Annotated in this window: 43 protein-coding genes and 17 pseudogenes (1 of these 60 running past the window's edge); 30 read left to right on the forward strand and 30 right to left on the reverse strand. The window is 51.1% G+C overall.

Features of this window, described 5'->3' with window-relative positions:
- Both JZM30_RS21070 and xylA read right to left on the reverse strand, forming a co-directional pair.
- Positions 1-778, reverse strand: a 778-nt coding sequence (locus tag JZM30_RS21070; RefSeq protein ID WP_252321197.1) for an FGGY family carbohydrate kinase, incomplete at its 3' end; no start/stop codon positions are given.
- Positions 779-881: 103 nt separating this feature from the next.
- Positions 882-2,200, reverse strand: a pseudogene (gene xylA / locus JZM30_RS21075) (xylose isomerase).
- Positions 2,201-2,560: 360 nt separating this feature from the next.
- Between xylA and xylF the strand changes: the two are divergent.
- The 4 genes and pseudogenes from xylF to xylR all read left to right on the forward strand — a co-directional run bounded on the left by xylF (position 2,561) and on the right by xylR (position 7,672).
- A pseudogene (gene xylF, locus JZM30_RS21080) lies at positions 2,561-3,553 on the forward strand (D-xylose ABC transporter substrate-binding protein).
- Positions 3,554-3,638: 85 nt separating this feature from the next.
- Positions 3,639-5,182: pseudogene (locus tag JZM30_RS21085) on the forward strand (xylose ABC transporter ATP-binding protein).
- On the forward strand, positions 5,160-6,362 hold the full coding sequence (gene xylH, locus JZM30_RS21090) for a xylose ABC transporter permease XylH (protein WP_252321198.1): 1,203 nt from the start codon (positions 5,160-5,162) through the stop codon (positions 6,360-6,362). Before JZM30_RS21085 ends, xylH begins: the two are co-directional and overlap by 23 nt.
- 130 nt (positions 6,363-6,492) lie before the next feature.
- Positions 6,493-7,672, forward strand: a pseudogene (xylR, locus tag JZM30_RS21095) (D-xylose utilization transcriptional activator XylR).
- A gap of 40 nt (positions 7,673-7,712) precedes the next feature.
- Here xylR and JZM30_RS21100 read toward each other — a convergent pair.
- On the reverse strand, positions 7,713-8,288 hold the full coding sequence (locus JZM30_RS21100; RefSeq protein ID WP_252321199.1) for a DJ-1/PfpI family protein: 576 nt from the start codon (positions 8,286-8,288) through the stop codon (positions 7,713-7,715).
- Between the two features lie 487 nt (positions 8,289-8,775).
- Between JZM30_RS21100 and argG the strand changes: the two genes are divergently transcribed.
- Entirely contained in the window at positions 8,776-10,131 is a 1,356-nt protein-coding gene (gene argG / locus JZM30_RS21105) for an argininosuccinate synthase (RefSeq protein ID WP_252321200.1), read from the forward strand.
- Between the two features lie 371 nt (positions 10,132-10,502).
- Here argG and JZM30_RS21110 read toward each other — a convergent pair whose 3' ends face one another.
- The 4 genes from JZM30_RS21110 to JZM30_RS21120 form a co-directional block, all read right to left on the reverse strand.
- Positions 10,503-10,835: a hypothetical protein gene (locus JZM30_RS21110; protein ID WP_252321201.1), complete on the reverse strand. Its 333-nt coding sequence runs from the start codon at positions 10,833-10,835 to the stop codon at positions 10,503-10,505.
- Positions 10,836-10,847: 12 nt separating this feature from the next.
- Complete coding sequence (locus JZM30_RS23715) at positions 10,848-10,979, reverse strand: hypothetical protein (protein WP_286673705.1); 132 nt, start codon at positions 10,977-10,979, stop codon at positions 10,848-10,850.
- Between the two features lie 126 nt (positions 10,980-11,105).
- Complete coding sequence (locus JZM30_RS21115; RefSeq protein WP_252321202.1) at positions 11,106-11,582, reverse strand: hypothetical protein; 477 nt, start codon at positions 11,580-11,582, stop codon at positions 11,106-11,108.
- A gap of 51 nt (positions 11,583-11,633) precedes the next feature.
- Positions 11,634-12,119, reverse strand: a complete 486-nt coding sequence (locus JZM30_RS21120; protein ID WP_252321203.1) for a hypothetical protein — start codon at positions 12,117-12,119, stop codon at positions 11,634-11,636.
- Positions 12,120-12,247: 128 nt separating this feature from the next.
- On the opposite strand from JZM30_RS21120, the gene JZM30_RS21125 reads away from it, so the two are divergent.
- The 7 genes and pseudogenes from JZM30_RS21125 to JZM30_RS21155 all read left to right on the forward strand — a co-directional run bounded on the left by JZM30_RS21125 (position 12,248) and on the right by JZM30_RS21155 (position 18,045).
- Complete coding sequence (locus tag JZM30_RS21125; protein ID WP_252321204.1) at positions 12,248-13,558, forward strand: Gfo/Idh/MocA family protein; 1,311 nt, start codon at positions 12,248-12,250, stop codon at positions 13,556-13,558.
- 2 nt (positions 13,559-13,560) lie between these two features.
- Positions 13,561-14,728 (forward strand): annotated as a pseudogene (locus JZM30_RS21130) (oligogalacturonate lyase family protein).
- Positions 14,729-14,753: 25 nt separating this feature from the next.
- Positions 14,754-16,031 (forward strand): annotated as a pseudogene (locus tag JZM30_RS21135) (ABC transporter substrate-binding protein).
- Between the two features lie 84 nt (positions 16,032-16,115).
- Positions 16,116-16,556 (forward strand): sugar phosphate isomerase/epimerase family protein, encoded by a 441-nt coding sequence (locus JZM30_RS21140; protein ID WP_252321205.1) that lies wholly within the window; start codon positions 16,116-16,118, stop codon positions 16,554-16,556.
- A complete protein-coding gene (locus JZM30_RS21145) occupies positions 16,553-16,966 on the forward strand; it encodes a sugar phosphate isomerase/epimerase family protein (RefSeq protein WP_252321206.1) in 414 nt (137 codons plus the stop codon). Before JZM30_RS21140 ends, JZM30_RS21145 begins: the two co-directional genes overlap by 4 nt.
- Before the next feature lie 49 nt (positions 16,967-17,015).
- Entirely contained in the window at positions 17,016-17,555 is a 540-nt protein-coding gene (cueP, locus tag JZM30_RS21150; RefSeq protein ID WP_252321207.1) for a copper-binding periplasmic metallochaperone CueP, read from the forward strand.
- A gap of 148 nt (positions 17,556-17,703) precedes the next feature.
- The gene (locus JZM30_RS21155) at positions 17,704-18,045 is read left to right on the forward strand and encodes a GlpM family protein (RefSeq protein WP_252321208.1); all 342 of its coding nucleotides are present in this window, start codon (positions 17,704-17,706) and stop codon (positions 18,043-18,045) included.
- Between the two features lie 45 nt (positions 18,046-18,090).
- On the opposite strand, the gene JZM30_RS21160 is transcribed toward JZM30_RS21155, so the two are convergent.
- Complete coding sequence (locus JZM30_RS21160; protein ID WP_252321209.1) at positions 18,091-19,254, reverse strand: phosphoadenosine phosphosulfate reductase domain-containing protein; 1,164 nt, start codon at positions 19,252-19,254, stop codon at positions 18,091-18,093.
- 1,898 nt (positions 19,255-21,152) lie between these two features.
- On the opposite strand from JZM30_RS21160, the gene JZM30_RS21165 reads away from it, so the two are divergent.
- The 5 genes from JZM30_RS21165 to JZM30_RS21185 all read left to right on the forward strand — a co-directional run bounded on the left by JZM30_RS21165 (position 21,153) and on the right by JZM30_RS21185 (position 25,178).
- A complete protein-coding gene (locus JZM30_RS21165) occupies positions 21,153-21,530 on the forward strand; it encodes a hypothetical protein (RefSeq protein WP_252321210.1) in 378 nt (125 codons plus the stop codon).
- Between the two features lie 70 nt (positions 21,531-21,600).
- On the forward strand, positions 21,601-22,233 hold the full coding sequence (locus tag JZM30_RS21170; protein WP_252321211.1) for a helix-turn-helix domain-containing protein: 633 nt from the start codon (positions 21,601-21,603) through the stop codon (positions 22,231-22,233).
- A 313-nt stretch (positions 22,234-22,546) separates the two neighbouring features.
- Positions 22,547-23,497: an inverse autotransporter beta domain-containing protein gene (locus JZM30_RS21175; protein ID WP_252321212.1), complete on the forward strand. Its 951-nt coding sequence runs from the start codon at positions 22,547-22,549 to the stop codon at positions 23,495-23,497.
- Positions 23,452-24,369 carry an inverse autotransporter beta domain-containing protein gene (locus tag JZM30_RS21180; protein ID WP_252321302.1) on the forward strand — a complete coding sequence of 306 codons (918 nt, stop codon included), beginning with the start codon at positions 23,452-23,454 and terminating at the stop codon, positions 24,367-24,369. The genes JZM30_RS21175 and JZM30_RS21180 overlap by 46 nt, the downstream gene beginning before the upstream one ends.
- Before the next feature lie 53 nt (positions 24,370-24,422).
- On the forward strand, positions 24,423-25,178 hold the full coding sequence (locus JZM30_RS21185) for an Ig-like domain-containing protein (protein ID WP_252321213.1): 756 nt from the start codon (positions 24,423-24,425) through the stop codon (positions 25,176-25,178).
- A gap of 44 nt (positions 25,179-25,222) precedes the next feature.
- Here JZM30_RS21185 and JZM30_RS21190 read toward each other — a convergent pair.
- From JZM30_RS21190 to JZM30_RS21210, 5 genes and pseudogenes are all read right to left on the reverse strand, one after another.
- Positions 25,223-25,615 (reverse strand): annotated as a pseudogene (locus JZM30_RS21190) (type II toxin-antitoxin system death-on-curing family toxin).
- Positions 25,612-25,833: a type II toxin-antitoxin system Phd/YefM family antitoxin gene (locus tag JZM30_RS21195; protein ID WP_252321214.1), complete on the reverse strand. Its 222-nt coding sequence runs from the start codon at positions 25,831-25,833 to the stop codon at positions 25,612-25,614. The pseudogene JZM30_RS21190 and the gene JZM30_RS21195 overlap by 4 nt, the downstream one beginning before the upstream one ends.
- A gap of 232 nt (positions 25,834-26,065) precedes the next feature.
- The gene (locus tag JZM30_RS21200) at positions 26,066-26,929 is read right to left on the reverse strand and encodes a YicC/YloC family endoribonuclease (protein ID WP_252321215.1); all 864 of its coding nucleotides are present in this window, start codon (positions 26,927-26,929) and stop codon (positions 26,066-26,068) included.
- Positions 26,930-27,045: 116 nt separating this feature from the next.
- Positions 27,046-27,955 (reverse strand): annotated as a pseudogene (locus JZM30_RS21205) (LysR family transcriptional regulator).
- Positions 27,956-28,061: 106 nt separating this feature from the next.
- Positions 28,062-29,122: pseudogene (locus JZM30_RS21210) on the reverse strand (dipeptidase).
- 199 nt (positions 29,123-29,321) lie between these two features.
- Between JZM30_RS21210 and JZM30_RS21220 the strand changes: the two are divergent.
- The 6 genes and pseudogenes from JZM30_RS21220 to JZM30_RS21245 all read left to right on the forward strand — a co-directional run bounded on the left by JZM30_RS21220 (position 29,322) and on the right by JZM30_RS21245 (position 35,898).
- Positions 29,322-30,917: pseudogene (locus JZM30_RS21220) on the forward strand (ABC transporter substrate-binding protein).
- Positions 30,917-31,927, forward strand: coding sequence for an ABC transporter permease (locus JZM30_RS21225; protein WP_252321303.1), 1,011 nt, complete (start codon positions 30,917-30,919; stop codon positions 31,925-31,927). The pseudogene JZM30_RS21220 and the gene JZM30_RS21225 overlap by 1 nt, the downstream one beginning before the upstream one ends.
- Positions 31,924-32,826, forward strand: a complete 903-nt coding sequence (locus tag JZM30_RS21230) for an ABC transporter permease (protein WP_252321217.1) — start codon at positions 31,924-31,926, stop codon at positions 32,824-32,826. Before JZM30_RS21225 ends, JZM30_RS21230 begins: the two co-directional genes overlap by 4 nt.
- Positions 32,827-33,657: an ABC transporter ATP-binding protein gene (locus JZM30_RS21235; protein ID WP_252321218.1), complete on the forward strand. Its 831-nt coding sequence runs from the start codon at positions 32,827-32,829 to the stop codon at positions 33,655-33,657.
- Positions 33,654-34,393 (forward strand): annotated as a pseudogene (locus JZM30_RS21240) (ABC transporter ATP-binding protein). Before JZM30_RS21235 ends, JZM30_RS21240 begins: the two are co-directional and overlap by 4 nt.
- A pseudogene (locus tag JZM30_RS21245) lies at positions 34,390-35,898 on the forward strand (serine hydrolase domain-containing protein). The pseudogenes JZM30_RS21240 and JZM30_RS21245 overlap by 4 nt, the downstream one beginning before the upstream one ends.
- Before the next feature lie 46 nt (positions 35,899-35,944).
- On the opposite strand, the gene JZM30_RS21250 reads toward JZM30_RS21245, so the two are convergent.
- The 8 genes and pseudogenes from JZM30_RS21250 to JZM30_RS21285 all read right to left on the reverse strand — a co-directional run bounded on the left by JZM30_RS21250 (position 35,945) and on the right by JZM30_RS21285 (position 45,126).
- The gene (locus JZM30_RS21250) at positions 35,945-36,895 is read right to left on the reverse strand and encodes an isoaspartyl peptidase/L-asparaginase family protein (RefSeq protein WP_252321219.1); all 951 of its coding nucleotides are present in this window, start codon (positions 36,893-36,895) and stop codon (positions 35,945-35,947) included.
- A 14-nt stretch (positions 36,896-36,909) separates the two neighbouring features.
- Positions 36,910-37,718 (reverse strand): annotated as a pseudogene (locus JZM30_RS21255) (M55 family metallopeptidase).
- A 10-nt stretch (positions 37,719-37,728) separates the two neighbouring features.
- Positions 37,729-38,787: a DmpA family aminopeptidase gene (locus JZM30_RS21260; RefSeq protein ID WP_252321220.1), complete on the reverse strand. Its 1,059-nt coding sequence runs from the start codon at positions 38,785-38,787 to the stop codon at positions 37,729-37,731.
- Positions 38,788-38,794: 7 nt separating this feature from the next.
- Positions 38,795-39,698: pseudogene (locus JZM30_RS21265) on the reverse strand (ABC transporter permease subunit).
- Positions 39,699-39,706: 8 nt separating this feature from the next.
- Positions 39,707-40,625: pseudogene (locus JZM30_RS21270) on the reverse strand (ABC transporter permease subunit).
- An 18-nt stretch (positions 40,626-40,643) separates the two neighbouring features.
- Entirely contained in the window at positions 40,644-42,185 is a 1,542-nt protein-coding gene (locus JZM30_RS21275; RefSeq protein ID WP_252321221.1) for a glutathione ABC transporter substrate-binding protein, read from the reverse strand.
- Between the two features lie 72 nt (positions 42,186-42,257).
- Positions 42,258-44,069 (reverse strand): annotated as a pseudogene (locus JZM30_RS21280) (ABC transporter ATP-binding protein).
- A gap of 91 nt (positions 44,070-44,160) precedes the next feature.
- Positions 44,161-45,126 (reverse strand): annotated as a pseudogene (locus JZM30_RS21285) (dipeptide epimerase).
- Between the two features lie 222 nt (positions 45,127-45,348).
- On the opposite strand from JZM30_RS21285, the gene rph reads away from it, so the two are divergent.
- Both rph and pyrE read left to right on the forward strand, forming a co-directional pair.
- The gene (gene rph, locus JZM30_RS21290) at positions 45,349-46,086 is read left to right on the forward strand and encodes a ribonuclease PH (protein WP_252321222.1); all 738 of its coding nucleotides are present in this window, start codon (positions 45,349-45,351) and stop codon (positions 46,084-46,086) included.
- Positions 46,087-46,234: 148 nt separating this feature from the next.
- Entirely contained in the window at positions 46,235-46,678 is a 444-nt protein-coding gene (gene pyrE / locus JZM30_RS21295; protein ID WP_252321223.1) for an orotate phosphoribosyltransferase, read from the forward strand.
- A gap of 104 nt (positions 46,679-46,782) precedes the next feature.
- Here pyrE and slmA read toward each other — a convergent pair whose 3' ends face one another.
- The 3 genes from slmA to coaBC all read right to left on the reverse strand — a co-directional run bounded on the left by slmA (position 46,783) and on the right by coaBC (position 49,187).
- Complete coding sequence (gene slmA / locus JZM30_RS21300; protein WP_252321224.1) at positions 46,783-47,379, reverse strand: nucleoid occlusion factor SlmA; 597 nt, start codon at positions 47,377-47,379, stop codon at positions 46,783-46,785.
- 136 nt (positions 47,380-47,515) lie between these two features.
- Complete coding sequence (dut, locus tag JZM30_RS21305; RefSeq protein ID WP_252321225.1) at positions 47,516-47,974, reverse strand: dUTP diphosphatase; 459 nt, start codon at positions 47,972-47,974, stop codon at positions 47,516-47,518.
- A complete protein-coding gene (coaBC, locus tag JZM30_RS21310; RefSeq protein WP_252321226.1) occupies positions 47,943-49,187 on the reverse strand; it encodes a bifunctional phosphopantothenoylcysteine decarboxylase/phosphopantothenate--cysteine ligase CoaBC in 1,245 nt (414 codons plus the stop codon). Before coaBC ends, dut begins: the two co-directional genes overlap by 32 nt.
- A 164-nt stretch (positions 49,188-49,351) precedes the next feature.
- On the opposite strand from coaBC, the gene radC reads away from it, so the two are divergent.
- The 5 genes from radC to JZM30_RS21335 all read left to right on the forward strand — a co-directional run bounded on the left by radC (position 49,352) and on the right by JZM30_RS21335 (position 52,575).
- Positions 49,352-50,047, forward strand: coding sequence for a RadC family protein (gene radC, locus JZM30_RS21315; RefSeq protein WP_252321304.1), 696 nt, complete (start codon positions 49,352-49,354; stop codon positions 50,045-50,047).
- Positions 50,048-50,290: 243 nt separating this feature from the next.
- Entirely contained in the window at positions 50,291-50,527 is a 237-nt protein-coding gene (gene rpmB / locus JZM30_RS21320) for a 50S ribosomal protein L28 (RefSeq protein WP_252321227.1), read from the forward strand.
- Between the two features lie 11 nt (positions 50,528-50,538).
- A complete protein-coding gene (gene rpmG / locus JZM30_RS21325) occupies positions 50,539-50,706 on the forward strand; it encodes a 50S ribosomal protein L33 (RefSeq protein WP_252321228.1) in 168 nt (55 codons plus the stop codon).
- Positions 50,707-50,787: 81 nt separating this feature from the next.
- Positions 50,788-51,597: a bifunctional DNA-formamidopyrimidine glycosylase/DNA-(apurinic or apyrimidinic site) lyase gene (gene mutM / locus JZM30_RS21330; protein WP_252321229.1), complete on the forward strand. Its 810-nt coding sequence runs from the start codon at positions 50,788-50,790 to the stop codon at positions 51,595-51,597.
- 180 nt (positions 51,598-51,777) lie between these two features.
- A complete protein-coding gene (locus JZM30_RS21335; RefSeq protein WP_252321305.1) occupies positions 51,778-52,575 on the forward strand; it encodes a glycosyltransferase family A protein in 798 nt (265 codons plus the stop codon).
- A gap of 52 nt (positions 52,576-52,627) precedes the next feature.
- Here JZM30_RS21335 and coaD read toward each other — a convergent pair whose 3' ends face one another.
- The 6 genes from coaD to JZM30_RS21365 all read right to left on the reverse strand — a co-directional run.
- Positions 52,628-53,116 (reverse strand): pantetheine-phosphate adenylyltransferase, encoded by a 489-nt coding sequence (coaD, locus tag JZM30_RS21340; protein ID WP_252321230.1) that lies wholly within the window; start codon positions 53,114-53,116, stop codon positions 52,628-52,630.
- Positions 53,117-53,138: 22 nt separating this feature from the next.
- On the reverse strand, positions 53,139-54,425 hold the full coding sequence (waaA, locus tag JZM30_RS21345; protein WP_252321231.1) for a lipid IV(A) 3-deoxy-D-manno-octulosonic acid transferase: 1,287 nt from the start codon (positions 54,423-54,425) through the stop codon (positions 53,139-53,141).
- Positions 54,426-54,500: 75 nt separating this feature from the next.
- Positions 54,501-55,115 carry an acyltransferase gene (locus tag JZM30_RS21350; RefSeq protein WP_252321232.1) on the reverse strand — a complete coding sequence of 205 codons (615 nt, stop codon included), beginning with the start codon at positions 55,113-55,115 and terminating at the stop codon, positions 54,501-54,503.
- A 24-nt stretch (positions 55,116-55,139) separates the two neighbouring features.
- Positions 55,140-56,036, reverse strand: coding sequence for a hypothetical protein (locus JZM30_RS21355; protein ID WP_252321233.1), 897 nt, complete (start codon positions 56,034-56,036; stop codon positions 55,140-55,142).
- An 85-nt stretch (positions 56,037-56,121) separates the two neighbouring features.
- Positions 56,122-57,141, reverse strand: coding sequence for a WaaS/CpsH family glycosyltransferase (locus JZM30_RS21360; RefSeq protein ID WP_252321234.1), 1,020 nt, complete (start codon positions 57,139-57,141; stop codon positions 56,122-56,124).
- 12 nt (positions 57,142-57,153) lie between these two features.
- On the reverse strand, positions 57,154-57,671 hold the 3' portion of the coding sequence (locus JZM30_RS21365) for a glycosyltransferase (RefSeq protein ID WP_252321235.1). It continues 472 nt past the right edge of the window; 518 of the gene's 990 nt are visible here — the last part of the coding sequence; the start codon falls outside the window, past its right edge; it ends in the stop codon at positions 57,154-57,156.

The raw sequence follows: 57,671 nt of genomic DNA on the forward strand, positions 1-57,671 counted from the left end.
GCCCCGCTTGCCCCGCTTGCCCCGCTTGCCCCGCTTGCCCCGCTTGCCACAGGCCTACCCCAACGGCACCCGCTGCGTTATCGCCGCCACCGGCGACCACTGGGACGCTATTCATGTTCCAGCGCTGTGCCAGTGCATCAGAAAGGTAGCCGGTTATCTGATTGCCTTCAAACAAGTCAGGCATTGCCTCGCGATCGAGCGAACAGGCAGCGAGCAGCGTATCACTCCAGTCCCGTTTACCGACATCCAACCACATCGTACCGGCGGCATCCGACATGTCGCTGGCAAATTCGCCCGTCATACGCCAGCGCAAGTAGTCTTTGGGTAACAGAACCTTATCAATCTGCCGAAAGCATGCGGGCTCATGTTCCTGAACCCATTTCAGTTTAGGAGCCGTGAAGCCCGGCATAATCAGATTACCCGTAATCTGGCGAGAATCCGGCACCTGTTGTTCCAATGTGTGGCATTGGGCGGCACTGCGGCCATCGTTCCACAGCATCGCGGGGCGTAACACCCTATGCTGTTTGTCGAGCAAGGTAGCGCCATGCATTTGCCCTGTCAGGCCGATAGCCTTAACGGCATGTAAATCGTGCTGTGTTGCCAGCGCTTGTACCGTGGCATCGGTTGCTGTCCACCACGCCTCGGGAGATTGCTCAGACCAGAGCGGATGGGGGCGGGATACCGTTAACGGTGCGCTTTGCGCGGCAATGACGCAGCCTTCCTCATTCAGCAGAAGGGTCTTTACGCCCGACGTGCCGAGATCGATACCCATATACATAATGTGAGATCCTTGTTTAGACCTGCCGATACCGCTGTAATTCCCACCGTGTTATTCCCACGGATAAGTCGCAACATCCGTGAGAATAGGCGACTTTTAACCGTTACTGATACAGGTAGTTGTTGATCAAATTCTCTAACATTTCCTGATGCCCGCTTTGGTGTTTCGGTGCGAGTTGTTTTGCGTGGACGTATTTTGCCAACTGTTCTAGGGAAAGTTTACCTTGCAGGATTTGCTGCCCGAGTTCGCCGTTCCAGCCCGCATAGCGTTTAGCAACCCATTGGTTCAACTTGTCATCTTCCAGCATCCGGGCTGCGACTTTTAGCGACAACGCCAGCATATCCATGGCACCTATATGGGCATGGAACAGATCGTAGCGATCGGTGCTTTGGCGACGCACTTTGGCGTCAAAATTCAGTCCACATGTTGTGAGGCCACCCGCTTTGAGGATCTCATACATGATTAAGGCATTCTCTTCCACGCGGTTCGGGAACTGATCGGTATCCCAGCCCAACTGCGGGTCGCCACGGTTGGCATCAACCGAACCAAAAATCCCCAGCGCGATGGCAGTGGCGATTTCATGGTGGAACGTGTGTCCTGCCAGCGTAGCGTGGTTTGCTTCAATATTAACCTTGATCTCTTTCTCTAAACCGAACTGTTTCAGGAAACCATAAACGGTTGCTACATCGTAATCGTACTGATGCTTGGTCGGCTCCTGCGGTTTCGGTTCAATAAGCAGCGTGCCCTGAAAACCGATTTTATGCTTATGCTCTACCACCATCTGCATAAAGCGGCCAATCTGTTCCCTTTCCTGACGCAAATCGGTATTTAGCAATGTTTCATAGCCTTCGCGCCCGCCCCACAGCACGTAGTTTTCTCCTCCGAGCTTCTGAGTGGCGTTCATGGCAGAAAAGGCTTGTGTCGCTGCCCAGGCAAAAATTTCCGGATCTGGGTTGGTGGCAGCACCGGCAGCATAACGAGGGTGTGTAAAGCAGTTGGCGGTTCCCCAGAGTAGTTTTACCCCTGTTTGCTGCTGCTTTTCGGCAAATTTGTCGACAATGGTTTGGAAATTATACAGATAGTCATTCAATGAACTGCCTTCCGGTGCGATATCCACGTCGTGGAAGCAGTAGTAAGGCACGTTCAATTTTTGGAAAAACTCGAAGGCAATATCGGCTTTTGTTTTGCCAATTCCAGGGGCTCCCATGCCGCTTGCCAAGGGCGTTCAAAGGAGCCGACGCCAGACATATTGGCACCGTTCCAACAGAAGGTGTGCCAGTAGGCGACGGCGAAACGCAAATGCTCTGACATCCGTTTCCCCAAAATTTCCTGTTCGGGATTGTAATGGCGGAAAGCGAAGGGATTTGTGGTGCCGCGGCCTTCATAACGAACACGTTCAATTTGGTCAAAATAGGTTGGCATGGAGAACTCCTTAAGAAAGTCATTCAGCGGGTAAGCGGTCATTGTTATTCATCTTCGGAGGGGATCGACGTTTGCTCAATTATGTTATTTCACACTTGTGTTCAGATAATTATTAAGTGTGCAGCCGATCGCAAAAAATAACGGAGAGAAATATTCTGAATGCACATTCATGAATTGAGGGATGGTTGGGGGCGATAACAATAAAATATGACCGACTTCATAAAATTACGATTAAACCAAAAAACATAATTGCTTGGTGAAAATCTGTAATTGAAGCCGCGCCAGTTAACGGCAACACTTTTTCTGCTTGGTAGCGTTTCTTTCCTGCACGTTAAACGTTAAAAAAGAAAGGTACTCATGATGAAAGTTAAACACTTTTACTGTCAGCCTGTGCCGCACTTGCGTTAATAAGCCATGCCGGATTTGCCAAAGAGGTAAAAATTGGTATGGCAATCGATGACTTGCGTTTGGAACGCTGGCAGAAAGATCGCGATCTCTTCGTTGCCAAGGCGCAAGCGCAGGGGCGACGGTGTTCGTTCAGTCTTCGAACGGCAATGAGGAAACCCAGATTTCTCAAATAGAAAACATGATAAATCGCGGCGTCGATGTCCTGGTTATTATTCCTTATAACGGCAAGGTGCTTAGCAATATGATTGCAGAAGCAAAACGCGAAGGTATCAAGGTCTTAGCCTATGACCGCATGATCAATAACGCGGATGTGGATTTTTACATCTCGTTTGATAATGAAAAGGTGGGAGAGCTACAGGCGAAATATTTGATTGACAAAGTGCCACAAGGTAATTATTTCCTGATGGGCGGTTCGCCGGTGGACAATAATGCAAAACTGTTCCGTAATGGACAGATGAACGTATTAAAACCCTTGATTGACTCTGGGAAAATAAAAGTCGTTGGCGATCAATGGGTCGATGCGTGGTTGCCAGAAAATGCCTTGAAAATTATGGAAAATGCACTAACGGCAAACAATAACAATATTCAGGCTGTCGTCGCCTCCAATGATGCCACGGCGGGCGGTGCGATTCAGGCTTTGGCCGCGCAAGGCTTGGCGGGCAAGGTGGCGATTTCCGGGCAGGATGCGGATTTGGCGGCGATAAAACGCATTATCGCTGGCACGCAAACCATTACGGTGTACAAACCGATCACCAAGTTGGCAACGGAAGCCGCTGATATTGCCGTTGCGTTAGGGGCGGGAAAAGCCCCAAATCCAACGCCTCGCTGGAGAATGGATTAAAAGCGGTGCCATCGTATCTGTTAGCGCCGGTGCCGGTTGATAAATCCAACATTGAAACCACCGTGATTGCCGATGGGTTCCATAAAGCCGCCGATCTGAAGTGATTAACTGGCCCCGAGTGTCTTCTGACACCGGGGCTTAGGTTGGCTGCGTTACCGGGTGTGCGGCGTGGGAACGATGGAGGCGAGAATGCCGTTCTTGTTGGAAATGAAAAACATCACCAAGGTGTTTGGCAGCGTAAAGGCGGTGGATAACGTCAGCCTGGCGTTGGAAGCCGGACAAGTATTATCGCTGTGCGGTGAGAATGGTTCGGGTAAATCGACGCTGATGAAAGTGCTTTGCGCCATTTATCCCTTCGGCAGCTATGGCGGGGATATCCTCTTCGCTGGCGATCCGCTGCACGCCAGCCATATTCGTGATACTGAGCAGAAGGGTATCGCCATCATTCATCAGGAACTGGCGCTGGTCAAAGAGATGAGCGTATTGGAGAACATCTTCCTGGGTAATGAGTGGACGGCACGTGGCATATTGGACAATGATTCGATTTATTTGCGCTGCCAGACCATGCTGGCGCGCGTCAAGCTTGAGGTCGATCCTCATACCCGAGTCAGTGAACTGGGTCTCGGCCAACAGCAATTGGTGGAGATTGCCAAGGCACTTAACAAGCAGGTGCGGCTGTTGGTATTGGACGAACCGACTGCCTCACTGACTGAGCGGGAAACCGCGATTTTGCTGGATATCATTCGTGATTTGCGCAATCACGGTATCGCCTGTATCTACATTTCCCACAAGCTAAATGAAGTCAAAGCCATTTCGGACGTCATCTGTGTGATTCGCGATGGCAAGCATATCGGTACCCATCCTGCCGACTCGCTTAGTGGAGAGCAGATCATCGCCATGATGGTGGGGCGGGAGCTAACCGAGCTTTACCCCCCTCTGAAGCGCATGACATTGGCGAGGAGATCCTGCGCGTCGAACACCTGACGGCGTGGCATCCGGTTAACCGCCATATTCGTCGCGTCAATGATGTTTCCTTAGCGCTGCGTCGGGGGGAAATTCTGGGCGTCGCGGGGCTGGTTGGCTCCGGCCGGACCGAAACGGTGCAATGTCTGTTTGGTGCTTACCGTGGACGCTGGCAGGGCAATATTGTGCTCAAGGGGCAGCCTGTAGCGATTAACGATTGCCAGCAGGCGATGGCGCTGGGTATCGCGATGGTGCCGGAAGATCGCAAAAAGGATGGCATTGTTCCGGTGATGAGCGTGGCGCAAAACATTACGCTGGCGGTACTCGATCGCTTTTCCGGGCTGTTTTCTTCTCTGGATGACGCGCGCGAACAGGATGTGATTCGCCAGTCGATTGCCCATCTTAAAGTGAAAACGGCCAGCCAGGATTTAGCCATTGCCCGCCTGAGCGGTGGGAACCAGCAAAAAGCGGTGTTGGCAAAACGCCTGTTGTTAAACCCCGATGTTTTGATCCTCGATGAGCCTACGCGCGGTATCGATATCGGCGCAAAATATAAAATATATAAATTTATTAATCAGTTAGCCAAAAAAGGGATGGCGATCATTGTCATTTCATCCGAGCTGCCGTAGGTGCTGGGACTGAGCGATCGTGTCCTGGTGATGCATGAAGGGCGTGTAAAAGCCGATTTGGTTAATCACGATTTGACACAAGAGCAGGTTATGGAAGCCGCGCTGAGGAGTGAACAACATGTTGAAAACGCCACCGTCTAATGCCTATGCCGATACCCTGGCACCCAAACAACCGACACCAGCGGGCGAGGCCGTGCGCTGGTTCAGGCAGGTAAATCTTCAGGTGTTTGTCATGATTGCCGCCATTATCGCGATTATGCTGTTTTTCACCTTGATGACCGATGGCTCCTATCTCAGCGCGCGTAATGTGTCTAACCTGCTGCGCCAGACGGCCATCACCGGCATTTTGGCGGTTGGGATGGTGTTTGTCATCGTCTCTGCCGAAATTGATCTCTCGGTAGGCTCCATGATGGGGTTACTGGGCGGATTGGCCGCCATCTTTGACGTGTGGTTAGGATGGCCGCTGACGTTGACAATCGTGGTGACGCTGCTTCTGGGGCTGTTATTGGGTGCCTGGAACGGCTGGCGGGTAGCGTACCGTAAAGTGCCATCATTTATTGTTACCTTGGCGGGAATGCTGGCTTTTCGCGGTATTCTCATCTGCATTACTAACGGTACCACCGTCTCTCCGACCAGTAGCGCCATGGCACAGATCGGCCAAAGCTATCTGCCTGCGGGTGTAGGATTTACGCTTGGGGTGGCGGGGTTACTGACATTTATTGCCTGGCAATGGCGTCGGCGGCAAAAACGGACCAGTCTGGGGCTGAGCGTAACGCGTCCGGTCAGTGACATTGGACGGCAGGCCGTTATGGCGGTGCTGGTGCTGGGCGCGATTTACCTGCTGAATGACTATCGTGGTGTGCCAACGCCGGTGCTGATTTTGACGCTGCTGATGCTGGGCGGAATTTTTATGGCAACGCGCACGGCGTTTGGGCGTCGCATTTATGCCATTGGTGGCAATATCGAGGCGGCCCGCTTGTCTGGTATCAATGTTGCACGCAGCAAGCTGGCGGTTTTTGCCATTAACGGGCTGATGGTGGCGGTTGCAGGGTTGATTTTAAGTTCGCGTTTGGGGGCGGGCTCACCTTCTGCGGGCAACATTGCCGAGTTGGATGCCATCGCCGAGTGCGTGATCGGTGGCACCAGTTTGGCCGGTGGTGTTGGCAGCGTAGCCGGGGCGGTCATGGGGGCGTTTATCATGGCCTCGTTAGATAATGGAATGAGCATGCTGGATGTTCCAACTTTTTGGCAGTACATCGTCAAAGGCAGCATTTTGCTGTTGGCGGTGTGGATGGATACGGCCACCAAGCGCAAGGGCTGACCGTCTCTGATGACATGATGTCAGCGGGTCTCAGGAAACAGGCTGCGGCTCGCATTAATCAGCAAAATATTTTTGCTCACCGTGGGGGTGTGCTATTGAGAAGGGCATCTCCACGGCTGGAGCAGTGAATATGTTTGAAAAACGCTATCGTATTACGCTGTTGTTTAATGCCAATAAAGTCTACGACCGGCAAGTGGTGGAGGGCGTGGGCGAGTACTTGCAGGCCTCTCAATGCGGTTGGGATATTTTTATTGAAGAGGATTTCCGCTGCCGTATTGATAATGTGAAAGACTGGCTGGGCGATGGCGTGATTGCTGATTTTGACGATCGAGAAATTGTTCAGTCGTTGCAGAATGTCGGCGTGCCATTGGTGGGCGTTTGCGGCTCTTACCACGATCCTGATGACTATCCTCCTGTGCATTACATCGCGACCGATAATCATGCCCTGGTGCAATGTGCGTTTATGCATCTGAAAGAGAAATGGCTTAATCGCTTTGCCTTTTATGGATTGCCGCCTTCGGGTGGCAAAGGGTGGGTGCAGGAGCGCGAGTACGCTTTTTGTCAACTGGTCGCATCGGAGCAATATCAGGGCGTGGTGTATCAGGGGATGGAAATCGCACCGGACAACTGGCAATACGCACAAAATCGTCTGGCAGACTGGGCGCAAGCCTTACCGCAACAAACCGGCATTATCGCCGTTACGGATGCTCGAGCCCGCCATTTGTTGCAGGTGTGTGAATATTTGAACATCGCGGTGCCGGAAAAACTCTGTGTCATCGGTATCGATAATGAAGAGCTGACGCGTTATCTGTCTCGGGTGGCGCTCTCATCTGTTGCGCAGGGTACACGGCAGATGGGCTATCGCGCCGCCAAATTGCTGCATCAGTTGTTACACCATCCGGTAGCACTACCGCTTCAGCGCATTTTGGTTCCTCCCGTGCGGGTGGTAGGGCGCAGTTCCACCGATTACCGTTCGGTGCACGACCCGGCAGTGATTCAGGCCATGCACTATATTCGCTGCTATGCCTGTAAGGGTATTAAAGTCGAGCAGGTGCTGGATCCGTCGGCATGTCGCGCTCCAATCTGGAAAAGCGCTTTAAAGATGAAATGAGGCAGACCATTCACGGTGTCATTCATGCAGAAAAGTTGGAGCGCGCAATCTGCTGGTGTCAACTTCACTGTCGATCAACGAGATCTCGGTGATGTGCGGTTACCCATCGCTGCCCTATTTTTATGCGGTGTTCAGGAAAGAGTACGATTTGACGCCGAAAGAGTATCGCGATCGTTTCGGTGAAGATATGAATCGGTGAAATGCCCGGCCTCGTTCACGATAGCCGGGCTAGCGGTTTTTTAGGCCGGTACGCGCCAGTGATCGTAATAGATATGCTCGATCTGGAAGTTGGTGTCTTCAACATCGCCGGTCAAACGGCAGGCAATGGTGCCCGCGAAGTCGAAGGCAACACCCAACCCTTTGCCACTGATCAGATTGCCATCTTCTACCACGTTCTGATCGACATAGACGCCGTCCGTGACATCCTTCCAAAGATCGCCAGAACAGACATAGCGTCGGCCTTTTAGCATTTTGTTGCCGCCCAGCACGCGCGCTGCCGCAGAACAGATCAGGCAGATCAGTTTCCCTGCGTCGTCATGACGGCGAATAAACTCGGTGACCAGCGGGTTTGCTGCCAGACTCAGCGTACCTTGCAAGCCGCCTGGGATCACCACCGCATCGAACAGTTCATCCATGCTTCTTTCCAACAGCGCATCAGCAAACATGCGAATATTGTGGTAGCTGCGCAGTTCCAGCATGTCTTGGCAGGACAGCATTTTCACGCCGATCTTCATACGGTGCAGGATATCTATCACCATAACCGCCTCTGCTTCTTCAAAGCCTGGCGCCAGCAGGACGGCGACTTTCTTAGACATAACATCTCCAGCAAATAGGCAAGGGAAACCATAGTTCGCCGAGAATAACAAAGATTTATCATTTAAATGAAACATTGTTTTATTATTTGGTTTCCCGTCGCGTAAATCTATTTTAGCCGCTGGATTGGCAGTGAAATGGCGGTATAATTGCCTGCTGAGTTTGTTTCCTCCCCGAGCTGTTCTTCATTGCATATTCTCTGTGGTAGAAATCCATAGATACCGTTACATTCAAAGGTGGCTTAGCGACATTGACGGTTTTTTGCAGAAATCATCACTGGGCTCTTCCTGTCGCGGCAAAAAGATGTTTAAATTATAACTCATTTATTTTGCATAAATATGCATTTGTTGGGTGACGAACAGTATCGGTACATGTGCGTGCCGCCACACGTATAACGATCTGATTTTTTCTCATCAATGCATGGCGTAACATATAGTGGTGTGGCTGTTAAGCTTCTCTCCATAAGTCTATCGAGCAGGGATTTATTTTATGACGACGATTTTCAAGCACCTTCCGGCAGGTCAGCGTATTGGCATTGCGTTCTCCGGAGGCCTGGATACCAGTGCAGTGTTGCTGTGGATGCGTAAAAAAGGGGCGGTTCCCTATGCTTACACCGCAAACCTGGGACAACCGGATGAGGATGACTATGAAGAGATCCCTCGCCGCGCAATGGAGTATGGCGCAGAAAATGCCCGTCTTATTGACTGCCGCAAGCAGCTGGTTGCGGAAGGCATTGCCGCGATTCAGTGCGGTGCTTTCCATAACACCACGGGTGGCCTGACCTATTTTAACACTACCCCGCTGGGCCGTGCGGTAACCGGCACCATGCTGGTCGCGGCCATGAAAGAAGATGGCGTGAATATCTGGGGTGACGGTAGTACTTATAAAGGTAACGATATCGAGCGTTTCTACCGCTACGGTCTGCTGACCAATGCTGAACTGAAAATCTATAAGCCGTGGCTGGATACGGATTTTATTGATGAACTGGGCGGCCGTCAGGAGATGTCCGAGTTTATGGTGCAGTCTGGCTTCAACTATAAGATGTCCGCAGAAAAGGCCTACTCGACCGACTCCAACATGCTGGGCGCAACGCACGAAGCGAAAGATTTGGAATTCCTGAACTCCAGCGTGAAGATCGTTAACCCGATCATGGGCGTCAAGTTCTGGGATGAGAACGTCAAGATTGCGGCAGAAGAAATCACGGTACGTTTTGAACGCGGCTATCCGGTGGCGCTGAATGGCAAAACTTTTGCCGATGATGTGGAACTGATGCTGGAAGCCAACCGCATTGGCGGTCGTCACGGTTTAGGCATGAGCGATCAGATTGAAAACCGTATTATCGAAGCGAAGAGCCGTGGCATCTATGAAGCCCCCGGCATGGCGCTGCTGCACATTGCCTACGAGCGTTTGGTTACCGGTATTCATAATGAAGATACCATTGAGCAATACCATGCGCACGGTCGTCAGTTGGGCCGTCTGCTGTATCTGGGGCGTTGGTTCGATCCGCAAGCACTGATGCTGCGTGATGGGTTGCAATGCTGGGTGGCCAGTGCGGTCACCGGTGAAGTGACGCTGGAACTGCGTCGCGGCAATGACTATTCCATCCTGAATACAGTGTCGGATAACCTGACCTACAAGCCGGAACGTCTGACGATGGAAAAAGGCGACTCGGTGTTCTCACCGGATGACCGTATTGGTCAGTTGACGATGCGTAACCTGGATATCATTGATACGCGTGAAAAACTGTTCAACTACGTCGAAACCGGGTTGCTGTCCTCCTCTGCGACGACAGGCTTGCCGCAAATGGAAAGCGTGGAACAGTTGCAGGATAAGAGCAGCAAATAACGCGCTGCTGGTTGCATTCCTTTTCAAGAGGGCACCCTCGGGTGCCCTCAGCTTGATGGCAAAGTTACTACCCCTTGTCATCCTCGGCTAAAGCCGGGGGATCTCTGTGAGAATAATCGCGTTTCTTCAGCAAGAGATTCCTGCCTTCGTGGGAATGACGGTGGGAGTTGGGCCCTTTTTTGTTGCTACACGGTGGTCAACAAACGACCGCTGTCACACTTCCAGTCGAGCCACCTGTTACTGTCATCGCACACAAAACGTTGATTATGTGAGTGATTGCACACTTTATCCCAATAAGTCACTCCTCGGATGCCGAGCGTCGGCTTCCCGTATGTTTTACCTATGGGGAAATGCTTATGCTCATTTCAAGGTCAAGATGCGGCGATGTCGCATTCCAGACTGGCCGCCAAATGAAGAAGGCGCTGCGGGTCGAGCAGTAGATGAAAGGTATAAGGATGCTGTGTGCCCGCCGTGGAAAACCAGGTTTCCAGCTCGGCGATGAAGTGACGCAGCGTATGTAACTCTTGCCGCAGTTGTTCATGTTGCGTGGGGGTATTGCCGTATTTGTGGATCCACAAGCGGAGTGCAAAAGCATGGGTAATGTGGCTGTAAGCGCGGGTATACCAGAAGGCGCGCTCCCAGCTAGCGGTGAGCGTGAGTTTAAAGGCGTCAGTGAGCGGCATGGCTGGTAATTTTTTGTCCACCTGAGCGCGCAGTTATTCTGCCAGAAAACGAGATTTCTGTTTTTCCAGGATGATGGGCTGCATTTGCTGCTCACCCACGGCCTCATCATCCGGTGGCATCAGCGGCTGAAAAGACTGAGACCAATTGGCACTGCCGGTATCCATATGCAGCAGTTGCAGCGCCTGCTCAAAGTCATGCGGGGGCGGCTATGGCGTTGCAGCAGTCGTCCCAGCAGGCTGGGCGTTTTACACATCCAGTCGTGGCTGGAGGTATAGATGGCAAACAGATCGTCAATTTCTTGCTGTGATAGAGGACGCAGGACGCAGGGCGTAGGCTTCGAGCCATTCGGTAAACAGCGTTTGCGGTGAAACTGATGGCGCGCGGATCAGTCGCGAGAGTCCGTACAGATTCAGCTCGTTGACTGAGCCCAGCAGCGCATTATTTGGGAGCCATTCCCAACTCAGGCGTGCTGTGATCGCCTCAAGCTCGTCGCCCAGCGTTTGGGAGGCCCAGTGAAGACGCTTTTGCAGTTCGTCTAACAAGCAACAGGGGGGCAGCGTCCAGCCGTATTCGATGCCCCACAGATCGAATCCCACCCACTTACGGGAGCCACTCAGGCGAGTAAGGGTGGGATTGTTGGCAAATCCGGGACGATAGTCCAGTTCCGTCGCTTTTACGGAGGCGCGTACATCATTAGGCAGCACATCCAACGCCATCTTTAACTGCTGGCGGGGCCACGCTTTGTCCTGATAGTCGCGCAGTACCAACTGACAGCCGCGTAAACGCAGGCCCTGGTAGAGGCGTTGCAGCGACGATTCCTACTCCGTCTGGTGCACGCTAGGTGTGGTGAGCGAGAGGCGCAGGCCGCGCACGGTGGGCAAGTGGCTCAGGATTTCCGGCAGGGTTTCGCCGAAAAAAAGGTTAAGAAACGCCGCATCGTTTTGTGGGTCTTGGGAAAGAAAGAATTCGGGAAATTTACGGTGCAGGTCGTGACAGTCTGGCGTCGCTTCGCCCTGAAGCCACAGTTGAATGTGGTTCTCTTTGCAATAACGCGCAACGTTTTGCAGATAGTGCAGGGCATTACTACGAGCGAGCAGCAAATGTTCCACCGTGGCGGGTGGACACCGCGGTGAGGGTTTGGCCAACAGCGCGAGCAGCGTTTGCTGATGCAGAATCAGCCCATTGAACTGGAACTTTTTGAGATGGCGCATTTTGAGATGGCGCATGATGTCGGTAAACGTCTCCCACTGCCAGATGGCAGGGGTGTTTACCTCAAGAAATAACAGCGGTACCGGGTTACCCATGGCGAATCTCCTGCACGCGTCCTGCTCGCTGATACCAGCATGCGGATAGTAGAACGGGGGGAGGGGGAGTCAATCGCAGGCGGGCTAATCGCGGTGTAGTCAATGAGCGTAAAAGAAGGGAGATGAAGATGAAGACTTATGCACTGGTTGGCACCGGTGGCCGTTCGGGGATGTACCTGGAAGCGATTGCGACCACCTATCGGCAGTCAGCGCGTCTGGTGGCGCTCTGTGATACGAACCAGACGCGTATGGATTATGCCAATCGCAATCTGGAGAAGTGGGGCTATGCGCAGGTAGCGACCTGGAAAGCCGCGGATTTTGAGACGATGATCGCGCAGCATCGTCCTGACATTGTGATCGTCACCAGCGTGGATCGCACGCACGATCGCTACATCATCCGCGCGATGGAGTTGGGCTGTGATGTCATCACGGAAAAGCCAATGACCATTGATGAAGAGAGCTGTCTGGCGATCGTTGATGCCGTAGAACGCACCGGTCGCGATCTGCGGGTAACGTTTAACTATCGCTATGCGCCACATCACAGCAAGCTGCGCGAATTAATCCTCAACGGTACGGTCGGTGATGTCTTCTCAGTGCATTTCGAGTGGCTGCTGAATACGCAACACGGCGCTGATTATTTTCGCCGTTGGCACCGCGACAAACGCAACAGCGGCGGGCTACTGGTCCATAAATCCACTCACCATTTCGATTTAGTCAATTTCTGGCTCGATTCCGTGCCGGAGTTCGTTTTCGCCCAGGGTGATCTGCGGTTCTACGGTAAGGAAAATGCTGAGCAGCGCGGCGTGAGCGAGTTCTATTCCCGCTGCCATAACCAACCGGCTGCACGCAACGATCCTTTCGCGCTGCACATGGAGGAGCGGGCGATGCTCAAAGAGCTCTACCTGAATGCAGAGCATGAGGATGGTTACCTGCGCGATCAGAGCGTGTTCGGCGATGGCATCAGCATCGAAGATACCCTGGCGGTAATGGTGAAGTACCGCAACAAAACGCTGCTGACCTACTCCCTCAATGCGTATCAGCCATGGGAAGGGTTGAATATCGCCTTCAATGGCAGCAAAGGGCGGCTAGAGATGAAGCTGGTCGAAAACTCCTACGTCAATGGCTGGGGAGAGCGCAAGAACGAGGGCAGCCTGATGGACTGCGATATCACCTGGTATCCGATGTTTGGCGCGCCGGAACGTATTGAGGTGGCCTATGGACAAGGAGGACACGGTGGTGGCGATGCACTGATCCTGGAAGAACTGTTCGGCAATCCAGGACCCGATCCACTTAAGCGGCTAGCTGACAGCCATGCCGGAGCCATGTCCATTTTGACAGGGGTGTGCGGAAACCTCTCGATGCAACGTAATCAACCGGTATTTATCAACGAATTGCCTGTGGGCAGAAAGCTGCTGTCACGGCGAAACAGGGAGCAATAGCAATGGCGAAAGGCGATGTTTATCAGCTAGAGTACCATGAGTATATCGATGAGGATATCGGCGCACGGGTGACACGATTGACACCCCCGAACGTTATCTGCCACCGCAATTATTTTTACCAGAAATGTTTTCTCGATGAAGGTCGGTCACTGATTTTTGCGGCGGAATTCGATGGGTTTCGCAACTACTACCGGTTGGAACTGGCTAGCGACACAGCTAACGCAAGGTGCAGGTGATAACACGTTTGGCGGATTCCTCTCTCCTGACGAGCAATACCTCTATTACGTGAAGGGAGAACGCGCGCTGATGCGAGTTACCTTGATGGATTTGTCCGAGGAAACCGTCTATCAGGTGGCGGATGAATGGGTAGGTTATGGCACCTGGGTGGCCAACTCTGCCTGCACCAAGTTGGTGGGGATGGAAATCCATCGTGATAGCTGGCGGCCCGTCAGTGACTGGACGGTGTTTCAGCAGTTTTATGAAGAAAATCCGCTCTGCCGCGTGATTCGCATCGATTTGCAAACGGGTGATCGCACCACGCTATTACAAGAAAATCAGTGGTTAGGACATCCGATTTACCGTCCTCATGATGATAATACCGTTGCATTTTGCCATGAAGGGCCACTGGATCGGGTAGAAACCCGCATGTGGCTGATGAACGAAGATGGCAGCCATATTCGCCGAGTCAAATTGCCGGCACCAGGGGAAAGTTATACCCATGAATTTTGGGTACCAGATGGTTCTGCCATGATGTATGTCACCTATGTGAAGGACAGCCCGGTGCGCTATTTGTGCCGGGTTGATCCCGATACGGGGGCCGATGAAAAGATTGTTGCCATGCCGCCGTGTTCGCATGTGATGAGCAATGACAATGGGCAGTTGGCGGTTGGCGATGGTTCCGGCAAGCCCATTGATATTGTTGACAATGACAAGTACGGCGATGCGACAGATCCCTATTTATACCTCTTTAATTTGAAGCACCAACAAACCCACAAAATTGCCAAACACAGTAGTTCATGGGCGGTGCTGGATGGCGATCGTCAGGTTACTCATCCGCACCCGTCTTTCACGCCCGATGAGAAACAGGTGTTGTTCTCCTCAGATAAGGATGGCAAGCCTGCGTTGTATCTGGCCTGTATTCCCGACGCTATTCTTCGCGCTATTCAATGATAAATAAGAGGATTTATCTATGTTGATGAAACCAGTCACGCTTGCCGCAGCCCTGTTGATTGCCACATCCGGTATGGCGTACGCGGAAAACGTGGAGTTGAGATTTTCCTGGTGGGGAGGAAACAACCGCCACCAGGTAACGCTTCAGGCGATAAAAGCGTTTGAACAACAGCACCCAGAATATCAAGGTACAGGCGGAATACTCGGGATGGGAAGGCTATTTATCCCGTTTTACCACCCAGATTGCCGGCGGTCAGGAGCCGGATGTCGTCCAGACCAACTGGAACTGGCTGCCGATTTTTTCTAAAGATGGGAATGGTTTTTATGATTTGCGCAAAGTGGCTAAAACGCTGGATTTGACGCAGTACGATCCCCAGTCGCTGGAGAGTGTGTCGGTTGCTGGCAAGTTGAATGGTATCCCCGTGGCGGCCACCGCACGTAGCTTCTACTACAACCAGAAGCTATGGCAAGATATGGGGGTTACCTACCCCAACAGTTGGGATGAACTAAAAGCAGCGGGTAAGGCGTTCAAAACCAAGGATGAAAACAGCTATCCGCTGGTGCTGGATTACATGGAGTCGTTAACGCTGTTGCATTCCTATATGGTGCAGAAATACAACATCTCCGCGATTGACGATAAAGCGGGGAAATTCACCTATACGCCAGCCCAGTGGGAAGAGTTCTTCCAACTGTATAAAGATTTGGTCGACAGCCATGTTTTCCCGTCAATGCGTGTGCTGGCCTCCTACGGAAAAGCCAATACCTGGGAGATGAAGCCCTGGATTAGCGGGCAATGGGGGGGATCTACATGTGGAACACCAATGCCACCATGTATGAAGCTAACCTACAGCCCCCTTATAACAAACTGGATCTTGGTCCTTTCTTTATGCTGCCGGGAGCCAAAGATGCGGGATTGTTCTTCAAACCAACCATGATGCTCAGTATCGGACGTTCCACCAAACATCCTGAAGAGGCCGCTTTGCTGGTCAATTTCCTGATGAATGAGACCGCGGGTGTCAAGGAGATGGGGTTGGAGCGCGGTGTACCGCTCAGCAACATGGCATACCAGCAATTGGTTCAGGATGGCACCATCAAGGAAAACAATATTGTAGTGGCCGGACTGAAATCGTTTATGGCCTTGCCGCATGCCATTCCGACGCCTCCCCATTTTGATAATCCGCAGTTTGTGGCGCTGTACCATGAAACCATCCAGAAAATCGATCAGGGGAACCTGTCCGTAAAAGACGCGGCATCTTCCTTCGCAAAAAGTGCCGATCGCATCCTGAAACGTGCCACGAAATAACGCCCTTAAAGCAAGTAATGAACGCCCCGGCCATGCGCCGGGGAATGCGGTTTCATCGAGATAGTCAAGGTACGGAACACGATAATGATTACGTTTAGTGCAACACTGACTTGCCAGTACGACGCGCCCTTTTCTCCGTTTAGCGCGGCCGATCTCAACAGAGGCTTGGCATGGCTGAAAGCGAGTGAATTTGACGCCGCGGATCTGTGTATTTCGGATTATCAGGGGATCGATATTGCACGGATAGCTGATGCGTTAGCCTCGCACGGATTGAGCTGCACCACCATTGCCAGCGGGCAGGCGCGTAAGCGAGAATGGCTATCGCTGCTGGCACAGGATCCGGAAATCCTGCGCCGTACGCGCCAGCGTATTTTTGAGCATATCGATGCGGCAGCGGTACTGGGATCTTATGTCACGATTGGCTCGTTGCGTGTGGCGGATACGGCATTGAGCGCAACACGTTATTGCCAGCGATTGGCACAATGGCTCTCCCCTTGTCTGGACTATGGCACGCACACGGCGTGACACTGATCATTGAAGCACTGAATCGCTATGAGGCCGAACATCTTAATAGTGCAGAAGATATGATGCAGTTTCTTGACCTTATTGGCTCACCGCCACAGGTTGGCATTCTGTGGGATGTGTTTCATGGCAACATCGAAGACCGTGATTTTGCGCAGGCCATAGCATTGATGGGGTCTCGCTTGCGGCATGTGCATTTTGCTGATTCTAAACGTGCTTTTCCTGGCTATGGTCACTTGCCGTTTGATGATATCTACCGTCAATTACGGCAGTCTCATTATCAAGGCGCCATTTCGCTAGAGTGTCTTTGCCGACCGTCTGCTCAGACGGCGATTGATGAGTCTGGGTTTTATTCGGCGTTTGCGTCAATTGTAGCGCACATAAGCAGACTAATAGTCTGGTCTTTAAGCTGAGGTATGGTTTAGCATCGGTATTAATTATATCGACTAACGGAGTCTTACGATGAATACGCGTACCATGGCGATATTGCTGACGTTGTCCTTGAGTGGTGCAGTACAGGCTGATGCCACATCATTTTTGGTACAGCAGGGGTTAGCGGGCAAAACGGTTGAACAAATGGTCAACACCATTGACCAATCGACACAATCGCGGTCTCTGCCCTATTCTGCATCGATCAATGCGACCCAATTGATGCTGACCCAAGGGGAGCAGAAGTATGTTTATCCGCTGGGCGACAAGTTTTATTTGTCGTTTGCACCCTATGTGCAGCAAACACACCCTTGCTTTAATCACAGCTTGTCTGGCTGCCAGGGAGAACTGGCCAACACGGCATTCAACGTCAAAATTACTGACAAGCAAGGCACTGTTATTGTGCATAAAAACGTGACGAGCTATCAGAATGGTTTTGTAGGAGTCTGGTTGCCGCGCAATACCGAAGGGACCATTGAGGTAACCTATAAGGGACGTGTCGCTCAGGCACCGTTTGCCACTTATGATGACAGCCAAACTTGTATGACCACGCTACGACTGAAGAGCGTCTAAACACACTGCCGATAATTCCACCTCAGCGCGTATGCTGGGGTGGCTATCACCATGCCGTATCGGCTTTGGTGATACAGCGGTTGCTCCTGTATTTTTTCTTCCTTTTCTGTTACACCTGATGATCTTGTCATCGCACGGTAAATCCGCAATGTCTCTGTTAATAAAAGCCATTATTGGCGCTGTAATTGTTATGCTGATTGGTATTTTGGCTAAGACCAGACACTACTATATTGCGTGGCTGATCCCGCTGTTTCCGACCTTTGCCTTAATTGCCCATTACATAGTGGTAACAGAGCGCGGTACAGAAGCGCTGCGAGCCACCATTCTGTTTGGCATCTGGTCGATCATTCCTTATCTGATTTACCTGATATCGCTCTACTATTTTACTGCATCCATGAAGCTGCCGTTGGTACTGCTATCCGCAGTGGTCTGTTGGAGCGCTTCTGCGTTTGTATTGATCAAAGTCTGGGCGCACTTCTATAACCAGTAGGGTATATCCCGCGGCGATCAGGTTTCTTAAAGATGGGCGCGGATATTACAGAAAGATGGCTTCATTGCTATTACTGCGTCTTCTGCGTGATTTCTTTCTGTTACAGCAAAACGTCGCGTCCTCTGAAGGTGAGGATGAGGCGGTCAGAGCCAGGCTGCGATAATCGTTACTCAGGATCATGGCGCAAATCTTTTCCCACGACACGATATCGTGCTCCTCGGTAGCGCATGCCTCTTCATCCGGTATGCACGTCAGAAAGCCGCGCGAACGGTGCCAACTGAGGTACTGAGCGATGTTGACGCGGAATTGATCTGCCATTTTCTGCGGCATTGAGTTCAAGAGAAATGTGGCATGGTTTTGCCATGCCCCTTCGCTGGGTTTGCGGGCGTTGTCACACGGGCTAGCGCGGCTAAACGTGGCCTGCTGCAGATGGTCTGCCTTACACGGAAAAATTTCTGTGGTTTGTTGTTCGAAAGGCTCCTGTATTTTCATGTTGCTGCGTGGTGCGCCTGAGCGATACATGGGGTCATACAAGGGGTTGTAAGGCGCTTTTGACAGGCTGTTAAATAACCAGACATCTTGCGACTGCCAATCAAACAGAGGATAGAGCGTATGAATCTGGCCGCTGGTCTCTGATGTAGACAGGAGTTCGTTGCCATCTTCGCCATAGCTTTTTTGTGTCGGTTGACTATCGTTATTGGCGTCCTCGTTGGACAGTGTTCCCATGACGAAGGCGAGGGTTTTTCCAGAGGAGAGCCAATTCAGAAACCCAGAGGTAAAATTGCTCTCTGCCATCGCATAATGGTAAAACGGAAAGAGATGTTGATCTGTAATAGTGTCTGCTGGGGGAATTCTCCACCATTCAACGTTATCTTCCCACGATATCCAGGTGCGTGAGTGATAGGGCTGGTTATTTTCAGTTGTGAGCGGCAGCGCAATCCAATAAAAATGTTCAATTACCTCGCGATATAGCTGTTTCAAGCGTTGTATATGCGAAATAGTTTGCGTATATTGAGCTTCCTGATCAATAAACAATACTGTGATTTTCTTACCGTGAGCTTTAGCAACCGTAGCGGCGAGGTGTAATAATACTGTTGAACTTTTCCCTCCAGATAAGGAGATACACACTTTTTCATAATCACTGAAAACGATATCAAGGCGTAATAACGCTGCATCAAAAACGTTGGATATGGAATGTGGCTCTTTCATCTCATTGGCCCTGGCGGTAAAGTTTTTTCTGGGTTGCCGACTGATAGCGAACTGTGACGTTTTTATATTTTGTATAGCTAATGTAAGAAATGAATCTCGTTATCATGTTTGTTAAAAATAACATGTTGACAAAAAGATCTTTCTTCTCTGTTCTGCTCTAACCATTTGATATGTTGTTATTTATTTAGGGTTGATGAATGTGATAACCCTCTGCGTGTGTATTTTTATGGTCGTTAATATAAACTTTTTTTGTCATTTTTCGCTCAATTAATTGCAAATTTTTATAGGGAAATAGTCATGACTTAGCGGTTATTAATGGTTTATTTATTTACTATTTGATAATCGTTGTAATTTTCAGCCAGGGAGCTAGGTACGTGTCAGGCAGAATTTAGTGTTTTCAATGCGCATTTCTATCGTCAAGTCTGAGATATATTTTTCTTTCTTGTGTCTTAAATGAGACGGTGACCGAGTAGGAGCAGACAGGTAGAATCGATTTGGTTTTGTTTTTATTGAATGTAAAATGTCTGTATTCTTTGACATTGACTGATCTCTTTCAGGATATCGGTGAAAATCTCGAATTCTTGGGCTGATATCAGCAGGTATTAAAAACAAGAATTATCTGAATTCATATTTCATTCTTCTGTGATATCGTGCCATATTTTGCTGATGTTTTTTGTGCTGTGAGTGAATTGTTGGCTTCTTGAGTGTCAGGAAAGCGTTGCATTAACGTTGTCCTTGTCACTGAACGCTGCTGCGCTGAGAACGAAAAGACGAAAGCCTCCCGGCAAGGGCTCAGTGAGATTAGGGAGAATGTTGGCGTTTTTGCTAAAGGGCGGCCGTATTGAATGAAGTGATGTGTGTTTATCGCATGTCATGTACTACTCGGTATAAAAATGGCTTACCACAACGTCGTGAGATGACGCGCCGTAAATTAGCTTTTTAACCTAGCGGTAAGCACCATCATTATATGTGATTCCATGTTTGTTAAGGGCGAGAGATCATGTAAATGCAGTACGCTATAGGAGCATGTTTATAATAACCATTAGTGAAAGTATCCCACTTCACTATCTTGATACTTGAGCTACACTTGTTTTAGGTCACCTCGTAGATTGGTGCTCTTGTGCAGAGAAGAAGAATATTCAAATCCTTTCCGCTATAGCTGGATGCGATCTGAACCCGTAGATGTTCATTCGCGTCTTTTCATGATATCGGTCTGGTTGCCCTTTTTTGGATTAGGCAACTTTAGGATGATCAACGTTACGCCTGTGCGGCAAGTGAGAAAGTTAAATCTCGCGATGAATACGTAGCGGAGGATTTATGGTAATAAATAACGTCTTGCTCTTTGGTCAAGATTCGTTTTTCTGTAAAACAGTGTCAGACATATTGCTGAAAAAACATTCAATACGTACATGTAAAAAATTATCGTCAATTTTTCACTCAACTTGTTAGTGATGCCCCATCTCTTATCATCGTGACGGATGATATCTTGGATTGTGAAAGGAAAAGAGAACTCTTCAAGATCAAATGCTATTCGTTGGGTGTGAGAGTCCTGCTGTTCACCGAGGGGTGTGTAGATCTTAGTATTAGTAAAGATCTGTCTGTTGTCTATAAGAGAAACCCCTTCCATCTCTATGAAAATATTATTGATCTGTTTTTTGCGGGTTACCGACTCATTGATTCGAAAGTGGTACCTGATAAAAAGGTGACTATACAGAAAGTGCTTAGCCCAAGAGAAAATACCATCTTGTCTATGATGACTGGCGGTGTAAGTGTCAGGGATATATCAAAGTAATTGAAAATTAAAGAAAAAATAATCATGGCCTATAAGCGCCGATTCTTCGCAAAATTGGGTGTGAGAAAACTTCGAGACTGTATTATACCTTAATCAGAGTTTCACTATGCCAAGTAATATTGTTTTCTATGATTTGGATTCTTTCTTTGTTCTTGGTGCCAAGGCGCTGCTTGATACCTTTGAACCAATTTATATTGCTGTAACACAACAAGATGTCATCGATCTTTTGAAACGGCAGAGTATCGATATTCTCATTATTGATCCTTCGCAGAGAATCTGGATTATATCTAAGGATTTTTTAGCCTCAGTCCGTTCTGTTTCAGAAAAAACAAAGATTGTTTTCTTAATTGAGAGTAAAAATAAAAGCAATTTTTATATCAATAGACTCTGTCCGCATTTGGTAATAGAAAAAAATATTAACCCCGCCATTTTTGTAAAGATATTAGAATTACTTAATATCAGTATCTATGCTAATAAAATATGATGTTATCATTTTTATTCGATTCAATTCTTCAACATGAAGACCGTTTTTTAAGATAAGGTAAGAATCTAGCATGTTATATAATTATGAAGACAAACGCTGCCGATTGTTTGAAGAAAAATTGAGCAGTAAGACAAATATATTGAAAAGTCATTTGTTGCCTCATATGGTGAGGGTGAAAAATACCAAGGGTAAACAGGATTTAATGTCATTTTTCTATGTATCATCTGGATTTATCTCTGTGTATAGAAAAAATGAAGATATTCTTCTTGGACATCTACACGCCCCCGTTTTTTTTGGTGTTAACTTTTTGTATGAAGCCTATTTTCCCGTTTATTTTACTGGAGGCCATGAAACAGTTATTTATCAAGGTGATGTTAATAAATTAAAGGAAATAATAAAAGAGAACCATCTGGAGGAGTGTCTTATCTACGTTATGCTTGCTAACCTGAACGAATTATACCGAAGGGACTTGATATCCGGGAAATCTGACGGCTATCAAGTGATAAGAAGCATATTATTGCATTGTATTGATAAACCTCTGGATTTTAGAATGCAATTTGGCATAGCCTCGATTATTATCAAATTAACAGGGTTGTTCCGTAGCCATGTCATGAGAATTCTGTCCGAGTTGAAAAAAGGGGGATATATTGAAACAAAAGAATGGAAGCTTATCTCGGTTTCCGATTTGCCAGAAAAATTTTGAATGAAAAAGCAAGTTATTGTTTTGATTATAGTTACATCTTAATGTTGTATTTATACAATAAATGATTCTAATCAATGAGTTGTAATTTTTTATCTTTTTATTTATTTGCTCATAATCTCATGGTGGTACTGGGTCATTTTTTGAAAGAATTATCGCTGAGTTTGTTCTACTCTCCTACTGAGTGATTATCGAAACGCTATGATGGTAAGACTGGGTTATAAGAATAGTTTCATGATTTGATGATGGTGTGTCTCTATTTTTATTTACCTGTCATTTCCTGTATTCATTATTTTCGGAATTACAGGTGAAGTGCATGCTTATGCGTGATTCTTTTTGCCATTTACTGCGATTTTTAAGAGCAAACCCTATTTACTCGCGGCGTGTTTTCTTGTTTATGTTAGCTCTGGGCGCCCCGATTTTCTCTTCATATGCACAATCTACTCATCAAATTTTCACTGATCCCGAGCACCTTTCTTTCCTACCTACTACGCTATATACGTTGAAAGTAGGTGAGTCACCACAATCCGTGGCAAAAAATCTGCATGTCAGTATGGAGGTATTGCGAAAATTAAATGAATCTCGGCGTTTCTTATATGAATTTGATGATCTTCAACCTGGTGAAAAACTGATTATTCCAGCGTTGCCTTTGGCATCAAGCAGCATAGATTATCATCGTACCGAGCCTTCCCTGCTAATTCCAGATAATGAACGTTCGTATAAGGTTGCCCAATTAGCCCTCCTGGTTGGCCCTTTTCTTGCGGACGATCCAAGGCGCAATACCGTTATTACCGAACTGCACCGTATTGCTATTGATCAGGCGGGCAGTGGGTTTCAGCATTGGCTAAGTCGTTTTGGTACTGCTCGCGTGCAACTCGATGCGAATAATGCCTCTTTGCTTAAAAAATCTCAGGTTGATTTACTGCTTCCTTTACGGGACCGGCAGGACAATCTTATTTTCACCCAGGGCAGCGTTCACCATATCGATAAACGCGTGCAGGCAAACCTGGGTTTAGGCATGCGCCATTTCACGCAGAGCGCTGTGATAGGGGGCAATGGTTTTATCGACTACGATTTTTCCCATCATCATGTGCGTGCGGGGATTGGCGTAGGGTATTGGCATGACTTCCTAAAACTGGGTGTGGACAGTTATTTACGCCTTAGCAACTGGAAAGCGCCTTATGGCAATGAGCGGGAGAGCGTCCTGCGAATGGGTGGGATATTCGCACGGAGGCCTTTTTACCTGATTGGCCCCAACTTGGTGTGAAACTACTGTATGAACAGTTTTATGGTAAGCAGGTGGTTCTGTTTGGTAAGGACGATCGCCAGCATAATCCTCATGCGATTGGCGCGGGCGTAAGCTATACCCCCTTCCCACTGATGACCTTGAGCGCAGAGCAGCGCAGCGGGAAAGCTGGCAGCAGTGATAGATGCTTTGGTTTGCAATTTCACTATCAGTTTAGTCTGCCTTGGGGGCGGCAGCTTGATCCTGAAGCGGTTCGTTCGACTCGCCGTTTGCCGAGGCAGCGTTACGATCTTGTTACGCGTAAAAATCATCTGGTGCTTGAGTACCACAAGGTGCAACGCCTCTTTTTAAGCATGATCCGCGCAGTAGATGGGTATTCCGGAGAGCAAAAGCCGCTCAGTGTTGAAGTGAATGCCACTGATAAACTCGCTCGCCTGGAGTGGTCTGCACCGGCGTTGATCGCTGCTGGCGGAAAAATTTTGCCGCGTGGATACCAAAATTATGCAGTGGTGTTACCCGATTATAAGGACGGCGGTCAACCCCAGAACTGCTATCGCGTTTGCGCCGTTGCTGTCGATACTCAGGGACATCGCTCGAATCAGGCGAAATCCTGGGTACGCGTTCATGCGCCCGCAATGGCTATGATGCGTATGTCATCGGATACTGCTCGCAGCGCGTTTTCGGTGATGCCGGCTTCAGCCGTGGCAAACAATACGAGCAGTATCAACATCGTCCTCAATCTAAAAGACAGTAACGGTAGATCCCTGAGCAACATGGCCAGCCATCTTTCTTTCCGGGTACTAAATCAGCAGGGGGAGAACCCCCTGCTGGTGAAGTGGCTCTCAGTGCAATCCGTGAAAGCGGGGAGGCTGGACGTTATATTGCCACGGTAAGGGGAACGAAAGCAGGCGTGTATTCAGTAACGCCACGGCTTGATGGCGTGGCGATGGCATCATTATCGGCAAGATTTGCGCTTAAGGCCGATGTGACGACTGCCAAGGTCGAGTCTCTGTCTGCGGATAAATCCTTACTGGCAGGTGATGGCATTGATTATGTTCAGTTTACTGCCTTGATTAGTGATGCACACGGTAATCCTGTTCCTAATGTCGTAGTACAATGGCGTCATTCATTTGGTCACTTGTCAGCCAGCAAGACACTAACATCTGCGCAGGGTATCGCCAATGCCAGCTTAAAAAGTGTTGATAAAGGTAAGGTAACGGTTACCGCCGCTATTAACCATTCCAGCGTGAGTGATGTCAGCGTCAAGACCATAGGATTTATTGAGGATTCCTGGGATATTGCGAGCGAAGGTGTCAGATATCGCTCGGTACCGGTCAAGGGGTATTCATCACTAGGAGTTGTCGCAAAAGCGCCGACCCTTGGCCCCCAGCAATTGGTCTGGTCATCACGTAACGATCAGGCTTTAGTAGCGACGTTGATGAATCAAGCGGATGAAAATCGCTATACGGTGAAATTCAGAGGATATCGCCACTCTGGCTGTAAGCTCAGGCCGCTCAATGACGCGATTAGCTGTGCCAAGGCCGGGAATGGTATGGATGCTGAGCTGGTGTTCTCGGCAGACGATAATGCAGCCTTGCCGCCAGGGAGTTACGTGGGTGATATCCATTTCTCTGCGAGAAGTGGCTCAGGAGATTTTGAGGTGGAATACTTGCTGCATGTGGCGTTGCAGATTGTCAGGTAGTTGCCTGTCCAGGGCTGTCAGCTCGCTGTTACAAATGAAGATTCTTAACGAACTGGAATAACATTCTCCACTAAGTCACGTAAATGCTGTGCTAATTGATCGACGGTTTTCTCGCCAGTTGCTGCCTCTACCGTTAAGTTTTCCAGCATAGTGTCGGTATTACGAATTCTGATACCGTTACGGTAGCGGGAGGTCATGGTAACAAAAAACGCAGTGCGTTCATTCCCATCGTTAAAAATCTGTCCATGAGCGATCGCGACCCAGTAGGTGGCGGCGAGCTCAAAGACATCGGTAGCACCTTCATAATGCGTTCTGTTTTGCACCCGATAGATGAGTACTTCAGCCCTGCCGGTAGCAGGCATGCCAGTAACGCCGGGAAGCCGTTACAATATGCGGTTATGGAAAGCGATAACTTCCTGGGCGCTGATCCCTATCATCGGTTTATCAGCGCTTCAACCGCATGAGCATGACGTTGCATCATCATATCAAACTCGGCATCCAGCTTAGCGTTTTGGTATGCCTCAAATTCAGCCTTGCTGATAATCACTGCTGCGCTACCGTCTCGACGAGTGATTTCAACCGGTTCGCCATGCGTGGCCGCATCCAATACCTCTGAAATCTTGGCCCGTGCCTGCGTTGAGATGTAAGTACGCATGATATGTCTCCTGAAATGTACATTTCAGTTGTACGCTTAGCGCTGTTTGATTCAATGATAAAAATTATATGGTTAGTCATGAGCGTTGATGTTAATCCCTTCCCGTTGTCCGAGAAACGATCTTCGGAAGCGATCAGAACGGCTTGCTTCATTTGTCTTCTAACGATGGGGTTGCTGGCAATAAAAACGCCCTGAAAAGGGCGTTGTGGAATTCAATGTATGCTGCTTGAAATTACTCAATATTCTGGATTTGCTCGCGCATCTGCTCAATCAGCACCTTCAGCTCAATGGCGCTGGCAGTGACGTCGGCGTTGATGGATTTGGAGGCCAACGTGTTAGATTCGCGGTTGAATTCTTGCATCATGAAGTCCAGACGGCGGCCAACGGCTTCCGGTTTTTTCAGGATGTTGTAGGTCTCTTTAACGTGCGCTTCGAGCCGGTCCAGCTCTTCGGCAACGTCAACACGCTGTGCTAACAGCACCAGTTCCTGTTCCAGCCGGTTGTTTTCTAACTGCACCTGCGCTTCTTCCAGCTTGTTGAGCAGGCGTTCGCGCTGCCATTGCAGAATGGTCGGCATGTGTGTGCGCACTTTCACCACTTCGGCACTCACGCCTGCAAGGCGTTGTTCAATGAGCAGTTTCAGCGCGGCACCTTCGGTTTCGCGCGCGGTGATAAAATCATCCAGCGCTTTTTCCAGTGCGGTCATCAACTCCTTGCTGATCGCATTGAGATCTTGCTCTTGCGCGGACATCACGCCCGGCCAACGCAGGATATCAACGGGATTGATTTCCCCCTCATCACCCTGCATTTTGACCCAGTTGGCGGCTTCAACCAGTTGTTTTGCCAACTTTTCATTCAGGATCAAGCAGCCTTGCGCACTCGGGGCGAGTTCAAAACGCAGGTTGAATTCGATTTTTCCGCGCGTCAGACGGGCGCGAATACGCTCACGAATCACCGGCTCCAGACTGCGGAACTGTTCCGGTAAACGGATGTATGTTTCAAGATAACGCTGGTTAACGGAGCGAAGCTCCCACGCGGCGTTACCCCAGCCGCCCTTGATGTCACGGCGGGCGTAGGCGGTCATACTGCGGATCATCGGTATTTACCTGTTTAGCAAGTGATAAGGCGAGTATAACGCGCCCATGGTTTTGCAGGGTAGGATAAAATCAGTTGAGTGGCTGGCGCACAGCAGGATTTCAGAACGCTGCCGCATTATGCCGCGTGAAACAGACCTTCGTTTTGTTGGGCAATCTCCCAGCATTTGTTTTTCATCAGTTGCTTCAGCTGCAATGCGGCGCGTGATTGCGGGTTGTCGCGGCGGCTGATCAATGTTACTTCTAACGGCAGCGGCTGTGCAATCGGTACGATTTTCAACATATCGGCATAGCGATGCGCGGTAAACAGATCGACGATACCCGCGCCGCCGCCTGCCAGCACCATATCGGCAATCACCGAGTAGGTTTTAATATATACCGATGACATCGGTGTCAGTCCTTTGGCGCGTAACGCACGGTGCTGCACCTGGCCTAACGGATCTTGCTGCTGCATCATCAGCAGGTTATTGGAACAGAGCCACTCCAGCGATACCGGCCCGTTCTGCGGGCTGTCTTTGGGCAACACTGCGACCATATAGGCTTGAAACAGCGGCTCTGCCAGCAGGGCGGCAGGTACTTGCTGACCAAAGACCAGCGCAAAATCGAGTTGGTCTTGCAGAATATTTTGACACAGCGTGGAGAAGTGCTCGGTAACCAACTCTACGTTGACGCGCGCTTCTTGCTTGTGAAATTCCACCATGGTTGGTGCAACCACCATTTGGCTAAACGCATGCGCCGCCCCCCAGTCGCACCGTTTGTACCCGATTCCGTCTCATCTGCTCCGTCAGTGAACCAATGGCTTGCAGATGGATGTAAAGCTCCTGTACTTCAGGGATCAAGCGCTGTCCTTCGCGGGTTGCCACCATGCCCTGTGCGCCGCGTTCAAACAGGGCAAATCCCAGTTGCTGCTCAGCGTGGTTGAGCACCCGGCTGACGTTCGGTTGTGAAACGTTCAGCAAGCGGGCAGCACCGCTGATGGCGCCAGCCTGAAGAATAGCCTGGAAGATTTCGATGTGGCGTAAGCGCATGGACAGGTGCTCCGTGTTGGTTAGGTCATAATTTCACCTTGAGCAAATTCCATGCAATATCCACGCCACCCGATACTTTGGCCCGTGGTTATTTATCACAGGTGGCTTACAGTACACGCAACCAGTTGCCGTAGCAAATTTTTCCAGCAATGGGCGATCGTATCCACGCCGTGTCAGCGCCTCGACCAGGATTGGCAGTCCTGCGACATCATGCAGATCTGGCGGCACGGTGGTGCCATCAAAATCGGAACCAAAACCAACGCCGTCTTCTCCCAGCTTGTTCAGCAGGTAATAGACATGGCGGACAATCTCTTCCACCGTGGCGTTCGGGTCTTTCTTACCATCGGCGCGCAGGAAGGCAGTACCGAAATTCACGCCGACAAAACCGTTGCTTTCACGAATGGCGTCCAGCTGTTTGTCTGTCAGATTGAGGGACTGAGCGCAGAGTGCGTGGGCGTTGGAGTGGCTGGCAACCAGTGGGGCATCGCTGATGCGTGCGGTCTGCCAGAACCATTTTTCATCCATGTGCGACAAATCTACCATGATGCGTTTGGCGTTACAGGCTTTCACCAGACGCAGGCCGGTTTCCGTCAGTCCGGAACCGATATCGGGCGAAGAAGGGAAACGAAACGGTACGCCGTCGCCGAAGATATTCGGTCGACTCCAGAGTGGGCCCAGGGTGCGTAAACCCGCAGCATAAAGGATATCAAGCAGTTCCAGATCGGGATCGAGCGCTTCTGCACCTTCAATGTGCAACACCATCGCCAGGGTTCCCGTCGCCATACAGTGACGAATATCGGCAACACTGTGGCAAATTTTGGCTTGTCCTGCGGAGGCAGCCTCAATGCGCAACAGCGCGGAAATCATTGAAAAGGTTATCTCTCTGGCAGATTCCATCGATGGTGTCACGTGGTTCACAAACAAACTATCGTTTTCTGGTACATATTTTGCTGGGTCTTTAGGGGATGGGACATAAACGGCGAATAATCCGCCAGCCAGTCCCCCTTGTCGGATACGCGGCAGATCGATTTGACCCGCGGCTGGGCCTTGTAGAAAGGCACTGACCGCATCCTCCCGGTGGGAGGAGTAGAGGCGTAATAAAACATCGTTATGCCCGTCAAATACAGGGAAAGGGCGTTGCGTACCCGTTAGGAAATTGTTAGACATATTCAAAGTTATCGGCTCAGGATGCGATGAAACGGTATTTGCCCCATTAAGGTGCACGTTGCCCCAAAATGGACAAATGATTGCGCAGGGAATGGATGTCCTGGTGCGTTCATTTAAGCTAATCCCGTTTGGCTATGTCAAGGCTGGATATGAAATAAATCCAATTAATTGTTAAATATATCAATAACTTGATTGGTTACTGCTTACCAGGAGACGTTTTCTCGCCGGTTGTGGCGCCGTACCTTTTTTATCCTATCTGAACCTGCACTCCGCTTTCGCTGCCACGCCTCCCACCATGCTGGTGATGGCGATGCAACTGGATAACATGACCAGCCTTGATCCCCATGAAAGTTTTGAAGCGGTAGGTTCTGAGATTGTGGGCAACCTTTACCAGCGTCTGGTAATGCCGAACCCACTGAAACCCAGCGAAGTGAAAGGTGAGTTGGCCACGCACTGGGAAGTGAGCAATTAAGGGAAGACCTTTACCTTCCATATTGATCCAAAAGCAAAATTCTCTGATGGCACGCCGGTCACCGCAGACGATGCGGCGTTCTCGTTACAGCGCGCGGTTAAAATGGATAAAAGCCCCGCCTTCATCATCAACCAGTTCGGTTTCACCAAGGATAACGTGGATCAGCACATCACCGCGCCGGATGCCAGTACGCTGGTGCTGAACCTAGACAAGCCAGCGGCAGAATCTTTCCTGCTCTATTGCCTCTCTGCGCCGGTGGGCAGCATCGTGCAGAAGAAAGCCGCGCTGGCGAACCAACAGGACGGCGATTTTGGCTACGCCTGGATTAAACAGCACAGCGCCGGGTCTGGCCCGTTCACGCTGCGCAGTTGGAAAGCGAGCGAAAGCATCATTCTGGAGAAGAACCCCCACTTCCAGACTGACAGCAAAATTCAGCGCGTGATCATGAAGCACATTACCGATCCTGCGGCGCAGTTGCTGATGCTGCAAAAAGGGGATGTGGATATCGCCCGCGATCTGACCAGCGAACAACTGCGCCCGATCGCCAACGATCCTGAGTTCAGTGTGATCCGTCGTGACGTTTCGACCATTATGTTAATGTCGTGCAACACCACCAATTAATTACTGAAAAAACCTCAGGTGTGGCAGGCACTGAAATGGGCGATTGATTATGAGGCCATTCAGAAAAACATCATTCCGCTGACGCACCGCGTACATCAGAGCTTCCTGCCGGGTGGCTTCCCTGCGGCACTGGACGATGCGCCATTCCATCAGGATGTGGCCAAGGCGAAAGCGCTGCTGGCAGAAGCGGGTTATCCCAACGGGTTCGAAATCACCATCGATCACTGTTCTGCACAGCCGTATCCGGATATTGCACAGGCCATCCAGACTCAGCTGGGGGCCGTGGGGATCAAGGTGAAGCTTGTCTCTTCTGAAAACCGCGCGGTGTTGACCAAAATGCGTGCCCGTCAGCACCAACTGGCGATCACGGCCTTGGGCGCTGACTATTTCGATCACAACTCGAACACGGAAGCGTTTTGCGTCAATCTCGATAACACGGAAAATGCTCGCAGCCGTACTCTGGCATGGCGCTGCGACTGGTCTGACGAAAAATTCAATACGTTAACCGAGCAGGCGTTGCATGAAAGCGATTCCGCCAAGCGCATTGCGCTGTATGAAACTATCCAGCGTGAGCACCGTGAGCACAGCCCGTTTATTTTCCTGATGCAAAACACCTTGCCGATTGCTTGCCGCAAAAACATCAGCGGTGTGAACATGACGGTACTGCGCGATAACCCGTACGATCAGGTGAAAAAAGCCTGATTCCGATAGCAAAACGTATTCTCAGTACGCTGGGCAGCTTGCTGCTCACGCTGTTGGGGTTGTCGGTGCTGACCTTTTTTATCGGTCGCATCATGCCCACCGATCCGGTGCTGGCGATGGTGGGGGACAATGCGCCGGAATACGTGGTGCAACGTGCGCGTGAAGAGATGGGGCTGAATCAGCCCCTGTGGGTGCAGTTTGGCCGCTATCTTTCGCAACTGTTGCGCGGCGATCTCGGCAATTCGATCCTCACGTCCAATCCCGTGATGACGGATATCGCACGTTTCTTCCCGGCAACGTTGGAGTTGGCTACCACAGCTATCATTATCGCTGCGCTAGTCGGCATTCCACTCGGCGTGTGGGCCGCAGTGAGGCAGAGTACCTGGGTCGATCAAACCATTCGTGTGGTTTGTCTGGCGGGGCACTCGTTGCCGGTGTTTGTGCTGGCACTGATTAGCTTGCTTATCTTCTATGCCGTACTCGGTATTGCTCCGGGACAGGGGCGTCAGGACATCATTTTTCAGGATATGGTGCCGCAGGTGACGGGCTTGCTCACGGTGGATTCGCTGTTGGCTGGGGATTATGCCGCCTTCCACGATGCGCTGGCACATATGGCGCAGCCGGTCTTGATCCTCGCCTATTTCAGCATGGCCTATATCACCCGTATGACGCGTACCTTCATGCTCAATGCGTTAAGCGGTGAATACGTCATTACCGCGCGCGCCAAAGGGCTGTCGTCGCGTCGGGTGATCTGGCGTCACGCCTTTCCGACCGTTGCGGTGCAATTGGTGACCGTATTGGCACTGACCTATGCCGGGCTGTTGGAAGGGGCGGTGGTCACGGAAAACGTGTTCGCTTGGCCGGGGCTGGGCCAATACCTCACCACGGCATTAATGAATGCCGACATGAACCCGGTGATTGGTGCCACGCTGCTGGTGGGCACCGTGTACGTGCTGCTCAATTTGCTGGCTGACATTCTCTATCGACTTTGGGACCCGCGCGTAAAATGATTTTTCCTGTCTCACGAGCATGGTTGCTCGACGAAACGCCCGCGACGCGCCGTCAGGCCATCTGGGGGCGACGTTATCGCTTATGGTTGGGGCTACAGGCTAATCCGATGGCAATGATCGGATTGGTGGTGATTCTGGCCGTACTGGTGTTGTCATCCCTCGCGCCTTGGTTGACGTCTTATCAGTCGGGATTTCAGGATCTGGCAAACCGGTTGGCACCACCTTCCGCTGCCCATTGGTTCGGCACGGATGAATTAGGGCGTGATATCTACACCCGTATTCTGTATGGCGGCCGTACCACCCTCGGTATGGTGATCACCGTAGTAGTGCTGACTGCGCCGTTAGGGCTGCTGATTGGCTGTGTCGCCGGGTATGTCGGTGGCTGGTTAGACAAAACCCTGATGCGCGTAACGGATATTTTCCTCTCCTTCCCTCGCTTGATTCTGGCGTTGGCGTTTGTTGCTGCGTTGAAGCCCGGTGTCGAGAGCGCCATCTTGGCGATTGCGCTGACGGCCTGGCCGCCCTATGCGCGCTTGGCGCGGGCGGAAACCATGCAGTTTCGTCACAGTGATTTTATCGCTGCCTGCAAGCTCACGGGGGTGACGCCGTTGCGCATTATCGTGCGCCACATTATGCCGCTCTGCGTGCCGAGTCTGGTGGTGCGTATCACGCTGGATATGAGTTCTATCATCATCACGGCGGCCAGTCTGGGCTTTCTAGGTATGGGGGCGCAGCCGCCTTCGCCGGAATGGGGCACCATGATTGCTATCGCGCGACGTTTCTTATTCTCGGAATGGTGGGTGCCGTTGGTGCCGTGTATCGCCATTTTCATGACCTCGCTGGCGTTTAACTTTTTGGGTGACGGTTTGCGTGACGTACTGGATCCTAAGGAGCGCTAAATGCTGGTGGAAATTGAAAACTTGCGTATTACGTTTGCGAGTCGCACACAGACGTTTGAAGCGGTACGTGGCGTTTCGCTCAGTATTGGCAAAGAGAAATTCGCGATTGTCGGGGAGAGCGGTTCAGGCAAATCCCTGACGGCGCGCAGCCTAATGCAACTGCTGCCCGGCAGCGCGCGCGTGGAGGCGGATAAGCTCAGCTTTGACGGCATCGATTTGCGCAGCGCGTATGAAAAGACCTTACGTCGCATTCGCGGCAAGCGGGTGGGCTTTATTCTGCAAGACCAGAAATACTCCCTCAATCCGGTGATGACGATCGGTCAACAGATCGCCGAAGCATGGCGTGAGCATAAGGGCGGCTCGCACCGTGCTGCGTTGGCGGCGGCGACCGATTTGTTGGAGCAGGTGCGCATTCGCGAACCGCATCAGGTGGCAGCGCGCTATCCGCATGAGGTGTCCGGCGGGATGGGGCAACGGGCGATGATTGCCATGATGCTGGCCCCAGACCCGGAGCTGCTGATTGCGGACGAGCCGACCAGCGCGTTGGATGCCACGGTGCAGGCCGATATCCTCAAGCTGATCGACGATCTGGTCTCCCAGCGCGGCATGGGGCTGATTTTGATCAGCCATGACTTGCCGTTGGTATCGCATTTCTGCGATCGCGTGGCGGTGATGTATGCCGGACGCGTGGTGGAGATGCTGGCCGCCAAAGATCTCCAGCTTGCGCAGCACCCGTATACCCAGGGGCTTTTGGCCTGCTTACCGTCACTGAAACACCCGCGTGAACGGTTGCCGGTAATGAAACGTGATGAGGCGTGGAAAAACGGATGATTACCTTAAATAACTTGCGTATCGCGTTTGGCGCTACCGAGGTGGTCAAGGGCGTCTCTTTTCAGGTAGAGAGTGGCGGCAGTTTTGGCATTGTCGGCGAGAGTGGTTCCGGTAAATCGACCATTCTGCGCGCGCTGGCCGGTTTGAACGATCACTGGCAGGGTGAGATGTTGTTCGGAGGCATGGCCCTCGGCGCCAAACGCGGGCGGGATTTCTTCCGTCATGTGCAGATGGTGTTTCAGGACTCATACGGTTCCTTGCATCCGCGCCAAACCATCGATCGCATTTTACAAGAGCCACTGCTGGTGCATCGTGTTGACAATGCCGAACAGCGCATTGCCAAAATGCTGGATGATGTTGGCCTGCCTGCCGCGGTGCGTTTTCGTTTCCCGCATCAGTTGTCAGGCGGGCAGCGCCAGCGCGTTGCCATCGCGCGTGCGCTGATTGTCGAGCCGGAGGTACTGCTGCTGGATGAACCGACCTCCGCGCTGGATGTGTCGGTACAGGCTGAGATCTTGAATCTGCTGGCAGATATCCGGCAGGAGCGTAAGCTGACCTACCTGATGGTGAGCCATAATCTGGCCGTGGTGACCCACTTGTGCGAGCAGGTGGGGGTGATGCAGCAAGGAGAGATGGTGGAAATCTTGAGCGCGGAGCAGTTACGTGCCGGGCTGATTCAACATCCTCAACCGCTGAGTTGTATGCATTGAGTATCGCATTGGAGGAACCCGCATGACGCTTGATTTGCAGCGGGCGACGGAGGTGGCGCAGTCCATCACGGCACAATGGCAGGGAGAGGGGCAGCCCGGCGGCGCAATTGCGCTGTTTGATAGCAATCAGTTACGGGCATTAAGCTGCGGTGGTCTGGCGGATTTGGCGCAAGGCACGCCGTTTAGCGCGGATAGCGTGGTGCGTTTTGCCTCGGTAACCAAACATTTATTTGCTTCGCTGGTCACCGGGCCGTTAGCGGACGTTATCGCGCTCGACGACCGATTGGCACAGCATCTGCCCCAACTGCGCGGCCCGAGCGGGCAGGTTACCGTTGGTCAGGCGTTGGATATGACGGCCGGGCTGCACGATTTGCGTGAAACGCTATCGTTGCTCTGGCTATCGGTCTACAACGCCACGCAGTCTGATGATTTGCTGGCGTTTGTTGCCGCACTGGATAAATTAAACTATCCGGCAGGCAGTGAGATTTCCTATTCCAATACCGGCTATCGGCTGGTGGAGGAGGCGCTGAAAGCCAAGGGCATTTTTTTTGCTGAACGCTTGCAGCAGCACATTTGCCAGCCATTGGATATTCACCTTTGGGCACCGAAAACCTGGTTCGATATTGTGCCTGGGTTAGTGCCGTGGTATTGGCACAGTGACGGCGGTTGGCAACTGGCGAGTGCCGGGCTGCATCTGTCCGCGTCCGGCAGCGTGCGTTATTTGAGCACCTGGCTGCAAACGCTGTTGCGCGATTAGGGACCGGGGCGCGGGGTATTGGCGCGCCTGACCGCACCGCGACAGCTAACGGATGGTCGCGTGACCGGCTATGGTTTAGGGGGTGCCCATTCACGCTTTGGTGATGTGCATTGGGTCGGCCACGGCGGTTCTCATGCGGGTTACAAGAGCTATTTTCTTCTCGATCCGCAGCGGGGTATCGGGTTGGCGTTGGTGGCAAACCGTGAGGACGTATCCACCTATGACAGCGCACTGCGCATCATGGCGGCGCTGACCGGGCAAGCGTTACCGCAGCCGGGCCATGCGCTGATGCCAGGGCTGTATGTGGCGGAAAACAGCAGCGAGTGGCTGGAAATCAGTGGCAACAACGCCTGCTGGTTGGGCGCAACCGAAACGCTCTATCCGTCAGGAGACGGAGCGATATCGCTCTCCAGCCATTTGCCGATGCAGTTGCGTCAGAAGGGGGTAGTGATTGAAGGTGAAATAGGCCACGCCGCCAAACGCTTTGTGCTGCCACATCGCGATGATTCTCTCGCTCAAGCGCAAGGCCGTTGGTTCTGCCCGGAATGGCGCAGTGAATGGCTGATTGAAGGCGACCGTCTGGTGATGGGGATTGGACCCTCGGCGCCGGTTGCTTCGCTGGAGTGTCTGGGTCAAGTTCGGCTGTTAGCGACCGCGCAGGATGGCCCGTGGGAGAAACGTTTTGCGTTGCATATCGAAGGCAATAACATGACGTTTTTGCTTAACCGCAGCCGGGTGGTTACGGCGCGACGCGGCGAAGTGAACTGGGCGTAAGCTGAATACGCGGAATGCCAGCACAGGGCATTCCGCTACCTGTACATTAGCGGTAAATGCCAACCCACGGGGCTTGGCCTACATAGCCATAACCACGATACATCCCTTCACTGTTGAACGGCAAAGCGATGTTTCCCGCTTTATCGACGGCGATCAGGCCGCCGCTGCCATCCAGAGGCAGCAGTTTTTCCATCACAACGCGCTCGCCAGCCTGCTCTAGTGTCAGCCCGGCATAATCCATTAACGCAGAGACATCATAGGCCGCTACGCAGCGGATAAACACTTCACCTGTGCCGGTACAAGAGACGGCGACGGTATTTTTGTTGGCGTAGCAGCCTGCGCCAACGATAGGGCTATCACCTACGCGTCCGGCCTGCTTGTTGGTCATGCCGCCGGTTGAGGTGGCGGCGGCGAGATTGCCTGCGCTGTCCAATGCCACGGCACCGACGGTGCCATATTTGCGTTCCGGATCAATCGGGTCACCTTGAGCCACATCGCGCCGACCATCGTGATCCAGCACAACACGACCTTCTCCCGCTTGTGCGTGATGTAGCTGTTCACGCCGGGCATCGGTTGAGAAGAAGTCGGGTTCGACCATCCCCAGTCCCTGCTTACGTGCGAACGCCGCGGTAAACATTACGTGCTGGCTCTGCTCCATGACGGCCCTTGCGGCCAATACCGGGTTGCGGATATGGCTGACGCAACTAATGGCACCAGCATCCCGTGTGCGGCCGTCCATGATGCTGGCATCGAGTTCATGGGTTTCATCGTGCGTAAAGACTGAACCGTGCCCGGCATTAAACAACGGACACTCTTCCAACAGCCGTACCGCTTCGGTGACGGCATCTAGCGCACTGCCGCTCTGGCTGAGAATCTGCTGGCTGCTGGCGACAATCGCTTTTAATGCTTCGCGGTAGGCTTGCTCTTTTTCTGCGCTCATGGCGGAGCGGGTTAATGCCCCCGCCCCTACGTGGATCACAATGACTGGCTTGACCATGCCATCTCTCTTTATTAGTTCTGTGTGGTAGCCAGATACGAAAAAGTGCTTAGCAAGCGAACGATATCTGTCATGGTGGGTGCGGTGTAGTGTACCATCACCGCATCACCGCGTTCCACCCCAGGGATCAGGCAAAACAGATCCGCCAGCACCGGTTTGGCGGTCATCAGTTCCAGATGATAGGGCGCAGCAATACGCGACGTTCTTTCACGGTGTGCGCGCTGCACGGCCTGCTGTGCCTGTGTGCGAATTAACTGCTGCGCCGCTGGTGGGCTGAGCGATTCCGCCGAAGTTTGTGAAATGGCGCGTTTGACGCAGGCGTAACCCGTTTGGGGATAATAGCGGGCTATCCACTGTTGCAGGATATTATCGCCGCTGACCAGCCACAGCTGGGTTCCCTTTTCGGCACCGGCGGCGGCATAGATATCGCTCTCACCCATCACTTCATCATTGATTTTCACCCTATAAAAGGCGCGGCCATTGATGGTGTGTGCCAGCACGCCGTGCTCTCCAGCAGCGCTGTGGTAGCCGATGAACATCAGGCCTGCTCCAGTCCGTCCACCATCGACAATACGCGCGGTTTGCCCTGAACCAGACGGGCGCGGGCATCAATGTTCTCTGCCCGCAGATTGGTCATGGCAGCGTGGCTGTCGGCCACCACCACTTCCGTTGCGCCACCGGCGAAAGCGCCGTCAATGGCGGCGTTCACTTCATGCTCCATCAGCCCGCGAGCCAGTTGATACTCGGCTTGTCCGGGGCTGCATTGCTCCGGTCGCATCACGCCGGCGATCCCTTCGATGTCGGCAGAAATAAACACTTTCATGGTTATGTCCTTACGCTAAAACGTGTTGTGCAAGACGGTCTAACACCTGTCGCAACGCCGGACGATGGTGGCCGCGAAAACCGGTCACCGCGTCGGCGCAGAGCAGGGCATCCAGTACGGCATGTTCCGTGGCATCGGCGGCGGCGCATAGCATCGATTCCAGTTTTGCTTCTTCTGGCGGCTGTGGCGTGGGTTGGGTGGAAAACGCGACGGCGATGTCGCCTGAGCCGTGGCCCCAATAGCTGCCCAGACGCCCCAGCCCGGCACCGGCTCGTTTGGCGATACGTCCAAGCTGGCGCGCATCTAGCGGTGCATCGGTTGCCATAATGATGATAATCGACCCCGCATCGCGTTGTGGTGCCAGCTCGGGCAGCAGCGGTTCAATAAAGGGGCCGATGTGCAGTCCGTCCAGTGTGAGCGATGCCAGCGTGCCAAAATTGGCCAGCACCAGCACACCCAGTGTGGCATTCAGTTCGGGAATCAGACGAGATGCGGTGCCGATACCTCCTTTCAGGCCGAAGCAGCTCATACCGCGCCCGGCACCGACGCTACCGCGTGCAAAGTGGGTGTCTGCTTTGCTCAGTGCGGCCTGCGCCATGGCTTCAGTCACCGCCAATGCCTGAATGTCGTTCAGCCAGCCGTCATTGCATTCCAGTGCCAGCGGGTTCACCGTGGGCATCGAGCGCCCGAGTTCAGGATTTTTGGCAATGGCGTTGCGCACCAGTGTGGTAAACAGTGTGCCGACAGCAAGCGTATTACTCAGCAGGATCGGGGTTTGCAGTTGCCCCAGCTCTTCCATCTGCACCAGCCCAACCGGTTTGGCAAAACCGTTCAGGACGGCGGCACCGCACGGCAGCGGCTGCGTAAACAGGTTGTCACCGGGTGGCACAATAGCGGTAACGCCGGTTTGTACTTCGCCCTGCGCCAGCGTTTCGTGCCCGACGCGCACGCCAGGCACATCGCACAGACTGTTGCCGGGACCTCTGGGCATGCGTGGCACGCCGACTTGCTGGTGGTCACGCCAGCGCTGCAATAGGGCGTGCAGGTGCGCCTGTTGAGAAGCCATCATAGGATTCTCATGCATTCTCCAGTTTCGGATCCAGCGTATCGCGTAAGGCGTCGCCTAACAAATTGAATGACAGCACGGTGAAGAAAATCGCCAGACCGGGGAAGACGCTGACGTGCCATTGACCGGCCATCATCATGCTACGGCTCATTGCGAGGATATTACCCCACTCAGGCACGTCTGGCTCTGGGCCAAGACCGATAAAGCTCAGGCTGGCCGCAGTGAGAATACTGGTGCCAATACGCATGGTGAAATAGACGATCACGTTCGGCAAGGTAGCAGGCAGAATATGGCGGATCAGCAAGATGCGATCCGGCGCGCCGGCGCTGCGCACCGCTTCCACGTAGGCGGCTTGTTTCAGGGTTAAGGCGGAGGCGCGCACAATACGTGCGAACACCGGCACGCTGAGCACCGCGACGGCGATAATCACGTTATTCAAGCCCGGGCCGAGAATGGCAACCACCGCGATAGCCAACAGCATACCGGGGAAGGCGAACAGCACATCGGCGCTGCGCATGATCAGCATATCAATCCAGCGGCCATAAAATCCTGCCAGCAGGCCCAGCACAATACCGACCACCATGCCGAGCGTGACGGAAAACAGGCCAATATATAAGGAGATACGCGAACCGTAGATAATACGGCTCATCACATCGCGTCCCAGATCGTCGGCGCCCATCCAATGGGTAGCGGAAGGCGGTGCGGACAGTGCCATCCAATCCGGGTCCATCGGATTAAAAGGGGCTAACCAAGGGGGAGAAGGCCGCGACCAGCACCAAGAGCAGAATAAATCCGCCGGACACCAGCGCCAGCTGGTTTTGGATAAAAGCCTGCCAAAAATCACGCATCGGTGAGCGAATGGCGTCGTTATCCTGCGCAGCGGCGGTCATCGTAGGCTCGGTAGAGTGGCTCATGATCGCTCCTAGCGTAAACGAATGGCTGGGTTAACCACGGCGTAGAGCAGGTCGACCAGCAGGTTGATAACAATAAATTCGAACACGAACAGCATGACCAGCGCCTGAATTACCGGCTGGTCCTGTGTCTTGATCGATTCAATCAGCAGCCAGCCCAGACCGGGCCAACTGAAGACGCTTTCCACCACAATCGACCCGCACAGCAGAAAACCAAATTGCAAGCCGAGCATAGTGATAATGGGGATCAGCGCATTGCGCATGATGTGTTTCCAGGTGATCAGCCGTTGGCGTAATCCTTTGGATCGCGCGGTGCGTACATAATCTTCCTGTGCTACTTCAAGGAAGGCGGGGCGGGTGAAGCGCGCCATTACGGCGGCCACGGAAGCTCCCAATGTCAGAGCGGGTAACACAATATCGCTCGGCTGGTAAACCGCTGACGGAAAAGACCCCAAACGGCATCGCCACAAACTGGATCAGCAGCAATCCGAGCCAGAAAGGCGGCATAGAGATACCGCCGACTGCGGCGCTCATCAGCGTCCAATCCTGCCACTTTCCGCGTTTTAATCCCGATACCACGCCAATCAACAGGCCGAGTATCACTGACCAGGCGAAGCCTGCCAGGGCCAGCCACATGGTGGGCATGAAGCTTTTGGCGATCACATCCATCACCGGTTGCTGCGTGCGATAGGTGATCCCCAGATCGCCGCGTAACAAGCCACCCAACCAACGAATATACTGCTGTGGCAACGGATCGTTGAGCCCTAACAGTTGGCGAGCGGCCTCCACGGCGGCAATCGGGGCATCCGGCCCGGCATAAATCAGTGCCGGATCGCCGGGTAACAGCTTGATAAAACCGAACACTAACAGGTAGACCACCAGTAGCGCTGGGATCATTTCCAGCAAACGTCGGACGATATAAGCAAACATGGCGTTCTCCCCGTGCGATTACTTAAATTCAGCCTGATCGAAGATCAACGAGCCATCTGCCAGCATGTAAACGCCAGAGAGATTTTTCGCTTTACCGACCAGATTGTCCGGCGTACCCAGGAACACGACGGGCGCATCACCCCAAATCACTTTCTGTGCTTCGGCGTAGGCAGCGGCGCGCTTGCCAAGATCGGCGGTAGCCAACCCAGCCATAATGGCTTTATCGGCGGCAGCACTGCTGTAGTAGGCCACGTTATAAGCCGCAGGCACCCAGGATTCGGTGGCATACAGCGGACGCAGCGCCCAGTCGGCATCACCGGTAGATGGCGACCAGCCGTTGTAGAACAGATCGAATTCCGCATCTTTCGGGTCTTTCACGCCGAACAGTTTGGCGTTACGCATCCCGGAATCCATCGGTGTCACGGTGATCTTGATGCCCACCTGTTCCAACTGCTGCTTGAAGAACTGTGCGCTACGGATGTAATCGGTACGGTTGGTGGTCCACAGCTTGAGGCTGATGCCATCCGGATAACCCGCTTCTTTCAACAGCGCTTTGGCTTTGGCCGGATCGTAGTTGTTGCTCGGCGTGGTTTGTGCCTGGAAGAACTGAACGCCCGGTGCCATTGCTGACGTTGCCGGTGTACCCATGCCCGCAAAACCGACTTTCAGCCACACATCGCGGTTGATGGCGTAGTTGAGTGCCTGGCGCACGCGGATGTCATTCATGGGCGGGCGCAGGTTATTCATCGCCAACCAGAATTGATAAATACCAGGGTCACGTTGGACGGCCAGCTTGCTGTCGCTTTGCACCGTGCTTAGCAGATCGGACGGCAGCGGATAAATCGCATCAACCTGACTGGATTTCAGGGCTGCCACGCGCGTGGAGTCTTCCGGCGTCGGGTAGAAGGTCACGCTATCCACTTTTGGCCAGCCTTTCTGCCAGTAGCTGTCATTCTTGACCAGCTTGACGTCTTTGCCCTGCTGCCATTCTGTGAATTTGAACGGACCGGTGCCGACCGGGTGGACGCGCAGTTGTGCTTCATTCGGGTATTTCTTCAGCGCTTCCGGGCTGTGCATCACGGCAGACGGGCGTGCCAGTGTGTTGACGAAAGCACCGAATGATTTGTTCAGTTCAATCTTCACCTGCGTCGGAGACAGCACGGTGGCGGTTTTTACCATATTGAACAGGCTATTACGTTTTAAACCTTTGCTCTGATCGGCCAGGCGATCCAGGTTGGCTTTGACCGCTTCGGCATTAAAGGGCGCGCCGTCTTGGAAAGTGATGCCTTCGCGTAGCGTGACCACGAACTCGGTAGCATCGTCATTGCTGGTGTATCCGGTTGCCAGACGCGGTACCAGTTTCATTTGATTATCAAACTGGAACAGGCGCTCAAAGATACCGCTCTGGATGGAGTAGCTCAGAGTATCTGAGGTGTCGTGCTGGTCAAGCCCGGTAATATCGGCATAGATAGAGATGCGCAGATCTTGTGCCTGAGCCGCAGCGGCCAGACAGAGTGAAAGCTCGATGGCCAGCGCGGAACGATGTCGTAGTGGCTTCATGTTGTGTCTCCCGGTTGTGAATGGGTTGTCTTTGTTCTTGTTTAAAACTGCTTTTTCATCAATGTGTTTTCATTAATGACTGTCATTGGCGACCCAGTGGTGCGGGCCGACTTGTCGATAGGTCATTTTGTTGACCTCTTCGCCCGCTTTGCGCAGTGGAGAAGGGATCTCGCTGTCATCAAACTGGCGCACGCTGCGTTGCTGATGGTCGGCAATTGGTACCGATGCCAGCAAACGTTGCGTATAGGGGTGCTGAGGGTTGTTGAACACCGCCTGACGCGGGCCGATTTCCACAATCTGGCCGAGATACATCACGGCAACGCGGTTGGCGATGCGCTCCACTACTGCCATATCGTGAGAAATGAAAATCCATGACACGCCGGTTTTTTGTTGCAGATCCATCATCAGGTTCACCACCTGAGCCTGGATCGAGACATCCAGTGCGGAGACGGCTTCGTCAGCAATAATCACCTGCGGTTGCAGCGCCATGGCACGGGCGATGGCGATACGTTGGCGCTGGCCTCCGGAAAACTTGTGCGGATAGCGGCGGGCGTGTTCAGGAGGCAACCCGACGCTTTTCAGCAGTTCCTGCACGCGGGGCGTTGCGTCCTCCAGCGATCGGACCAGCCCATGCAGCAGCAGCGGTTCGGCAATGGTGAGACCGACGGTTAAGCGCGGGTTCAATGACGCATACGGGTCTTGGAAAACCATTTGGATTTCGCGGCGCAATGGCAAAAAAGCGCGATCGTCCATCTGGGAGATTTCATTGCCCTGAAACAGAATGCTTTCTGATTCGCTTTGAATCAGGCGCAGCAGTGCGCGCCCGGTGGTGGATTTTCCGCAACCACTCTCCCCGACAATCGCCAGGGTTTCACCGGGCCACACGCAAAAATCAATCTGCTCGACAGCGTGTACGCGGTGCGTGACAGCGGAGAAAATGCCGCTGCGGATCGGGTAGTAGACGCGCAATCCACGGATATCCAGCAGCGGATCGGCGTCATAGAGCGCGGTTTTCTGTTCGCTATCGCTGGACTGTTGTTGTCCCAGCAGCGGAAAATGACGCGGCCAGGCGCTGTCGCGCATATCGCCCAGCTTTGGCACTGCGTCTAACAAGGCTTGAGTGTATGGGTGTTCCGGATGCGCGAAAATTTGCTCGACCGTACTTTGTTCCACCACTTCACCCCGGTACATCACCACCACGCGATCGGCGATTTCAGCCACTACGCCCATGTCATGGGTAATAAACAGCACGGCAGTATCACTTTGCTGCTGGAGATCGCGCAGGATGTGCAGAATGCGCGCTTGCACGGTGACATCCAGCGCTGTGGTGGGTTCATCAGCAATCAGCAACTATGGTTCACACACCAGCGCCTGCGCAATCATGACACGTTGGCGCATGCCACCGGAGAGCGAGGCTGGGTAGCTTTTCATCACGCGATCCACATCGGCGATGCGCACTTTACGCAGTAGCTCGCGCGCTTTTTTATCCGCCGTGGCGGCATCGCAAAGCTGGTGATCGCGCAGCGCTTCCGTTAGCTGATCACCCACCTTCAACACCGGATTGAGTGAGGTCATCGGTTCCTGAAAGATCATCGCCATATCGCGCCCACGCAGTTGACGGCGATCGTCCTCTTTCATATTCAGCAGATCGTGGCGTTGTCCGTGGCGGGAATGGAAATGGATGCTGCCGCGCTCAATGGCCGCCGAGTTGGCCAATAGGCCCATCGCGGTTAACGACGTAACGGATTTTCCCGAGCCGCTTTCACCCACAATGGCGACGATTTCCCCCTTGTTGACGGAAAACGAGACGCTTTTCAGGGCGATATGTTTGCCCGACCTGCCGCTGAAGCTGACGCTCAGGTCATCGATCTCCAGCACCGGCATGGCGGTTTGTGGGGTGCTGACGCCGGGTGCGGGGTGGCCTGTGCGAGTTGCGTCATGTGGACTCCGGTTAACAGTGTGGACTCTTGCTGTGTCATAGCCAGATACGTCCGTGGTGATAAGTCAGATAGGGTGAGCTGTCAGCGGCTAGCCAGAGTGGGCCATCCAGATCGACATAGTCGGAGGCGGCGGCGACCGGTAGTGCGGCTTCCATCGCCAGTGAAGAGCCAACCAGGCAACCGACCATCAGTTTTAGTCCGTGCAGTCGCGCCTCACGCACCATTGCCAGTGCTTCTGTCAATCCGCCACATTTATCCAACTTGATGTTGATCATCTCGTAACGGCGGCGGATACCTGGAATATCGCTAGCGTGGCGGCAGCTTTCATCGGCGCAAAGTGGAATATGGTGCGAAAAACGCAGTAACTCCTGATCCTTGCCTGCCGGTAACGGTTGCTCAATCAGCGCGATGTTATAGGGGAGCAGTGCGTGACACAGGCTGAGTAAATCGAGCCCAGCCCAGCTTTCCGTGGCATCGACCATCAGAGTGGCTCGTGGCGCGGCGTCGCGCATTGCGGCGATTTTCTCAACGATGTCGCTGCGATCCAGCTTGAGCTTTATCACCTGCGCGCCGCGTGATATCGCATCGCGGGTCGCCGCCACCGTGTTTTCCAATGACGCAATGCTCAGCGTTTCCGTGGTGATCAAAGAGGCGTGCGGTTGTATCCCCACCTGCTGCCATACGGTTTGTTTATGCAAGGCGGCATTTAAGCGCCACAGTGCGCAATCGAGTGCGTTACGTGCTGCACCAGGAGGGAGCAGCGTTTGGATTTCATCCCTTGACGCACCGCGCGTTACCGCACCACGTACGGCGTCAAGTTGGCGGCAAACACTGGCGGCAGACTCTTGATATTCAAACGCAGGCGTACATTCGCCTAAACCGATAAATCCCTATTCTTCAACGGTAATCCTGACTACGCTTACGGCATTGCGCAGTTCCTGCGCACGCTTGCACGGGCGTGCCAGAGAGAGTTTGACGGTCTCAACCTGCATCTGGCGCATCTCGTGTATCCCTCTGGTGAATGAATAATCAAAACTATTTCATGCAGGGGAATGACTGACGAATACTTGTTTATCGGGAGGGCATAACCTCAGGCTATACCCTGATGCAGACGCCAACACTCCCCTGCCGATATCGCGAAACGCGCGGCAGCTAAAGTAGGAATTGTTGTCCGAAGGCCGTATAATGCGCGCCAATCAACAGAGCATAACCCGGAGAATCTCATGCGTCCGTCAGGCCGAAGTGCACAACAGGTGCGTCCCATCACGCTAACGCGTGGCTATACCAAGCATGCGGAAGGTTCCGTGTTAGTGGCGTTCGGCGACACGAAAGTGCTGTGTAACGCGACGGTAGAAGAAGGCGTGCCGCGCTTCCTGAAAGGGCAGGGGAAAGGCTGGGTGACCGCTGAATACGGCATGCTGCCGCGTGCGACCCATAGCCGCAATGCGCGTGAAGCCGCCAAGGGAAAACAGGGCGGAAGAACGCTGGAAATCCAGCGCCTTATCGCGCGTTCTCTGCGCGCTGCAGTTGATCTGGAAAAGCTCGGTGAATACACCATCACGCTGGATTGCGATGTGTTGCAGGCTGATGGTGGCACGCGCACTGCTTCTATTACTGGCGCTTGTGTGGCACTGGCGGATGCGTTCAACCGCATGGTGGCAAAAGGCCAGCTCAAAGCCAGCCCGCTCAAGGGCATGGTAGCGGCGGTTTCCGTGGGGATCGTTGCCGGTGAAGCCGTGTGCGATCTTGAGTACGTGGAAGACTCTGCGGCGGAAACGGACATGAACGTGGTCATGACCGAAGATGGCCGCATGATTGAGGTGCAAGGTATCGCCGAAGGCGAGCCGTTCAGTCACGAAGAGTTGTTGGCGCTGCTCGCTCTGGCGCGTGGTGGCATTGATACTATCGTCGAGGCGCAGAAAGCGGCGTTGACGCAAGCGCCAGTCGCGGACTTCGAGTAAGCATGACTGACATAAACCGCCTGTCATTTCATCAGCCGTTGCCTGGCAGCGGCGTTATCCATTTTTGCAAAGCGACCTCGGCGTCGCTTTTTTTATGGCTGGTGTTCCAACCATAACCATACTCACCGTGATACGAGGAGATGCAGTAATGAAAGCCTATCAGCGCCAATTTATTGAATTCGCGCTTAGCAAGCAGGTATTAAAATTCGGCGAATTCACATTGAAATCCTGGCGTGTCAGTCCCTATTTCTTCAATGCCGGGCTGTTCAATACTGGGCGCGACCTGGCACTTTTGGGCCGTTTTTATGCTGAAGCGTTGGTGGATGCCAGTATTACCTTTGATGTGCTGTTCGGGCCCGCTTACAAAGGGATTCCGATCGTCACGACCACCGCGGTGGCGGTGGCTGAACACCACGAAACTGATGTGCCTTACTGCTTTAACCGTAAAGAAGCCAAAGATCACGGGGAAGGAGGCAATCTGGTCGGCAGCGCGCTGCAAGATCTGATCAGCTTTTTGGCAGAAAAACCAGAGATGGCCGTGCATCTGGATGCGGTGAAGGCCTATCGCGATCGGTATGGTATTACTGCGTAGTCACCTGTGCATAGGCGATGATGTTGCCTGAGAGATTTCTGGCCAGCCTGTTGCTGTGTGAACAGGCCTTGGTGCAGAGGCTCTTAGGAAAAAGCGGGGCGATGTTAATAGAGTTGGGCGGCAAGCAGTGGCCAACGTGTCTCAAAATCCTGTGTAGGCCGAAAGCGAAATTCTGAGCGAGCATAGCGTGACAGCATCCCTTCGCAGAAGGCGAGCAGTTGGCTGGCAAGCAGTGACTCGTCATGGGTAAGGGCTTTCCCCTCTCGCAGTTTGTGCTCGCGCAACACCTGCTTAAGCTGCAATTCAATGCGTTCAAACAGCTGGTTGATGCGTCCTTGCAGACGATCCTGTTCGAACATCAGCGCATGGCCGGTCAGGATGCGCGTCAGGCCGGGGTTGCGTTCAGCAAAACCCAACATGAGCAACAAAATCAACCGCACACGTTGGAATGTATCTTTCTCATCTTGCAGAATTAGATTGATACGTGTTGTCAGCGAATCCTCAATAAACTCGATAAGGCTGTCAAACATCCGTGTTTTGCTGGGAAAGTGCCGATAGAGTGCGGCTTCGGAAACCCCGACCATTGCGGCAAGCTTTGCGGTAGTGATGCGTTGGCTGCCATCGCTGGATTCCAGCATTTGCGCCAACGCTTGCAAGATTTCCTCGCGACGATTCCTTTTCGTATTCTCTTTCTCTGCCATGTCAGAAAAGACCCTTGATCAAAAAGAAGCTGACAACCATTTAGAATTATTTAGGGTAATGACCTGAATAAACACAACAAAGATACGCGATTGACCGCGTGTCCAAGGCGTAACGCAGGGTATACCTATTTTCGGATCAACGACGACCAGAATGGCCGAAACCGCCTTCTCCCCGCTCTGTTCCTACAAAATCATCGACAATGTTGAATTCAGCCTGAACAACGGGAACAAACACCATCTGTGCGAGGCGTTCACCGGGCTCGATAGTGAAGGCTTGCTGGCTACGGTTCCAAACGGAAACCATCAGTTGTCCCTGATAATCAGAGTCGATAAGCCCAACCAAATTACCTAATACCACACCGTGCTTATGCCCCAACCCTGAGCGGGGGAGAATAACAGCAGCCAGGCTGGGATCGGCGATATGGATAGCGATACCCGTTGGCACCAGTATCGTCTCCCCTGCGGCTAGCGAGCTCCATTCATCAGTACAAGCTCGAAGGTCAAGGCCGGCCGAGCCTGCGGTGGCATAGGTCGGTAACGGAAACAGTTGACCAATGCGTGCATCAAGAATTTTTACGTCGATTTTTTTCATCATAGCGGCGGACAATCTCATCGATTAAATGTTGGCCAAGGAGGCGCTTTTCGCACAGAGGTAAACGGGTGTCACCCTCCGGCCAAAACAGCTGCAACGCGTTGGTGTCACTGTTGAATCCCTGCCCTGAAAGGGAAACATCATTTGCGCAAATCAGATCTAGATTTTTACGCGTCAATTTTTGACGCGCGTATTCTTCCACATTCTGGGTTTCGGCAGCAAATCCAACGACGAATGGGCGAGACGCTGACATGGCTGCAACCCCTGCAATAATACCTGGGTTTTTAACCAGTGTGATACTGATTTCATCGCCCTGTTTTTTTATCTTGTCGCTGGCTATCTGTTTAGCCCGGTAATCAGCCACGGCGGCACAGCCGATGACAATCTGCTGTTGTGCCGCATGAGACATCACCGCCTGCTGCATGTCCAACGCGCTGGTCACGTCAATGCGCCAAACGCCTGCGGGTGTTGGTAATGACACGGGCCCGGCGACCAGCGTCACGTGAGCGCCACGCTCCGCCGCCGCTTGCGCGATGGCAAATCCCATCTTGCCCGAACTGTGATTGGTAATGAAACGTACAGGATCAAGCGCCTCAAGCGTGGGTCCCGCGGTGATCATAATGTTGAGATGTTGCAGATCGTTGACGCGCGTAAAATAGCCTTCGGTAAGCTCAACGATCGCCGACGGATCAATCATTCTACCAGGACCCACATCACCGCAGGCCTGACTGCCGCTGTCGTGGCCCCAAACCAGGCCACCGCGCCGTGCCAACGTGGCAAGATTATCCTGTGTTGGCGTCGCGCGATACATCTGCTGATTCATGGCGGGTGCAATAGCGACGGGGGCAGCCGTTGCAAGACAAAGCGTGGTAAGCAGGTCGTTAGCCATGCCAGCGGCTAAACGTGCGATCACATCCGCCGTTGCGGGCGCAAGAATAACCAGGTCAGTCCATTTTCCCAGCTCAATGTGCCCCATTGACGCTTTGGCGGCAGGATCGAGCAGATCGTCTGATACTGGGTATCCTGAAACCGCCTGAAGCGTGAGCGGTGTAATAAATGCCTTCGCGGCAGGAGTCATTACCACGCGGACTTTTGCGCCGCGATCGCGTAGACGCCTGACAATTTCTGGGCACTTGTAAGCGGCAATACCGCCGCTGATGCCGAGCACGATTTTTTTACCGGAGAGCCCGGGCTGATTTGAAAATCCCGTCATCATCTTTGTCCGATTAACGCCTAAGAGGAAACATTTTATCATAACCTTGCCGGATGAGCGGAATCTTGCTCGCGTTTGTCTATGCTCATGAGGCTTTGTTGCAGGTGTCTTGCGTGCAGTTATGCAGGGGCTCGCTTGCGTTCTCGCCTCGCTACCGTGAGCCTGCCATGATAGAGCAACGATGGAAAGGAGGCATAACGGTGTGGATTGACGATCAGGCTCCGCGTGAAAAGCTTATTATCTCGGGGGCAGAAGCGCTTACGGATGTGGAGCTGTTGGCTATCTTTCTGCGCACTGGGTTGCCGGGGGTTCACGTGATGGCATTGTCGGAGCAACTGCTGCATCATTTTGGTTCCCTTTACCATGTCATGATGGCCGAGCAACAAACATTTTGCGCCGTGAAAGGGATGGGGGTGGTTAAATTTGTGCAATTTCAGGCGGTAGCGGAGCTAGCGCGGCGGCTGTACGCCACGCGCTTTGTGAAGGAAAAAGCGATGCTGAATCCCGATCTGACCCTACAGTACCTGCAATCGGCGTTGGCACATCAGGCGCGAGAAATTTTTACCGTGCTGTTTCTTGATAATCAGCACCGCGTGATTCGACATAAAGAGATGTTTGCAGGTACGATTGCCAGCGTCGAGGTACACCCGAGAGAAATTGTGCGTGAAGCGTTAAAAGCCAATGCGGCTGCGCTCATTCTGGCGCATAATCACCCTTCCGGGGATGCAGAGTCGAGTAGCGCCGATCACATGATAACGACGCATATTATTCAGGCATGTGCATTGATGGACATTCGTGTCCTCGATCACCTGGTAATTGGGCGTGGTGAGTACGTATCATTTGCCGAGCGAGGCTGGATTTAGCATATTTTCCGCGATCCTTAGAGATCTTTCGCTGCTCGGGACTTGAGCACATCCGCGCTAGAGCGTATACTACGCCACCTTTAAGAATCTTGGGTGTGGCGTTAAGAGCCTATATCAGCAGGTTTACCCTTATGACAGTATCTTTACTTGACTTGTAAAGCTGCTGAGATAGGCTCTAAAGCCTGACGAGGCGGCCAACATCCTCTACGAAGTTCGGGCTGATTTGATTTTTGGAGAATAGACATGTCCCGAGTCTGCCAAGTTACTGGCAAGCGTCCGGTGACCGGTAATAACCGTTCCCACGCACTGAATGCGACCAAACGCCGTTTTCTGCCGAACCTGCATTCCCATAGTTTTTGGGTTGAAGGCGAAAAACGCTTTGTAACGCTGCGCGTATCTGCTAAAGGTATGCGTGTTATCGATAAGAAGGGTATTGAAGCGGTCCTGGCCGATCTGTGTACCCGTGGTGAAAAGTACTAAGGAACTGAATCATGGCTAAAGGTGTTCGCGAGAAGATCAAGCTGGTTTCTTCTGCCGGTACTGGTCATTACTACACGACGACGAAGAACAAGCGCACTAAGCCGGAAAAACTGGAACTGAAGAAATTCGATCCGGTTGTCCGTCAGTATGTGATCTATAAAGAAGCTAAAATCAAGTAACTTTAGTGGACTTATTAAAAACCTGGCCAAGGCCGGGTTTTTTTATGCTACGTTAGCCGCGGGAGTGTTCAGGAGGAGAAAATGCCGGAATTACCAGAGGTTGAAACGAGCCGCCGCGGGATATCACCCTATCTTGTCGGACACACCATACTGCACGTTGACGTGCGTAATCCCCGCTTGCGTTGGCCGGTGTCCAGCGAGATCCTTGCGTTGAGTGACCAGCCTATTTTGAGCATAGCGCGTCGGGCAAAATACCTGCTGTTTGCGCTACCCTGCGGCTGGATTATTGTGCATTTGGGCATGTCTGGCAGCTTGCGCATTCTGCCGGAATATCTCCCTCCTGATAAGCACGATCATGTGGATATGGTCATGGACAACGGTCATGTGCTGCGTTATACCGATCCCCGACGTTTTGGTGCCTGGCTGTGGACGACGGACCTTGAAACAAGCAGCGTACTTGCACACCTTGGCCCGGAACCTTTGAGTGAGGCATTCTCTCCCGACTATCTCTATCAGCGTTCGCGCGGTAAGTACGCGGCTATTAAGCAGTGGGTGATGGATAACAAGGTGGTGGTCGGCGTAGGAAACATTTATGCCAGCGAATCCCTGTTTATGGCGGGTATTCATCCCGATCGTGCAGCAGGCTCGCTGAGCGAATCAGAATCTGCTCGTTTCGTTCAGTCGATAAAGCAGGTGCTACAGCGCTCGATTGAGCAAGGCGGCACGACGTTAAGGGATTTCTTACAGTCAGATGGTAAACCGGGGTATTTTGCGCAGGAATTGCAGGTTTATGGTCGGGCGGGGGAGCTTTGCCGCGTATGCGGAACGCCGTTGTTAACGAAAAAACATGGGCAGCGTAGTACATTTTATTGTCGTTGCTGCCAGAAATGATGCTGGATAAATAACGCCAGACTGCCGTTTGAAGGGCGAATCTGGAAAAGCATCAACGAGATTACAAAACTGAGGATTTTATCGGTGAACCACGAGTACTCTACTGCCGCACGGCATACGCTTGATAAGCAGCATATAAAGTTAACCTACGTTACGCACTTTTACTGCAATCAGGACAATATGGATTCCGTATTTTCGTTGCTGCGGCTGTATGAGCAGCTGCCGGAAGATATCAGAACTGCAGTAGAGTTCGTTATTGTTGATGACGGTTCACCGATTAAGTACGACATTGGCACTTTCGACCTGAATATCACCTGGCTGCGTATTAATGAGGATATTCCATGGAATCAGGTTGGCGCGCGCAATTTAGGGGTGACTTATGCCAAGTCTGACAAAATTTTTATCACCGATCTTGACCACGAATTGCCGGAATCCTCATTCCGCTATTTGATCAATTGCCGTAACCCCGGCCGCAATTTTTATAAAATCTATCGGGAAAGCCGTGAAAACGGCGTCAAAAAACGCGGAAAAGTGTGTAACGTTGGCGACAGGTATTATGGTCATCCGAACACGTTCTTTATGTCGCGTGCGCGCTTTATGCGTTTCTTTGGCTATGACGAGGAGTTTGCTGGAAATTATGGTTCAGAAGATTTCCGCTTCGTTAAATACCAAAAATACCAAGGGTCGCGCCAACATTATTTGCCGAAGAGCATCCGCTGTTTTGAACGGGAAGTGGACCGGGAAGAGAGTTACCATACGTTACAGCGCGACCTTTCCGCCAATACGCCGATTGATAAGCGCAAGAAGCAAGAGTGCAGCTTGTTCGGTTATGAGTATGGGCAGAGCCGTATTTTCCTCAACTTTACCTGGGAAATTAAATACCGTAACAACATAATGCCAGCGACCTTGCCCCTGCTAAATACATGGTGGCGTCCACTGTGGTGGTTCCGTTATCTATGTGGTACATTGGCGCGTTAATCGTATCGCGACTTTCCGGCGGAGGAGGCCTATCTATCCGCCGGGTTATATCTTACTTACCCTGCGCCAGTTTTTGCTTAAGCGCTGAGCCAATCGCATCGGGAAGAAAGTGTGAGACATCTCCACCGTGTCGGGCGACCTCTTTGACCAAAGAAGAAGAGATAAATGACCATTCTTCCGATGGCATCAGGAACACGCTCTCCAGGGTTGGCATTAAGTGAGTATTCATTTTTTCCAACTGAAGCTCATATTCAAAGTCGGATACAGCCCGCAGCCCGCGAATTAACACATTCGCTTGCTGCTGTTGGGCGAAATGCACCATAAGATCGGAAAATCCCACCACCTCAACATTGGTTAAATGTTGCGTTGCCTGCCGTGCTAATGTGACACGCTCGTCCAAACTGAACATCGTATTTTTACTGGGACTGGCGGCAATGGCTAACACGAGATGATCGAACAGACGTGAAGCGCGGGTGAGCAGATCCAGATGCCCATTGGTTAAGGGATCGAAGGTACCTGGGTAGATTGCTTTGGTCGCCATGGGAATCCTTAACACCAGAGGGTCAGATAGATGAGTTTGCACGTGGTGGAAGATAGGGCTCCAGCAGTGTGAGCAAGCGCTGAAGCGCCCCCTGATTCTGGTGCAGCACTTCTACCGCGTGTCGCCCATAATAGAGCCGGTAATCTTCATCCGTCAGCAGGCTTTTCACTTCTTTGGCAATACTGTCAGCATCTTTAACGGTGATTAAACAGCCTGCTTCTGACAATTTAAGGCAAATATCTTTGAAGTTAAAGGTGTGCGGACCCATCAATACCGGGATGGCATGTGCAACAGGTTCCAAAGGATTATGTCCTCCCCATTCCACCAGGCTTCCACCGACAAAAGCGATGTCAGCGATGCCATACAGCATCATCAGTTCTCCCATGGTATCGCCAATCACCACTTGGGTATCAGTCGCCGGGACTTCGCCACTGCTGCGCAGGGTGTAACTAAAACCCAGGCTCTGGGTAAGTGCCTGAGTTGTCGGGAAACGCTCAGGGTGGCGAGGTACCAGAATCAACAGCAAATCGGGAAACCGGTTGAGTAATTCACGGTGCGCGGCCAAAATAATCGCTTCTTCGCCTTCATGAGTGCTGGTTGCAATCCACACAGGGCGTCGAGATGCCCATTGACGCCGTAGTGCTACGGCTCTCGCAGCTAATTCCGGTGTGACAGAAATATCAAATTTCAGACTGCCAGTGACTGCTAAGTGTGAGCGCTGTAAACCGAGATCGATAAAGCGCTCACCATCTTCTTGATTTTGAGCGGCGATCAAGGTGGTGCGGCGCAGAATGCTACGAGTTAGAGAGCCAATTTTTTTATAGCCTGCCGCTGAGCGTTCAGAAAGCCGTGCGTTGGCAATAACCAACGGAATATTACGGCGGTGAAGTTCAGTGATAAGGTTTGGCCACAGTTCGGTCTCCATGATGATCACCAGTTTTGGGTTCACCTGATCAAAGAAGTGCTTAAGGGCACAAGGAAGATCGTAGGGGAGATAAACGTGGTAGACATCATTGCCGAAGGCAGACCGTACTCGCTCTGAACCGGTCGGCGTCATGGTGGTTACTGTAATCGGCAAAGAAGGGTAACGGTGGCGAAGCGCTCTTACCAAGGGAATGGCTACCAATGTTTCGCCAACAGAGACCGAATGCAGCATGATACCGTTGAGTTTGACTTTCTCCGCACAGAATCCATAGCGTTCACTCCAGCGGCGACGGTAGGCAGGCGCTTTGCGTCCTCTTAGCCACAGACGGAGCCAGATTAATGGTTGAATGAGGTAAAGCAAGATGGTGTAAAGGGTTTGCAGCATCGGTATTGGCTATTTTAGAGTTATCGCTGAAAATATTTTAGCTTTTTTGTTAAGGAATGACTATGGCACTGGCTATTAATTTTTTTGTTTAAGTTCCTGACTCGCTAAAAAATTTTTTTCGAGTATAAGGAGTTCTTTTTCTCTATCTCTAATTTTTTTTGCTGGACAGCCAAAGTACATTCCCCATTCATTTAAATCTTTGGTGACGAGAGACTGTGCTCCGACGGATACTCCCTCTTCAAGCGTTATATTAGGAAGAACAACAGTGCCAGAGCCGATGATAACATGTTTCTCGAGGGTAACTGTACCTTTTATCACACCTGTGTACTCTTCACTTATTGTTGGATTAGTCAGTTTCTTTCCTGAGTAGTCATCAGACTTGCTGTAAATTTTGACACCTTGTGAAAGGCCACAAAAATCTTTGATGATTATTCCTGCGCCAGCAGAAAGAAACGTGTATCCACCAATGTGCACATACGAGCCTATATTTAAGAATCCGGTTCCTGATGCAACAATGGTTGTGAATCCATCAATTCGAACATTGTTGCCTAAGGAAATATTTTCTAACCCTATAATGTTACAGCTTTGAGCTACCTGAACATTCTTGCCCACATGTTTAAAACCAAATGAACGTAATTCGTCATCTGTGTAGTAACTAATGCTGAAGGGATTTTTCATTTTATAGCCCATGTGTTTTCTGAAGCAAGTAAGGGTTTAATCTACGGAGAAATACTCTTTCGACTCAATTATAAATTTTTTGACGTTAAGAATTGATTCATTTTCTTTTTCAAACACTAAATCTAATGCGGCTTTACGGTTTTTGGTCGCCTCTTCAATTTGCTCAAACCCATATGCAATACCTAATCGCATCTTAGGGTCAGATTGCCATTCTGTTAGTGATAAATTTTCATCAGGAACAACAATCGGAATACAGCCATTCATTATGGCAAACAACGAATATCCAGTATATAGGTCATAAGAGATAAAATACTTTACACGCTTAAATATTTCAGCTACTTCTTCATGTTTTTTTTCGTCGATAAGAATTGAATCAGATAGGTCATGGATTATCTTTCTTCCTTGGCCTTTTCTAATGCAATATGCTGTACCTTTTCGTTCTTTAGATGCGCCAATCTCATTATAAATATCATTCATCTGATGAAATACATGAAGTACTGTGTCAGATGTGTGGGAACCATATAGCTTAAAACCTCTGCCAAATGCACCGTATGAGAAATACAGTTCGCGAGAGAAATAATTTACGTTTCCTGTTTGATAACCAGGATGGTGTAAGAACCATCTGACTACATTTTTAGCTTTTAATGGGTTTCCTGATACTATTTCTGGATATACAATAATAGAATTTTCTAAATCGTCTTTTGTTAATTTATTAATTACAGGGGTTTGGAGTATTTTGTTTGTTTTATATTTGCTGCTCTTGTATTTTAGTTTTATTTTTGCTTTTATCTCAATAAAATGGTTTTTCCAAGATAAAGGATATTCTTCGACCATGGGATGTAAGTAAGCATTTTCTCCAAGTTGGTTGAGAATATGACATAATTTATGTAGAACGATAACCCCACCACTCCATTCAGTATATGCTGGAGCCATTATTATAAATCGCATTGTAGCCATGCCCTAGGTAAGAGTCGAATGTTGTTCTCTTACTTAATAAGAGATGTGGGAAAGCATATGGTTAATTAAATATATTACTTTGTTGAGGTCTGTTGTGGTGGTAAATATCTGAAATCAATCGATTTAACATTCCGTCAGCTGTGTATTCTTTTATCGATTCAATATCTACAGGTGCTAATGGTCTTTCTAAAAAACTTTGCAAGGAGTCAATGTCATTATAGCCTAATATGAAAAAACGGTCGCCAGTATAAAAATCATATTGCATTATTTTTATATTGTTGGTTATTATTTTTTTGTTAAAAGCAAGAGCCTCTATCGTTCGTAACGTTAAACCATCTTGTCCTGGGTGGTTTATTTCTATAACAACGTCAGACTCAATAACTTTCTGTATATTTTCTTTATAATCAAGAGATTGGTTTTTGCAAAAAAATGGGTGATCTATTGATTTGTTATATTTATCAAAAAGATAAAAATCAAGTTTGTAATTTAAACGTTTAAAATAAGGAAAAATGTCTTGGAGAGATTTTTCGCGATCAGGCCTGTATTCACCAATGAAAAAACATGATTTTTCCGATAATTTGTTTTTTATTGATGTTTTAAGTATGGTGTCAATATCTTGGGATGTAAATGGAAGGAACTGCTTTAAGTATATGAAGTTATATTTTTTACAGTCGGATGGGTCGAAACTATATACTTTATCAAAATGTGAATCTATTTCTTTAATAATATCTCCATCAGGTGGAAGCCATCTTTTGTTTTCTTTCATTCCTCTTTCTAAATGAATTATAGTATCTCGAATTACTAAGACTTTTTTACATGGGAGTGTTTTTATTATATCAAGAAAACCTAAAAAACTATATCCATTGCAAATTATTAAATCATCTTCTTTTATTTTTCTTAGTTTTAAAAAAACATGTATCTTAACGAATAACCAATTATTAATATTGGCTTTTTTAAGTCTAATGTTATTTCTTGTAAAGTGCTTCATGACATTTTTTATTTCTGTGACGCCATGCGGCCCTAAATTTTTTATCATGAGCTTTTCATAATTGGCATTCCATTCTAAAAAATATACATTCATGAAACAATTCTCTTATTTTGTTATGATATATTTTAATCTTGCTAAAATTCCGCTTAATAAGTGATATTTCCGGAACTCATGCTTTGATTTTTTCTTCCATTGTAAAGATGTTCGGGGTTTAAGTAACGGTACATCATGCCATTCTGAGGCTAGATATGCTTTTTGAAAGGAAATTGTTGAAGTATATTGTCCCCATTCATTCCAAGGCTTAGTTGTACCAACATAATGAATTAAGATAGATTCATTATTTATGATTTTTTTATATTTCTGATGAGTCCTGTCGTATAACTCGCTTTTTATACTATAGATGCTATTGTATTTTCTGGGTAAGAGAAATGTTTTGCCAAGCAAAAGCATATTTAATGCATCTTGATCCGGATATTTTAGTTCTGAATGTTCAAAGATAAATTTAATAACGTTAGAGGTTAAGTTTTGTTGATGCCATTGTTTTAAATCCACAAACATTACACCAGAATTAAAATAGACATCTTTTATTTCTGGACAATGGAGTCTTTTAATTGCTTTCTTAT

This window comes from Candidatus Symbiopectobacterium endolongispinus, from assembly GCF_018777385.1.
Classification (GTDB): Bacteria; Pseudomonadota; Gammaproteobacteria; order Enterobacterales; family Enterobacteriaceae; genus Symbiopectobacterium; species Symbiopectobacterium endolongispinus.

What these genes read in the sequence shown, in the direction of transcription:
- xylH (WP_252321198.1), top strand. Translation starts at nt 5,160, where the DNA reads ATGTTGAAAACGCCACCGTCTAATGCCTATGCCGATACCCTGGCACCC.
- JZM30_RS21100 (WP_252321199.1), bottom strand. Translation starts at nt 8,288, where the DNA reads ATGTCTAAGAAAGTCGCCGTCCTGCTGGCGCCAGGCTTTGAAGAAGCA.
- argG (WP_252321200.1), top strand. Translation starts at nt 8,776, where the DNA reads ATGACGACGATTTTCAAGCACCTTCCGGCAGGTCAGCGTATTGGCATT.
- JZM30_RS23715 (WP_286673705.1), bottom strand. Translation starts at nt 10,979, where the DNA reads ATGGATACCGGCAGTGCCAATTGGTCTCAGTCTTTTCAGCCGCTGATG.
- JZM30_RS21120 (WP_252321203.1), bottom strand. Translation starts at nt 12,119, where the DNA reads ATGGGTAACCCGGTACCGCTGTTATTTCTTGAGGTAAACACCCCTGCC.
- JZM30_RS21125 (WP_252321204.1), top strand. Translation starts at nt 12,248, where the DNA reads ATGAAGACTTATGCACTGGTTGGCACCGGTGGCCGTTCGGGGATGTAC.
- JZM30_RS21140 (WP_252321205.1), top strand. Translation starts at nt 16,116, where the DNA reads ATGATTACGTTTAGTGCAACACTGACTTGCCAGTACGACGCGCCCTTT.
- cueP (WP_252321207.1), top strand. Translation starts at nt 17,016, where the DNA reads ATGAATACGCGTACCATGGCGATATTGCTGACGTTGTCCTTGAGTGGT.
- JZM30_RS21155 (WP_252321208.1), top strand. Translation starts at nt 17,704, where the DNA reads ATGTCTCTGTTAATAAAAGCCATTATTGGCGCTGTAATTGTTATGCTG.
- JZM30_RS21160 (WP_252321209.1), bottom strand. Translation starts at nt 19,254, where the DNA reads ATGAAAGAGCCACATTCCATATCCAACGTTTTTGATGCAGCGTTATTA.
- JZM30_RS21165 (WP_252321210.1), top strand. Translation starts at nt 21,153, where the DNA reads ATGCCAAGTAATATTGTTTTCTATGATTTGGATTCTTTCTTTGTTCTT.
- JZM30_RS21170 (WP_252321211.1), top strand. Translation starts at nt 21,601, where the DNA reads ATGTTATATAATTATGAAGACAAACGCTGCCGATTGTTTGAAGAAAAA.
- JZM30_RS21175 (WP_252321212.1), top strand. Translation starts at nt 22,547, where the DNA reads ATGCTTATGCGTGATTCTTTTTGCCATTTACTGCGATTTTTAAGAGCA.
- JZM30_RS21185 (WP_252321213.1), top strand. Translation starts at nt 24,423, where the DNA reads ATGGCATCATTATCGGCAAGATTTGCGCTTAAGGCCGATGTGACGACT.
- JZM30_RS21195 (WP_252321214.1), bottom strand. Translation starts at nt 25,833, where the DNA reads ATGCGTACTTACATCTCAACGCAGGCACGGGCCAAGATTTCAGAGGTA.
- JZM30_RS21200 (WP_252321215.1), bottom strand. Translation starts at nt 26,929, where the DNA reads ATGATCCGCAGTATGACCGCCTACGCCCGCCGTGACATCAAGGGCGGC.
- JZM30_RS21230 (WP_252321217.1), top strand. Translation starts at nt 31,924, where the DNA reads ATGATTTTTCCTGTCTCACGAGCATGGTTGCTCGACGAAACGCCCGCG.
- JZM30_RS21235 (WP_252321218.1), top strand. Translation starts at nt 32,827, where the DNA reads ATGCTGGTGGAAATTGAAAACTTGCGTATTACGTTTGCGAGTCGCACA.
- JZM30_RS21250 (WP_252321219.1), bottom strand. Translation starts at nt 36,895, where the DNA reads ATGGTCAAGCCAGTCATTGTGATCCACGTAGGGGCGGGGGCATTAACC.
- JZM30_RS21260 (WP_252321220.1), bottom strand. Translation starts at nt 38,787, where the DNA reads ATGATGGCTTCTCAACAGGCGCACCTGCACGCCCTATTGCAGCGCTGG.
- JZM30_RS21275 (WP_252321221.1), bottom strand. Translation starts at nt 42,185, where the DNA reads ATGAAGCCACTACGACATCGTTCCGCGCTGGCCATCGAGCTTTCACTC.
- rph (WP_252321222.1), top strand. Translation starts at nt 45,349, where the DNA reads ATGCGTCCGTCAGGCCGAAGTGCACAACAGGTGCGTCCCATCACGCTA.
- pyrE (WP_252321223.1), top strand. Translation starts at nt 46,235, where the DNA reads ATGAAAGCCTATCAGCGCCAATTTATTGAATTCGCGCTTAGCAAGCAG.
- slmA (WP_252321224.1), bottom strand. Translation starts at nt 47,379, where the DNA reads ATGGCAGAGAAAGAGAATACGAAAAGGAATCGTCGCGAGGAAATCTTG.
- dut (WP_252321225.1), bottom strand. Translation starts at nt 47,974, where the DNA reads ATGATGAAAAAAATCGACGTAAAAATTCTTGATGCACGCATTGGTCAA.
- coaBC (WP_252321226.1), bottom strand. Translation starts at nt 49,187, where the DNA reads ATGATGACGGGATTTTCAAATCAGCCCGGGCTCTCCGGTAAAAAAATC.
- radC (WP_252321304.1), top strand. Translation starts at nt 49,352, where the DNA reads ATGATAGAGCAACGATGGAAAGGAGGCATAACGGTGTGGATTGACGAT.
- rpmB (WP_252321227.1), top strand. Translation starts at nt 50,291, where the DNA reads ATGTCCCGAGTCTGCCAAGTTACTGGCAAGCGTCCGGTGACCGGTAAT.
- rpmG (WP_252321228.1), top strand. Translation starts at nt 50,539, where the DNA reads ATGGCTAAAGGTGTTCGCGAGAAGATCAAGCTGGTTTCTTCTGCCGGT.
- mutM (WP_252321229.1), top strand. Translation starts at nt 50,788, where the DNA reads ATGCCGGAATTACCAGAGGTTGAAACGAGCCGCCGCGGGATATCACCC.
- JZM30_RS21335 (WP_252321305.1), top strand. Translation starts at nt 51,778, where the DNA reads ATGGATTCCGTATTTTCGTTGCTGCGGCTGTATGAGCAGCTGCCGGAA.
- coaD (WP_252321230.1), bottom strand. Translation starts at nt 53,116, where the DNA reads ATGGCGACCAAAGCAATCTACCCAGGTACCTTCGATCCCTTAACCAAT.
- waaA (WP_252321231.1), bottom strand. Translation starts at nt 54,425, where the DNA reads ATGCTGCAAACCCTTTACACCATCTTGCTTTACCTCATTCAACCATTA.
- JZM30_RS21350 (WP_252321232.1), bottom strand. Translation starts at nt 55,115, where the DNA reads ATGGGCTATAAAATGAAAAATCCCTTCAGCATTAGTTACTACACAGAT.
- JZM30_RS21355 (WP_252321233.1), bottom strand. Translation starts at nt 56,036, where the DNA reads ATGGCTCCAGCATATACTGAATGGAGTGGTGGGGTTATCGTTCTACAT.
- JZM30_RS21360 (WP_252321234.1), bottom strand. Translation starts at nt 57,141, where the DNA reads ATGAATGTATATTTTTTAGAATGGAATGCCAATTATGAAAAGCTCATG.